General features: G+C 53.4%; 43 protein-coding genes (1 of these 43 running past the window's edge). 14 read left to right on the plus strand and 29 right to left on the minus strand.

From position 1 onward, the window contains the following. The 4 genes from yidD to ACPUC7_RS15395 form a co-directional block, all read left to right on the plus strand. Nucleotides 1-213 carry the 3' portion of a membrane protein insertion efficiency factor YidD gene (yidD, locus tag ACPUC7_RS15380; protein ID WP_007893564.1) on the plus strand. It extends 45 nt beyond the left edge of the window, so 213 of the gene's 258 nt are visible here — the last part of the coding sequence; its start codon lies off the left edge, out of view; it ends in the stop codon at nt 211-213. Between the two features lie 2 nt (nt 214-215). Next, the gene (gene yidC / locus ACPUC7_RS15385; RefSeq protein ID WP_343554519.1) at nt 216-1,862 is read left to right on the plus strand and encodes a membrane protein insertase YidC; all 1,647 of its coding nucleotides are present in this window, start codon (nt 216-218) and stop codon (nt 1,860-1,862) included. 83 nt (nt 1,863-1,945) lie between these two features. Then, nucleotides 1,946-3,310 (plus strand): tRNA uridine-5-carboxymethylaminomethyl(34) synthesis GTPase MnmE, encoded by a 1,365-nt coding sequence (mnmE, locus tag ACPUC7_RS15390; RefSeq protein ID WP_494923575.1) that lies wholly within the window; start codon nt 1,946-1,948, stop codon nt 3,308-3,310. 223 nt (nt 3,311-3,533) lie between these two features. Next, complete coding sequence (locus ACPUC7_RS15395; protein ID WP_343554517.1) at nt 3,534-4,124, plus strand: malonic semialdehyde reductase; 591 nt, start codon at nt 3,534-3,536, stop codon at nt 4,122-4,124. A 50-nt stretch (nt 4,125-4,174) separates the two neighbouring features. On the opposite strand, the gene ACPUC7_RS15400 is transcribed toward ACPUC7_RS15395, so the two are convergent. After that, entirely contained in the window at nt 4,175-4,684 is a 510-nt protein-coding gene (locus ACPUC7_RS15400; protein WP_494923576.1) for a flavin reductase family protein, read from the minus strand. Between the two features lie 295 nt (nt 4,685-4,979). Here ACPUC7_RS15400 and ACPUC7_RS15405 point away from each other — a divergent pair, with 295 nt between their 5' ends. After that, nucleotides 4,980-5,726 (plus strand): 4'-phosphopantetheinyl transferase family protein, encoded by a 747-nt coding sequence (locus tag ACPUC7_RS15405; protein ID WP_494923577.1) that lies wholly within the window; start codon nt 4,980-4,982, stop codon nt 5,724-5,726. Nucleotides 5,727-5,757: 31 nt separating this feature from the next. Here the strand turns inward: ACPUC7_RS15405 and ACPUC7_RS15410 are convergent, their stop codons facing one another. Then, nucleotides 5,758-7,071: an NCS2 family permease gene (locus ACPUC7_RS15410; RefSeq protein ID WP_343554514.1), complete on the minus strand. Its 1,314-nt coding sequence runs from the start codon at nt 7,069-7,071 to the stop codon at nt 5,758-5,760. Between the two features lie 152 nt (nt 7,072-7,223). Here ACPUC7_RS15410 and yieH point away from each other — a divergent pair, with 152 nt between their 5' ends. Continuing rightward, nucleotides 7,224-7,886 carry a 6-phosphogluconate phosphatase gene (gene yieH / locus ACPUC7_RS15415; RefSeq protein WP_343554513.1) on the plus strand — a complete coding sequence of 221 codons (663 nt, stop codon included), beginning with the start codon at nt 7,224-7,226 and terminating at the stop codon, nt 7,884-7,886. Nucleotides 7,887-7,968: 82 nt separating this feature from the next. Here yieH and ACPUC7_RS15420 read toward each other — a convergent pair whose 3' ends face one another. From ACPUC7_RS15420 to ravA, 24 genes are all read right to left on the minus strand, one after another. Next, a complete protein-coding gene (locus ACPUC7_RS15420; RefSeq protein ID WP_494923578.1) occupies nt 7,969-9,207 on the minus strand; it encodes an MFS transporter in 1,239 nt (412 codons plus the stop codon). A 119-nt stretch (nt 9,208-9,326) separates the two neighbouring features. Then, nucleotides 9,327-10,061, minus strand: a complete 735-nt coding sequence (phoU, locus tag ACPUC7_RS15425; protein WP_007893583.1) for a phosphate signaling complex protein PhoU — start codon at nt 10,059-10,061, stop codon at nt 9,327-9,329. Between the two features lie 14 nt (nt 10,062-10,075). Beyond that, entirely contained in the window at nt 10,076-10,849 is a 774-nt protein-coding gene (gene pstB, locus ACPUC7_RS15430) for a phosphate ABC transporter ATP-binding protein PstB (protein ID WP_343554511.1), read from the minus strand. A gap of 43 nt (nt 10,850-10,892) precedes the next feature. After that, a complete protein-coding gene (gene pstA, locus ACPUC7_RS15435) occupies nt 10,893-11,780 on the minus strand; it encodes a phosphate ABC transporter permease PstA (protein ID WP_494923579.1) in 888 nt (295 codons plus the stop codon). Next, nucleotides 11,777-12,739: a phosphate ABC transporter permease PstC gene (pstC, locus tag ACPUC7_RS15440; protein WP_494923580.1), complete on the minus strand. Its 963-nt coding sequence runs from the start codon at nt 12,737-12,739 to the stop codon at nt 11,777-11,779. The genes pstA and pstC overlap by 4 nt, the downstream gene beginning before the upstream one ends. A gap of 88 nt (nt 12,740-12,827) precedes the next feature. Beyond that, the gene (pstS, locus tag ACPUC7_RS15445; protein ID WP_494923581.1) at nt 12,828-13,871 is read right to left on the minus strand and encodes a phosphate ABC transporter substrate-binding protein PstS; all 1,044 of its coding nucleotides are present in this window, start codon (nt 13,869-13,871) and stop codon (nt 12,828-12,830) included. A gap of 175 nt (nt 13,872-14,046) precedes the next feature. After that, nucleotides 14,047-15,876 carry a glutamine--fructose-6-phosphate transaminase (isomerizing) gene (gene glmS / locus ACPUC7_RS15450; RefSeq protein WP_494923582.1) on the minus strand — a complete coding sequence of 610 codons (1,830 nt, stop codon included), beginning with the start codon at nt 15,874-15,876 and terminating at the stop codon, nt 14,047-14,049. A 131-nt stretch (nt 15,877-16,007) separates the two neighbouring features. Further along, a complete protein-coding gene (gene glmU, locus ACPUC7_RS15455) occupies nt 16,008-17,378 on the minus strand; it encodes a bifunctional UDP-N-acetylglucosamine diphosphorylase/glucosamine-1-phosphate N-acetyltransferase GlmU (RefSeq protein ID WP_494923583.1) in 1,371 nt (456 codons plus the stop codon). Nucleotides 17,379-17,580: 202 nt separating this feature from the next. Beyond that, entirely contained in the window at nt 17,581-18,000 is a 420-nt protein-coding gene (locus ACPUC7_RS15460; RefSeq protein ID WP_008106717.1) for a F0F1 ATP synthase subunit epsilon, read from the minus strand. A 24-nt stretch (nt 18,001-18,024) separates the two neighbouring features. Next, the gene (atpD, locus tag ACPUC7_RS15465; protein ID WP_343554505.1) at nt 18,025-19,422 is read right to left on the minus strand and encodes a F0F1 ATP synthase subunit beta; all 1,398 of its coding nucleotides are present in this window, start codon (nt 19,420-19,422) and stop codon (nt 18,025-18,027) included. A gap of 63 nt (nt 19,423-19,485) precedes the next feature. Further along, nucleotides 19,486-20,352: a F0F1 ATP synthase subunit gamma gene (gene atpG, locus ACPUC7_RS15470; protein WP_494923584.1), complete on the minus strand. Its 867-nt coding sequence runs from the start codon at nt 20,350-20,352 to the stop codon at nt 19,486-19,488. A 52-nt stretch (nt 20,353-20,404) separates the two neighbouring features. Further along, the gene (atpA, locus tag ACPUC7_RS15475) at nt 20,405-21,946 is read right to left on the minus strand and encodes a F0F1 ATP synthase subunit alpha (protein ID WP_494923585.1); all 1,542 of its coding nucleotides are present in this window, start codon (nt 21,944-21,946) and stop codon (nt 20,405-20,407) included. 14 nt (nt 21,947-21,960) lie between these two features. Beyond that, complete coding sequence (atpH, locus tag ACPUC7_RS15480) at nt 21,961-22,494, minus strand: F0F1 ATP synthase subunit delta (RefSeq protein ID WP_097095511.1); 534 nt, start codon at nt 22,492-22,494, stop codon at nt 21,961-21,963. Nucleotides 22,495-22,508: 14 nt separating this feature from the next. Next, entirely contained in the window at nt 22,509-22,979 is a 471-nt protein-coding gene (gene atpF, locus ACPUC7_RS15485; RefSeq protein WP_007893603.1) for a F0F1 ATP synthase subunit B, read from the minus strand. A 107-nt stretch (nt 22,980-23,086) separates the two neighbouring features. Continuing rightward, nucleotides 23,087-23,326 (minus strand): F0F1 ATP synthase subunit C, encoded by a 240-nt coding sequence (atpE, locus tag ACPUC7_RS15490; RefSeq protein WP_003849523.1) that lies wholly within the window; start codon nt 23,324-23,326, stop codon nt 23,087-23,089. Nucleotides 23,327-23,375: 49 nt separating this feature from the next. Further along, nucleotides 23,376-24,194, minus strand: coding sequence for a F0F1 ATP synthase subunit A (gene atpB / locus ACPUC7_RS15495; protein WP_007893608.1), 819 nt, complete (start codon nt 24,192-24,194; stop codon nt 23,376-23,378). 8 nt (nt 24,195-24,202) lie between these two features. Further along, nucleotides 24,203-24,583, minus strand: coding sequence for a F0F1 ATP synthase subunit I (gene atpI, locus ACPUC7_RS15500; RefSeq protein WP_494923586.1), 381 nt, complete (start codon nt 24,581-24,583; stop codon nt 24,203-24,205). 713 nt (nt 24,584-25,296) lie between these two features. Then, complete coding sequence (rsmG, locus tag ACPUC7_RS15505; RefSeq protein ID WP_494923587.1) at nt 25,297-25,914, minus strand: 16S rRNA (guanine(527)-N(7))-methyltransferase RsmG; 618 nt, start codon at nt 25,912-25,914, stop codon at nt 25,297-25,299. A gap of 47 nt (nt 25,915-25,961) precedes the next feature. Next, complete coding sequence (mnmG, locus tag ACPUC7_RS15510) at nt 25,962-27,851, minus strand: tRNA uridine-5-carboxymethylaminomethyl(34) synthesis enzyme MnmG (protein WP_343554373.1); 1,890 nt, start codon at nt 27,849-27,851, stop codon at nt 25,962-25,964. 443 nt (nt 27,852-28,294) lie between these two features. Continuing rightward, nucleotides 28,295-28,735: an FMN-binding protein MioC gene (gene mioC / locus ACPUC7_RS15515; protein ID WP_494923588.1), complete on the minus strand. Its 441-nt coding sequence runs from the start codon at nt 28,733-28,735 to the stop codon at nt 28,295-28,297. A 153-nt stretch (nt 28,736-28,888) separates the two neighbouring features. Beyond that, a complete protein-coding gene (gene asnC / locus ACPUC7_RS15520) occupies nt 28,889-29,350 on the minus strand; it encodes a transcriptional regulator AsnC (protein WP_007893613.1) in 462 nt (153 codons plus the stop codon). A gap of 107 nt (nt 29,351-29,457) precedes the next feature. Further along, nucleotides 29,458-31,584, minus strand: a complete 2,127-nt coding sequence (ovoA, locus tag ACPUC7_RS15525) for a 5-histidylcysteine sulfoxide synthase (RefSeq protein ID WP_494923589.1) — start codon at nt 31,582-31,584, stop codon at nt 29,458-29,460. Nucleotides 31,585-31,712: 128 nt separating this feature from the next. Beyond that, on the minus strand, nt 31,713-33,173 hold the full coding sequence (gene viaA / locus ACPUC7_RS15530; protein WP_494923590.1) for an ATPase RavA stimulator ViaA: 1,461 nt from the start codon (nt 33,171-33,173) through the stop codon (nt 31,713-31,715). After that, the gene (ravA, locus tag ACPUC7_RS15535) at nt 33,170-34,666 is read right to left on the minus strand and encodes an ATPase RavA (protein WP_494923591.1); all 1,497 of its coding nucleotides are present in this window, start codon (nt 34,664-34,666) and stop codon (nt 33,170-33,172) included. The genes viaA and ravA overlap by 4 nt, the downstream gene beginning before the upstream one ends. Before the next feature lie 298 nt (nt 34,667-34,964). On the opposite strand from ravA, the gene kup reads away from it, so the two are divergent. Beyond that, nucleotides 34,965-36,833 (plus strand): low affinity potassium transporter Kup, encoded by a 1,869-nt coding sequence (gene kup / locus ACPUC7_RS15540; protein WP_494923592.1) that lies wholly within the window; start codon nt 34,965-34,967, stop codon nt 36,831-36,833. Between the two features lie 59 nt (nt 36,834-36,892). Here the strand turns inward: kup and qseC are convergent, their stop codons facing one another. Both qseC and qseB read right to left on the minus strand, forming a co-directional pair. Next, nucleotides 36,893-38,224, minus strand: coding sequence for a quorum sensing histidine kinase QseC (gene qseC / locus ACPUC7_RS15545; protein ID WP_494923593.1), 1,332 nt, complete (start codon nt 38,222-38,224; stop codon nt 36,893-36,895). After that, nucleotides 38,221-38,883: a quorum sensing response regulator transcription factor QseB gene (gene qseB, locus ACPUC7_RS15550; protein WP_494923594.1), complete on the minus strand. Its 663-nt coding sequence runs from the start codon at nt 38,881-38,883 to the stop codon at nt 38,221-38,223. The genes qseC and qseB overlap by 4 nt, the downstream gene beginning before the upstream one ends. 180 nt (nt 38,884-39,063) lie before the next feature. Here qseB and ACPUC7_RS15555 point away from each other — a divergent pair, with 180 nt between their 5' ends. The 7 genes from ACPUC7_RS15555 (at nt 39,064) to rbsR (ending at nt 45,429) form a co-directional block, all read left to right on the plus strand. Then, nucleotides 39,064-39,459 (plus strand): YgiW/YdeI family stress tolerance OB fold protein, encoded by a 396-nt coding sequence (locus ACPUC7_RS15555; RefSeq protein WP_494923595.1) that lies wholly within the window; start codon nt 39,064-39,066, stop codon nt 39,457-39,459. A gap of 173 nt (nt 39,460-39,632) precedes the next feature. Continuing rightward, nucleotides 39,633-40,052 (plus strand): D-ribose pyranase, encoded by a 420-nt coding sequence (gene rbsD / locus ACPUC7_RS15560; protein WP_494923596.1) that lies wholly within the window; start codon nt 39,633-39,635, stop codon nt 40,050-40,052. A 7-nt stretch (nt 40,053-40,059) separates the two neighbouring features. After that, on the plus strand, nt 40,060-41,568 hold the full coding sequence (gene rbsA, locus ACPUC7_RS15565) for a ribose ABC transporter ATP-binding protein RbsA (RefSeq protein ID WP_494923597.1): 1,509 nt from the start codon (nt 40,060-40,062) through the stop codon (nt 41,566-41,568). Further along, complete coding sequence (gene rbsC, locus ACPUC7_RS15570) at nt 41,565-42,536, plus strand: ribose ABC transporter permease (RefSeq protein ID WP_343554384.1); 972 nt, start codon at nt 41,565-41,567, stop codon at nt 42,534-42,536. The genes rbsA and rbsC overlap by 4 nt, the downstream gene beginning before the upstream one ends. A 26-nt stretch (nt 42,537-42,562) precedes the next feature. Continuing rightward, nucleotides 42,563-43,438, plus strand: a complete 876-nt coding sequence (gene rbsB, locus ACPUC7_RS15575; RefSeq protein ID WP_343554385.1) for a ribose ABC transporter substrate-binding protein RbsB — start codon at nt 42,563-42,565, stop codon at nt 43,436-43,438. 64 nt (nt 43,439-43,502) lie between these two features. Continuing rightward, nucleotides 43,503-44,432: a ribokinase gene (gene rbsK / locus ACPUC7_RS15580; RefSeq protein ID WP_494923598.1), complete on the plus strand. Its 930-nt coding sequence runs from the start codon at nt 43,503-43,505 to the stop codon at nt 44,430-44,432. 4 nt (nt 44,433-44,436) lie between these two features. Continuing rightward, complete coding sequence (rbsR, locus tag ACPUC7_RS15585) at nt 44,437-45,429, plus strand: ribose operon transcriptional repressor RbsR (protein WP_494923599.1); 993 nt, start codon at nt 44,437-44,439, stop codon at nt 45,427-45,429. On the opposite strand, the gene mdtD is transcribed toward rbsR, so the two are convergent. Next, complete coding sequence (mdtD, locus tag ACPUC7_RS15590; RefSeq protein WP_494923600.1) at nt 45,426-46,829, minus strand: multidrug transporter subunit MdtD; 1,404 nt, start codon at nt 46,827-46,829, stop codon at nt 45,426-45,428. The two genes, rbsR and mdtD, sit on opposite strands and share 4 nt — an antisense overlap. Nucleotides 46,830-47,132: the final 303 nt, after the last annotated feature.

A 47,132-nucleotide genomic window follows, 5' to 3' on the forward strand; every position in this document is an offset into this window, starting at 1 on the left:
ATACGCGTTTATCAACGCGCCATCAGCCCACTGCTGGGACCTCATTGCCGGTTCCATCCCACCTGTTCGCAGTATGGGATTGAGGCCTTACGCCGTTTTGGCGTTGTAAAAGGCAGTTGGTTGACGATAAAACGCGTATTAAAATGCCACCCTTTGAACCCGGGTGGTGACGATCCTGTGCCGCCAAAAACCTTTGATACCAGAGAACATTAACGATGGATTCGCAACGCAATCTCTTTCTCATCGCTTTTCTGTTCGTGTCGTTTATGATCTGGCAAGCATGGCAGACGGACCACGCTCCGCAGCCACAGCAGACCCAGACCACGCAAAACACGAGTAGCGCAGCGGGTGATGCCGCCACTTCCGGCGTGCCGGCTAGCGGACAGGGTAAAACGATCACCGTTAAGACTGATGTCCTGTCACTCAACATCAATACACGCGGTGGCGATATTGAGCAGGCTGAGCTGCTGACTTACCCAGACAAACTGGGTTCAGATGCACCTTTCCAGCTGCTTGAAACCACTCCAGCTTTCGTTTACCAGGCGCAGAGCGGCTTAACCGGTCGTAACGGCCCGGATAACCCGAACAATGGCGCACGTCCGCTGTACACCACCGCACAAGACAGCTTCACCATGGCTGATGGCCAGAGCGAACTGCGTGTGCCGCTGACCTGGACCGGTGAAAATGGCGTGGTTTACACCAAAACCTTCGTCTTCAAGCGTGGCGAATATGCGGTAAACGTCGACTACAACATCAACAACACCACCCAGCAGCCGCTGGAAGTGGCGATGTTTGGTCAGTTGAAGCAGACCATCGAAGTGCCTAAGCACCGCGATACCGGCAGCAACAACTTTGCTCTGCATACTTTCCGTGGCGCAGCGTACTCGACCAGCGATGCGAAATACGAAAAATACAAATTCGATACCATCGCGGATAACGAGAACCTGAACACCACTACCGGCAACGGATGGGTGGCAATGCTGCAACAGTATTTTGCGACCGCTTGGGTGCCGCGCACTCAGGGTAACAATCAGCTGTATACCAGCAACCTCGGCAACGGCGTTGCGGCAATTGGTTATAAATCTGCCCCAGTGACCGTTGGCGCGGGCGCACAGCAAGAGCTTGGCGCAACGCTGTGGGTTGGCCCGGAAATTCAGGACAAAATGGCGGCCATCGCGCCTCACCTGGATTTGACCGTGGATTACGGTTGGTTGTGGTTCATCTCGCAGCCGCTGTTCAAACTGCTGAAATTCCTGCACAGCTTCATCGGTAACTGGGGCTTCTCCATTATCGTTATCACCTTCATCGTGCGTGGCATCATGTACCCGCTGACTAAAGCGCAGTACACCTCGATGGCGAAGATGCGTATGCTGCAGCCGAAAATTCAGGCGATGCGTGAACGTTTAGGCGATGACAAGCAGAAGCAGAGCCAGGAAATGATGGCGCTGTATAAAGCTGAGAAAGTGAACCCGCTGGGCGGCTGCTTGCCACTGGTTATCCAGATGCCAATCTTCCTCGCCTTGTACTACATGCTGTCAGGGTCGGTTGAACTACGTCATGCACCGTTTGTACTGTGGATTCACGACTTGTCTGCGCAGGATCCGTTCTACATTCTGCCGATTGTCATGGGTATCACCATGTTCTTCATTCAGAAGATGTCACCGACCACCGTGACCGATCCGATGCAGCAGAAGATCATGACTTACATGCCGGTTATCTTTACCGTGTTCTTCCTGTGGTTCCCATCAGGTCTGGTGCTGTACTACATCGTCAGCAACCTGGTTACCATTCTCCAGCAGCAGCTGATTTATCGCGGCCTGGAAAAACGTGGCTTGCATAGCCGCGACAAGAAGAAAGCGTAACGTCTGACTGCACCAGCAGCAGCGTATACTCAAGGGGCGGCATTTATGTCGCCCTGTTTTTTTGTTTTGAGAAAAGGTGAATTATGAGCCACAGCGACACCATCGTTGCCCAAGCTACGCCTCCCGGCCGAGGCGGCGTCGGCATTCTGCGTATCTCCGGCGCCAAAGCCGCTGATGTCGCGCAAGCGCTGCTGGGCAAGCTGCCGAAGCCACGCTATGCCGATTATCTGCCGTTTACCGATGCCGATGGTAGCGTGCTCGATCAGGGCATTGCGCTGTGGTTTCCAGGTCCGAACTCTTTTACCGGTGAAGATGTACTGGAGCTGCAAGGTCACGGCGGGCCGGTGATTCTCGATCTACTGCTGAAACGCATCGTCGCTCTGCCGGGTTTGCGCATCGCGCAGCCGGGTGAATTTTCTGAACGCGCCTTCCTCAACGACAAACTCGACTTGGCACAAGCCGAAGCGATTGCCGATCTGATCGATGCCAGTTCAGAACAAGCCGCACGCTCGGCGGTCAACTCGCTGCAAGGCGCATTCTCGCTGCGCATCAATGCGCTTGTGGAAGCACTTACTCACCTGCGCATCTATGTGGAAGCGGCTATCGACTTCCCGGATGAAGAGATCGATTTCCTTTCGGACGGCAAAATCGAAGCGCAGCTGAATGTTGTGATTGGCGATCTCGACGGCGTGCGCGCCGAAGCGCGTCAAGGCAGCCTGCTGCGTGAAGGCATGAAAGTGGTGATTGCTGGACGCCCGAATGCAGGTAAATCCAGCTTGTTGAATGCGTTGGCCGGTCGCGAAGCGGCGATTGTTACCGACATCGCAGGCACCACGCGTGACGTGTTGCGCGAGCATATCCACATTGACGGCATGCCGCTGCACATCATTGATACCGCCGGTTTGCGTGAAGCCAGCGATGAAGTGGAACGCATTGGTATTGAACGTGCGTGGCAGGAAATTGAGCAAGCAGATCGCGTGTTGTTCATGGTTGATGGCACCACCACCGATGCCACCGAAGCCGCCGCCATTTGGCCCGATTTCGTGGCGCGTCTGCCCGATGCGCTGCCAATTACCGTGGTACGCAACAAAGCAGATATGACGGGCGAAGTGCTGGGCCTGAGTGAAGTGAATGGCCACTCACTGATTCGCCTCTCGGCAAGAACTGGTGAAGGCGTAGATGCCCTGCGCGATCACTTGAAACAGAGCATGGGTTTCTCCGGCAATATGGAAGGTGGATTCCTCGCGCGTCGCCGCCATCTGCAAGCGTTAGAGTTAGCAGCCACTCACTTACAGCAGGGCAAACACCAACTGCTTGGCGCATGGGCCGGCGAATTACTGGCGGAAGAGCTACGTTTGGCGCAGCAGGCGCTGAGCGAAATCACCGGCGAATTCACCTCCGACGATTTGCTCGGCAGGATCTTCTCTAGTTTCTGTATTGGTAAGTAATCACCTTGCTCTTGGTCGCCATGAATGGCGACCCTACGGCGTTTTAGTGCGGTTTTCCTCGGATGCACACAATGCTCCTGTAACATGCATGTTTGTTATTTGGCTCCCCCTGCGCTTTGCAGTATAACGATCGGTGCCCGGCTAAAAGCGCATCGGTGTCCGGGTACATTTTTATTCATGCCAAACATTCGGCGCGCATTTGCCGCCTGAACAGGAGAGAAACATGAGTACAACGCTCGACAGCGTGGCGCTGAACGCGCTGTTCAATGAAGCCCGCACCCACAGCTATTGGCAGGACAAACCGGTTTCGCAGGATGTGTTGAAGCAGCTCTACAATCTGACCGCGCTGGGCCCAACCTCGGCTAACTGCTCGCCGGGGCGTTTCGTGTTTGTCACGTCAAAAGAAGGCAAAGAGAAGCTCAAGCCCGCGCTCTCTTCTGGCAATGTCGATAAAACCATGGCTGCACCGGTTACGGTGATCGTGGCGTGGGATCCTGAATTCTACGAAGCGCTGCCGAAGCTGTTCCCGCACGGCGATGCGCGTAGCTGGTTCACCAGCAGCCCGGATCTGGCCAAAGAAACCGCCTTCCGCAATAGCAGCTTACAAGCAGGTTACTTGATCCTGGCGGCGCGTTCGTTGGGATTGGATGCTGGCCCGATGTCCGGTTTTGATCCATCGAAAGTGAATGAAGCGTTCTTCAGCGAGAACAAATGGCAGGTTAACTTATTGATCAATCTCGGTTATGGCGAAGCCAGCAAACTGCATGCGCGTTTGCCGCGTCTGGGCTTTGATGAAGCCAGCACCTTTGCTTGATTGATTAAAAACAGGCGTCGGACTCACGCGCGACGCCTGTTTTTACGCGGTTATCCCAGCGAATGAAAACCGCTGTTGAAGTAGATCATCGGCTCTGCCGCTTCACCTGGCAGAGCAATACCGACAATGCGCGCCAGCAGCACGCTGTGCGTGTTCCACTCCACTACTTTCTCCAGCTGGCAATCGAAGCTCACCAGCGCATCAGCCAACACCGGCGCGCCGGTATTTAGCGTCTGCCATGTGCCGGTTTGAAAACGCTCGTCGCGGCGAGAGGATTGGCTGAACTGCGCGCATAAATCGCTGTGCTGTTCGCGCAGCACGTTGACGGCAAACTGCCCGGCGGCAACAAAAGCATCGTGACTGGAGGCGCTGCGATTGACGCACACCAGCAAACTTGGCGGTTCGGCCGCCAGCGAACTGACTGAAGTGGCAATTAGCCCCAGTTTTTCGCCCTGAAATTCGGTAGTAACCAGAGAAACGCCCGCGGTTAAGCGGCGCATGCCGTGACGAAACTCATCAAGCGAGATCGATTCCTGGCGAGAAATAGCAGTATCCGACATAAGAAAACTCCGACGTGCCTGATGTTACGATGCGCACGATTGGCAGATGAATGAATAGTTAGCGCACTTCGATGTGCCTTTTTACTGCCCAAATCCTACACCACATCACACAGTTAGGCACTCAATCCAACGTTAAACTGCAAAAGCGTTCTAAGCAAAGCCGCGAACTGGGATTGTCAATTCGCCTCGTCCTTATCTGAATTTCGGTTATTCCATCTTAAGCCGGATGCAAACCCATGAGAAAATTCTTACAATAGCAATTGATGATTATTCGACCATTTTCACGGAGCGACAGATGGCTAGTCATTTTGTTCGTTGGATAGGTAATCCGACCTTCTCATCCGAGAATCTACGCATCCCGCAGGATGTGATTCTGAGTGCCGATCGCTTTCCCGACAAGCGTCGCGGACGCTTTCTGGCGGCCCGCGAATTGCTGGCGCAACTGATGCTGCGCGTCTATGGCATTCGCGAACTTCCCGCGCTGGTGACCACCAGCAGCGGGCGACCTTGTTTTGCCGATCCTAATCTGCCAGATTTCAGTATTTCCTATGCGGGAAATACCATTGGCGTTTTGCTGGCTGAAGAAGGCGGACGCGCGGGATTGGATATGGAGATCGTGCGCGCGCACAGCCGTCAAACGCAGGATATGCTGACGCAAGATCTCTCTTCCGGCGAGAAAGCGTGGATCAACGCGCAGCAAGATTTTATGGAGGCGCTGACGCAAATCTGGACGCTACGCCAAAGCATTCTCAAACTCACCGGTGAAAACGACAGCGGCATTGGTTCATTGCGCTTGCATCCGGCGGCCGGACGACTGCGTTCCAGTGTGTTTCCGGATATTCAGGCGGTGTGCGACGCTGAGCCAACCTTGGTGTGGTCTTGCGCGTTATCGCCAGGCACCGAGCGTTTACGTTTGTGGGAGATTGATGGCGCGCAACAGTGGCAAGCGCTGCGCGATATTGAGATGAGTAAACCGAATATTGGGCCGCGAACCTTGCGCCTGACCAGTTTGGTCGCGCCTCAGGAAATCGGACATCCATAATAAAACAGGCCGCAATCGCGGCCTGTTTTATTTAGTGTGCATCGATAAAAACGATTTTCAGCACAAACAACAGCGCCACTACCACCACGCACGGGCTGATTTCACGCCAACGGCCGGTTCCCAACTTCATCACGCAGTACGAAATAAAGCCCAGTGCGATACCTTCGGTGATCGAGAAGCTAAATGGCATCATCGCCGCGGTGACAAACGCCGGAACCGCTTCGGTGAGGTCGTCCCATTGCACGCGTGACAGCGATGCCGTCATCAGCACGCCGACATAAATCAGAGCACCCGCCGCCGCATACGACGGCACCATCGCTGCCAACGGTGACAGGAACATCACCAGCAGGAACAGAACGCCGGTAATCACTGCCATCAAACCGGTGCGGCCACCAATCGAAACGCCTGACGAGCTTTCAATGTAGGCGGTGACGGAAGACGTGCCGATCAGCGAGCCGGTAACTGAGCTGATACTGTCGACGTACAGTGCCTGCTTCATGCGCGGGAATGTGCCTTTCTCGTCGGTTAATCCGGCTTTATCGGTCACACCAATCAGCGTGCCGGACGAATCGAATAAGTTGACCAGCATAAAGGAGAAGATCACACCGGCCATGCCGATGTTAAACGCGCCTTTGATATCCACTTGGCCGACAACGGAAGTGATTGCAGGCGGCGCCGCGAACACGCCGCTGAATTTCACGTCGCCGATAATCAGCCCCAACACGGTGGTGACCACAATCGACACCAGCACCGCCGCGTGAATGTTGCGCGAAGCCAGAATAGCGATGATGAAGAAGCCGAGCGCACCCAATAACACGCTGTGCGAGGTCAGATTGCCCACAGCCACGATGGTATCGGGATTCGGTACGATGATGCCGGCGTTTTTCAGCCCCATCATGGCAATGAACAGGCCGATACCGGCAGTGATGCCAACGCGCAGACTGAGCGGGATATTGGCAATCATCCAGTAGCGCACGCGCAACAGCGTGAGGATCAGCAAACCTAAAGCGCCCCAGAAGATCGCGCCCATGCCGATCTGCCACGAATAGCCCATCGCGCCAACCACCACAAATGCGAAGAAGGCGTTCAAGCCCATCGCCGGTGCCAGCGCCACCGGCAGATTCGCCACTAGCCCCATCAAGATGCTGCCGAACGCGGCAATCAAACAGGTGGTGACAAACACCGCTTGGGTATCCATGCCCGCCACGCCGAGAATTTGCGGGTTAACGAAGACGATGTAGACCATCGTCAGGAAAGTGGTGCAACCAGCAATCACTTCGGTGCGCACCGTGGTTCCGTGTTCTTGCAACTTGAAAACGCGCTGCAATAGGCCCTGATTATTCATTTCGCTGTTCCGATATAAAAATTTATCGCCGCGTATCCTATAGGCTTTAGCTGCGCAAAACACTGATTTTTGGCAACCGATTGCCCGGGGTCGCTTTCTGCGCTCAGTGCGCTAGAGTGTCAGCTTATTGTTTAACAAAAGGATGATGTGCGATGTCGGTTGAATGTATTTTTTTTGATTGCGATGGCACGCTGGTCGACAGCGAAGTGATCTGTACGCAATCCTACGTCAACACCTTTGCCCGCTACGGTATTGAACTCTCTTTGCAGCAGATGTTTGAAAAGTACAAAGGGGTGAAGCTTTACGACATCGTGCGTGACGTACTGGCTGAGCATCAGCTTGAGTTGCCACTGGAAGAAGTAGAAACCGCCTACCGCGCAGAAGTGGCGCGTCTGTTTGATCTCGATTTGCAGCCGATTGCCGGTGCCAAAGCGTTGGTTGAGAGTGTTAAAGCGCCGATGTGCGTGGTGTCTAACGGCACGGTAAAGAAGATGCAGCATTCGCTGGGATTAACCGGCATGTTGCCGTATCTCGACGGGAAGTTGTATAGCGGTTATGACATCAACCATTGGAAGCCGGATCCTGAGTTGATGTATCACGCAGCCGAGCAGATGCAGGTGCCGATTGAGAAGTGCATTTTGGTGGATGATTCCGAAGCGGGTGCGCGAGCGGGGATTGCGGCAGGGATTCCCGTGTTTTACTACTGCGCTGATGCGCATAATCCCGAGTTAGATCATCCGTTGGTGACGCGTTTTGAGGATATGGCGCAGTTGCCGGAGTTATGGCGGGCGCGCGGCTGGGATTTGGTTAAGTAGTAAGGTGCGCGCTGTCCCTCATCCCAACCTTCTCCCGCACGCGGGAGAAGGGGCCGATCCAGCTCGGACGTAACAACATCAATTAACCAATCGCACCCAGCGAATCTTCGTTGCTCTGCTTCTTCGGCAGCAGGAACAGCGTCGCAACGATATCCAGCAGGTAAATCAGCGCCAGCAGCGTGATCGCTGCGGTGAACGAAATGTTGGTCGCCAGCAATCCAATCACTAACGGGCCAAATCCGCCCACGCCGCGCCCTAAGTTGAACAACACGTTCTGTGCCGTGGCGCGTGCTTGTGGCGGGAAGGTGTCAGAAATCAGCGCGCCGTAGCCGCCAATCATGCCATTGACGAACATGCCCATGATCGCGCCGGTGAACAGCATCACGGTAGGATCGCGCAGCTGTGCATACACCACCACCATCGCCACCGCGCCAAACTGATACAGCAGGAAGATTTTCCAGCGCGCGAAGCGATCGGCCAACACGCCAAACAGCCAGATGCCGAATGTCATGCCGACCACCGTTACCGCGGTCCACAAGCCTGATTTAGTCAGACTGAAGCCGAAGTTGGATGACAGATAGCTCGGCATCCAAATCATCAAACCGTAGTAACCGAAGTTCTGCACCGAGCAAAGAATCAAAATGCCCAGGCTGGCTTTGCTGGTGGCGCGATCGGCAAACAGCATTTTCAGGCGTGCGGTGAAGGAGAGATGCGGGGTTTTATCAACGTGGCGGGTAAACTCTTCCGGCTCACCCATGCTGCGACGAATCACAAATGACACCAGCGCGGGCAGCAAACCAACCAGGAACATGCCGCGCCAGCCAATCACGCTGAGCAGCGGTGGGGTGATAAAGGCCGCCAGCAGCACACCTAACTGCCAGCCGATCCCCACCCACGCCGAGGCGCGGTTACGCTTCTCTTTCGGCCAGGCTTCGGCGATCAGCGCCATGCCAATGCCGAACTCGCCGCCTAAACCTACGCCCGCCAGCGTGCGATACGCCAACAGATCCCAATAACCTTGCGCCACCGCGCACAAACCGGTGAACACCGAGAACATCAAAATGGTGACGGTCAGAATGCGGATGCGGCCATAGCGATCGCTGAGGTGACCAAATACGATGCCGCCAATCACCGCGCCGATCAGCGTCCAGGTGACCAATGAACCGGCTTGAGAAGGATCGAGCGCTAAGGAGACGCTGATCGCCGGCAGCATAAAGCCGAGAATCAGCAGATCAAATCCGTCCATCGCGTAGCCGCTGATGGCAGCAACCATGGCTTTCGCGGGCGTTATGGCTTGTTTTTTGGGTATTGGGGAAGACATGTAACAGCACCTGGCAGAAAAAAGTGTGCCAAGTATAAAGAGAGGGTCGCGCGGAGAACAGGCAGAATTTGAACAGACTGCCTGTTAACCTCAGCGGCAACAGGCAGTCAAAGCGTCAATCAAGAGGGTTTATTGCTACCGTCGTCGCCCGACAACAGTTCATCCAACTTGTCGCCGCCCACATGACGGAAATCCTGACCTTTTACGAAATAGAAGATAATTTCGCAGATGTTCTGGCAGCGATCGCCGATACGCTCAATGGCGCGTGCGCAGAACAGCGCAGTCAACACGCTTGGAATGGTGCGCGGATCTTCCATCATATAGGTCATCAACTGACGCACGATGCCTTCGTACTCTTTATCTACCTTCTTGTCTTCACGGTAGATTTTGATGGCTTCGTTAAGATCCATGCGCGCAAACGCATCCAGCACGTCATGCAGCATTTGTACGGTGTGATGACCCAGCGCTTCAAGGCTTACCAGCAGCGGCAAATGCTGTTGGCTGAACTTCTCCAGTGCGGTGCGGCTGATTTTCTCGGCCACGTCACCAATACGTTCCAGCTCAGAGATGGTCTTGATGATCGCCATCACCAGGCGCAAGTCGCTAGCGGTTGGCTGGCGCTTGGCGATAATGCGCACGCAGGCTTCATCAATCTCCACTTCCATCATGTTGACCTTCTGATCGCCATCAATGACGTGACGCGCCAGTTCACCATCCTGATTGTGCATCGCAGTGATGGCGTCCATCAGCTGCTTCTCAACCATGCCGCCCATGATCATCACTTGGGTGCGAATGTGCTCCAGCTCCGCATTAAACTGACCGGAGATGTGTTTGTTCAGATTTAAATTATCCATGTGCGTCTCCTGAATCAGCCGTAACGACCGGTGATGTAATCTTCGGTCTGCTTCTGTGCGGGCTTAGTGAACAACGTATCGGTATCGCTGAACTCAATCAGTTCGCCCAGATACATGAAAGCGGTGTGATCGGAACAACGTGCAGCCTGTTGCATGTTGTGCGTCACGATAACCACGGTGTAATCCTGCTTCAGCTCGGTGATCAGCTCTTCGATACGACCGGTGGAGATCGGGTCGAGTGCTGAACACGGCTCATCCAGCAACAACACTTCCGGGCGAATGGCGATGCCGCGCGCGATGCACAAACGCTGCTGCTGGCCGCCAGAAAGACTGTAACCGCTCTGATGCAGCTTGTCTTTGGTTTCATTCCACAGCGCGGCTTTGGTCAGCGCCCACTGCACGCGCTCGTCCATATCGGCACGCGACAGCTTCTCAAACAGGCGCACACCAAACGCGATGTTGTCGTAAATCGACATCGGGAATGGCGTTGGCTTCTGGAATACCATGCCAACGCGAGCACGCAGCAGGGCGATGTCCTGATGCGATGCCAGAATGTTGTCGCCATCCAGCAGGATGTCACCTTCTGCACGCTGCTCAGGATAGAGCGAGTACATCTTGTTGAAGGTACGCAACAAAGTGGATTTACCGCAGCCTGATGGCCCGATAAACGCCGTTACCTGGTTTTTAGTGATATCCAGGTTGATGTTTTTTAGCGCGTGAAACTTACCGTAATAGAAGTTCAGATTACGGACCTGAATTTTACCGGCTGTTGAAGTCACGTTACTCATTCTCGTCTCTCATGTGCAGCGCCGCCGAAGCCGCGCCGGGAAATTAATGTTTGCTCTTGGCGAAAATCACACGCGCAACAATGTTCAGCAACAGCACGCACAGCGTAATAATCAGCACCCCCGCCCAAGCCAGACTTTGCCACTCGGCAAATGGACTCATGGCGAACTTAAAGATGGTGACCGGCAAGTTGGCGATTGGCTGCATCATGTCGGTGCTCCAGAACTGGTTCGACAGCGCAGTAAACAGCAGCGGAGCGGTTTCACCGGCGATACGCGCAACGGCCAACAGCACACCGGTGATGATGCCGGATACCGATGCTTTCAGCGTAATCGCTGAAATCATCTTCCACTTCGGTGTACCCAGCGCGTAAGCCGCTTCACGCATGCTGTCTGGTACCAGACGCAGCATGTTTTCAGAGGTACGAATCACAATCGGGATTTGCAACAGCGCCAACGCTACCACGCCCGCCCAACCGGAGAAGTGCTGCATCTGCGAGACCACGATGGTGTAGACGAACAAGCCCACCACAATCGATGGTGCTGACAGCAGAATGTCATTGATGAAGCGAATCACTTCCGCCAGCCAGTGTTTACGGCCATATTCGGCGAGGTAAATACCGGCCATGATGCCCAATGGCGTTCCGATGATCGTTGACCAGAAAATCAGTAAGCCGCTGCCGACCAGGGCGTTAGCTAAACCACCGCCCGCAGTATTTGGCGGCGGCGTCGATTCGGTGAACAGCGACCAGCTTAAACCATCAACCCCGCGCGTTACGGTGGTGAACAGAATCCACACCAACCAGAACAGGCCGAACGCCATGGTCATCAGCGATAACGTCAGAGCGATTTTGTTTTTAGTACTGCGCCACGCCTGCATTTTGCGGCGGGAGGCTTCCAGCTCAGCGCGAGCCTGAACTTCAATAGCGGTCATGAACGGGCTCCTTCACTCTTCGCCAGGCGCAGGATCATCAATTTAGAGATCGCCAGCACGATAAAGGTAATCACGAACAGAATCAGACCCAGCTCCATCAGCGCAGCAACGTGCACGCCAGATTCCGCTTCGGCGAATTCGTTGGCCAGTGCAGAGGTAATACTGTTGCCCGGCATAAACAGCGATGCGCTATCGAGTTGGTAAGTGTTACCGATGATAAAGGTCACGGCCATGGTTTCACCCAACGCACGACCTAAGCCCAGCATCACGCCGCCGATCACGCCGTTTTTGGTGAACGGCAGCACGATGCGCCAGATCACTTCCCACGTGGTGCAACCGATGCCGTAAGCGGACTCTTTCATCATCACCGGCGTCTGCTCAAACACATCACGCATTACCGAAGCGATATATGGAATGATCATGATGGCGAGGATCACGCCCGCAGCAAGAATACCGATACCAAAGGCCGGGCCAGAGAACAGCGTGCCGACAATCGGGATATTCGCTAACACATCGCCAACCGGCGTCTGGAAGTATTGGGCAAACAGCGGAGCAAAGATGAACAAGCCCCACATGCCGTACACAATACTGGGAATTGCCGCCAGCAATTCAATCGCGGTGCCCAGTGGACGGCGCAGCCAGCTCGGTGAAAGTTCAGTCAGGAACAGCGCAATGCCGAAGCTCACCGGCACAGCGATGATCAGCGCAATAATTGAGGTTACGAGGGTGCCGTAAATCGGAACCAGCGCACCAAATTGTTCGTTCGGCGCATCCCAAGTTTTATTCCACAAGAAGGAAAAACCAAATTTTTGGATGCTTGGCCAGGAGGAGAAAATCAGGGAGACGATAATGCCGCCCATCAACAACAACACGATAAGCGCGGATAGCTTGACCAACGCGCCGAAAATCATGTCGCCTTGTTTACCGGGGGCTTTGAACGTCGGCTTAGTGGCAGCCATAGAATTCTCTGTTCTCAGGAGGATGTCAGGGCGGCAATGATGCCGCCCATTGGGTTGGCCAGCCGTGTTGGCTGGCCGGGTCGTTCAATTACTTGTACAGCGCTTTACCGGAGCTATCTTTGATGTTCGCTTTCCAGGCTGCACGAATCTGGTCAGCTACGCTCTGTGGCAGAGCGGCGTAATCCAGAGCCATTGCAGTTTTGCTGCCGCCTTTGTAAGCCCAATCGAAGAACTTCAGCACTTCGCTACCTTTCGCTGCATCAGCTTGCTCTTTGTAAACAAGGATGAAGGTGGTAGAAGTGATTGGCCATGCATTGTTGCCTTTCTGGAAGGTCAGATCCTGAGCAAAAGATTTGCTCCAGTCTGCGCCTTTCGCGGCATTAGCAAAGCTGGTTTCGCTTGGAGAAACAGATTTGCCATCAGCATCCATCAGGTTGGTGTAGGTCAGGTTGTTCTGCTTGGCGTATGCATATTCAACATAACCGATTGAACCTGGCAGACGCTGTACGAATGCAGCTACGCCGTCGTTACCTTTACCGCCCAGACCGGTTGGCCAGTTAACGGTGTTACCTTTACCGATTTTGCTGTTCCACTCTTCGTTCACTTTCGCCAGGTAGCTGGTGAAGACGAATGAAGTACCGGAACCGTCAGCGCGGCGAACCACGTTGATGTTGGTGTCTGGCAGTTTCACGCCTGGGTTCAGTTTAGTGATCGCCGGGTCGTTCCACTTTTTGATGGTACCCAGGTAGATGTCACCTACGGTTTTGCCGTCGAGTGTCAATTCACCTGATTTCACGCCTGGGATGTTAACAGCCAGTACCACACCACCGATTACGGTAGGGAACTGGAACAGACCGTTTTTCTCCAGATCTTCATCTTTCATTGGCGCATCTGACGCACCGAAATCGACGGTTTTAGCGATGATTTGCTTCACGCCGCCTGAAGAACCAATACCCTGATAGTTGATTTTGCTACCGGTGGCTTGCTGGTACTCTGCTGCCCACTTGGCATAAACCGGTGCCGGGAATGTACCGCCCGCACCAGTCAGATCGGTTGCTGCAAAAGCAGATACCGCGCTTACTGCGAAGGTGGCGGCAAGGATTCGGGCTACGGTGCTACGCATCAGTGTCATGTTCCCTCCAGGGGATTTAAAAAATCAGGCTCAATGCCATTTTAGTAGGAGTCAGTGATTGCTGCTGGAGGGAAAATAGGACAGTTTGATGACAGTCAAATGTACGAAATATTACATTTATATGACAGCGTACAGAAATGAAGCGGGCTCATTGCGAGCCCACTCTTTTAGCAGTTTATTCAACGGTTACCGATTTTGCCAGGTTACGCGGCTGGTCAACATCTGTACCTTTGATGAGTGCCACATGATACGAGAGCAATTGCAGCGGCACGGTGTAGAAAATTGGCGCGATCACTTCTTCTACATGCGGCAATGAGATGATTTTCATGCCATCGCTGTCGCTGAAACCGGCATCCTGATCGGCAAACACGTACAGCAATCCGCCGCGCGCGCGCACTTCTTCGATATTGGATTTCAACTTCTCCAGCAGTTCATTGTTAGGCGCGACCACAATCACCGGCATATCGGCGTCGATCAACGCCAGCGGGCCATGCTTCAGCTCGCCTGCCGCATAGGCTTCGGCATGAATGTAGGAGATCTCTTTCAGCTTCAGCGCGCCTTCCATCGCAATCGGATACTGATCGCCACGGCCGAGGAACAATGCATGATGCTTGTCGGAGAAACCTTCCGCCAGGTTTTCGATCACTTTATCCTGCGCCAGCATCTGCTCAATACGGCTTGGCAGCGCCTGTAACGCATGCACGATTTCGTGCTCGGTTTCCGGCTTCATGCCATGCAGACGACCCAATTTCGCCACCAGCATCAGCAACACGGTTAACTGCGTGGTAAAGGCTTTGGTCGAAGCCACACCGATTTCGGTGCCCGCTTTGGTCATCAACGCCAAATCAGATTCACGCACCAGCGATGATCCGGCCACGTTACAAATTGCCAGCGAACCGAGATAACTCAGCTCTTTCGACAAACGTAGCGCCGCCAGCGTATCGGCGGTTTCACCAGACTGTGACAAGGTGATCAACAGGCTATTTTTACGTACTGCCGATTTGCGATAGCGGAATTCAGACGCGATTTCGACATCGCAAGGCAAGTTCGCCAGCGACTCAAACCAGTAGCGCGACACCATACCAGAGTTGTAAGAGGTGCCGCAGGCGATGATCTGAATATGTTCAACCTGGCTCAGCAGCTTCTCCGCATCCGGGCCCAGTTCGCTGAGATCGACTTCGCCATGATTAAAACGTCCGGTTAAGGTGTTTTTAATCGCGTTCGGCTGCTCGTAGATCTCTTTCTGCATGTAATGGCGATAGATGCCTTTGTCGCCCGCATCATATTGCGCGGTGGATTCGATTTCAGCGCGCTTAACAGTCTTGCCATCGCGATCGATGATGGTGATTTCGCGGCGGGTGATTTCGGCAATATCGCCCTCTTCCAGATAGACGAAGCGACGTGTGACCGGCAGCAACGCCAGTTGATCGGAGGCAATAAAGTTTTCACCCACGCCACGACCAATCACCAGCGGGCTGCCTGAACGTGCCGCCACCAGCAGCGACGGATCGCGGCTGTCCATGATCACCATGCCGTACGCGCCACGCAATTGTGGAATCACGCGCAGCACCACTTCCCGCAGCGTGCCGCCCTGCTTCTGCTCCCAATGCACTAAATGCGCCACCACTTCGGTGTCGGTTTCAGAAGCAAATTGGTAGCCGCGCTCAATTAACTGCACGCGCAGGGGTTCGTGATTCTCAATAATGCCGTTGTGCACGATGATGATGTGCTCAGAGATATGCGGATGCGCATTGGCCTCTGACGGTTCGCCGTGCGTTGCCCAGCGCGTGTGTGCGATACCGGTGCCGCCAATCAGCGGCTGTTGCTCTGCGGCTTCAGCCAGATTTTGCACTTTGCCCAGACGACGCAAACGCGTCATGTGGCCCTGACGATCAACAACGGCTAATCCCGCTGAGTCATAACCGCGATACTCCAGACGACGCAGACCTTCCAGCAGAATCTCTGCGATGTCACGCTGCGCTACTGCACCAACAATTCCACACATAGTAATTTCCTGACTTCATGGCTTTCGGCCATTGCGTTGTCATCTGACCTGATTTTTCCCCGAGCCTTGTAGAGAGTGGGGATATTTTCTTATGGCACTGCTAACGGGCCGATCTTTGTCAGCCCTTAAAATTATTTTTTCTTGGTTGGGCGCTGCCAGCCAGATTTTTGGTTCTGTTCTTTGCGGTTGTAGACCAAATCGGCGGCGGTGACATCTTTCATCACCGTGGTGCCTGCGGCGATGGTTGCGCCACTTGCTACGGTTACAGGCGCGACCAATTGCGTATCGGAGCCGACAAACACGTTGTCGCCGATGATGGTTTTGGATTTATTGGCACCATCGTAATTGCAGGTAATAGTGCCTGCGCCGATATTCACGCCCGCGCCAATTTCCGCATCGCCAAGATAAGAAAGATGGCCGGCTTTCGAGCCTTTGCCGAGCGTGGCCTTCTTCATTTCGACAAAATTGCCCACGTGCGCTTCTTCCGCCAACTCGCTGCCCGGACGTAAGCGGGCAAACGGCCCAACGGTACAGGCCGCCGCTAAGCTGGCATCTTCAATCACCGAATAGGGGCTGATTTCGCAGTCATCACCAATCACGCTGTTTTTAATGATGCAGCCAGCACCGATTTTCACACGGTTACCGAGCGTCACGTTGCCTTCAATGATTACGTTGGTATCGATCTCAACATCACGACCGTGTTGCAAGCTGCCACGCAGATCGAAACGCGCCGGATCGCGCAGCATCACGCCTGCCAGCAACAGCTTTTCGGCCTGCTCGCTTTGGTAAACGCGCTCAAGCGTCGCCAGTTGCAGGCGATTGTTGACGCCATCGGTTTCGCTGATACGTGCAGGATGCACCGCATTAATCACGCGGCCTTCGTGGTGCGCCATAGCGATGATGTCGGTGATATAGAATTCGCCCTGCGCATTATTGTTATTGAGCTGTGCCAACCAGCGTTTGAGATCGCCGCCGTTAGCCACCAGGATGCCAGTGTTAATTTCTGGGATTTTTAGCTGTTCTGCTGAGGCATCTTTCTGTTCGACAATGCCGGTCACGGTGCCGTTTTCGCGCACAATGCGGCCATAACCGGTTGGGTTTTCCAGTACCACGGTGAGCAAACCAATGCCGCCCGCCGGTTTGGCTGCACGCAGACGCTGTAAGCTGTCTTGCGAGATCAGCGGCACATCGCCGTACAGCATCAGAATATCTTCGTCATCGGCAAAGAAAGGGACAGCCTGCTGCATCGCGTGGCCAGTTCCGAGCTGTTCTGCCTGTAAAACCCAATTAAGTGCATTATTCGCCAACGTCGATTTCAGTAAATCGCCGCCGTGACCATAAACCAGGTGGATTTGCTGGGCGCCCAAGCCAGTTGCGGCATCAATCACATGCTGAACCATCGGCTTACCTGCAAGGGTGTGCAGAACTTTGGGCAGATCGGAATACATTCGGGTGCCTTTGCCAGCCGCCAGGATCACCACACTCATCGCGTTTGTAGACATAACTATCCAGACTCAATTTAACTTTCGAAAGTGTAAGGTTTAGCCCTGAGATTACTACATTTTTCTCGAATCGAAATTAGCGGGATAGAGGGATGGGGATTGAGCGGTCACCATAAATGGCGACCTTACATAAAAGGGGCGGGTTTGAGGCAAAAAAAATGCCAGCCCAATGGGCTGGCATTTCGTGACGCATAAAGCCTGATTACATCGCTTTTTTGGTCAGCTCGATTACACGCAGTTTCGCGATAGCTTTCGCCAGTTCCGCAGAGGCCTGAGCATAGTCCACGTCGCCGTGGCTGCTGTTCATGTGCTCTTCTGCTTTACGTTTCGCTTCCAGCGCGCGCGCTTCGTCCAGGTCTTCGCCGCGAATCGCGGTGTCGGCCAGAACGGTGGTGCTGCCAGGCTGAACTTCCAGCACGCCGCCAGAGAGGTAAATAAACTCCTCTTCGCCGTGCTGTTTAACGATATGAATCATACCAGGCTTGATGGCTGTCAGCAGTGGGGCGTGACCAGGACGAATACCCAGCTCACCTTCACTACCTGACACCTGGATACGCTCCACCAGACCAGAGAACATTTGTTGCTCTGCGCTGACCACGTCCAGATGATAAGTCATAGCCATACCATTCCTCCTGGGAAACCGTTATTACAGTTTCTTCGCTTTTTCTACGGCTTCTTCGATAGCGCCGACCATGTAGAACGCCTGCTCTGGCAGGTGGTCAAATTCGCCTTCCATGATGCCTTTGAAGCCACGGATGGTGTCTTTCAGGGTCACGTATTTACCTGGAGAACCGGTGAAGACTTCAGCAACGAAGAACGGCTGAGACAGGAAGCGCTGAATCTTACGCGCACGTGCCACCAACAGTTTGTCTTCTTCAGACAGCTCGTCCATACCAAGGATGGCGATGATGTCTTTCAGTTCCTGGTAACGCTGCAGCAGAGACTGCACGCCACGCGCAACGTCATAGTGCTCCTGACCCACGATCAGTGGATCCAGCTGACGGCTGGTAGAATCCAGCGGGTCAACGGCTGGGTAGATACCCAGAGAGGCGATCTGACGGCTCAGCGTAACGGTTGAGTCCAAGTGAGCAAAGGTGGTTGCTGGTGACGGGTCAGTCAAGTCATCCGCAGGAACGTAAACGGCCTGTACAGAGGTGATTGAACCGGTCTTGGTGGAGGTAATACGCTCCTGCAACACACCCATCTCTTCTGCCAGCGTAGGCTGATAACCTACCGCAGATGGCATACGACCCAGCAGTGCTGATACTTCAGTACCGGCCAGGGTGTAACGATAGATGTTATCGATGAACAGCAGAACGTCACGGCCTTCATCACGGAATTTTTCCGCCATGGTCAAGCCAGTCAGTGCTACGCGCAGACGGTTACCCGGCGGCTCGTTCATCTGACCATACACCAGCGCTACTTTATCGATAACGTTGGAGTCAGTCATTTCGTGGTAGAAGTCGTTACCCTCACGAGTACGCTCACCTACACCAGCAAATACTGAATAACCTGAGTGCTCAGCCGCGATGTTACGGATCAGCTCCATCATGTTTACAGTTTTACCAACACCCGCACCACCGAACAGACCCACTTTACCGCCCTTAGCGAACGGACACATCAGGTCGATAACCTTGATGCCGGTCTCCAGCAGTTCCTGCGAGTTAGACTGATCTTCATAAGAAGGTGCTGCACGGTGAATAGAGGAAACCTCTACTGTGGTGCCATCTTCATTCTGCAGGTCGCCTTTCATGTCGATTGGTTCACCCAATACGTTCATGATACGGCCGAGGGTTGCTTTACCAACCGGTACCTGGATAGGTTTTTTCAGGTCGGTAACTTCCAGGCCGCGCTTCAGGCCATCAGAAGTACCCATGGCGATGGTACGAACCACGCCACCACCCAGCTGCTGCTGAACTTCCAGCACCAGACGAGCATCACCATTGTTCACCTCGAGAGCGCTGTATACCTGCGGTACCGCGTCCTGAGGGAATTCGACGTCAACTACGGCGCCGATAATCTGGACAATCTTTCCAGCTGCCATCTTGAATCCTCTACCTAATACGAAAATACCCCGCCGCGCTCACGCGACAAGATATATGCCTGGTTAAACCGCGGAGGCTCCCGAGACGATCTCGGTAAGTTCCTGGGTGATGCTGGCCTGACGAGCTTTGTTGTAAACCAACTGCAGCTCTTTGATCAGGTTTCCGCCGTTATCGGTTGCTGCTTTCATTGCAACCATACGAGCGGCCTGTTCACTGGCCAGGTTTTCCACCACACCCTGATAAACCTGCGATTCGACATAACGGCGCAGCAGGGTATCCAGCAGCGCTTTCGGATCGGGTTCGTACAGGTAATCCCAGGTCTTCGCCTTCATCTCTTCTTCACCTTCCGCTGGCGGTAACGGCAGCAGTTGGGTAATGGTCGGAGTCTGAGACATGGTGTTATTAAACTTGTTGGCAACGATATACAGCTTGTCGATGCGACCTTCATCGTAGGCCTGCAACATCACTTTTACCGGGCCGATCAAATCAGACAGTGCAGGCTTATCGCCCATACCGGTGACCTGAGCCACAATGTTGCCACCAACAGAGCCGAAGAATGAATTGCCTTTGGAACCGATAACGGCCAGATCGCTCTGTACGCCTTTATCAGACCAGCTTTTCATTTCTGCCAGCAATTTTTTGAACAGGTTAATGTTCAAACCACCACAAAGCCCGCGGTCAGTCGAAACGACCAGGTAGCCGACGCGCTTAACGTCACGCTCATCCAGGTAAGGGTGCTTGTATTCCAGATTACCCAGTGCAAGGTGACCAATCACTTTGCGCATGGTATCTGCATACGGACGGCTGGCCGCCATGCGTTCCTGCGTTTTACGCATTTTGGAGGCGGCGACCATTTCCATCGCTTTGGTGATCTTCTGCGTATTTTTTACGCTGCCGATCTTACTACGTATTTCTTTTGCGCCGGCCATTAGCTTCTCCTCAAAGCCTTGCGGCCTGCCTTTTCAGACAAGCCGCCAGACATTACCAGGACTGGGTTGCTTTAAACGTTTCGAGGAGGCCTTTCAGCTTCTCTTCGATTTCGTTATTGAAGTTACCCGCTTGGTTGATTTCAGCCATCAGCTCAGCGTGATCGCGATCCGCGAACGCCAGCAGAGCGGCTTCGAAGCTGCCGATTTTCGCCAGTTCAACGTCGTTCAGATAGCCGCGCTCAGCAGCAAACAGCACCAGACCCTGTTGCGCAACTGACATCGGCGCATACTGTTTCTGTTTCAGCAGCTCGGTCACTTTCTGACCGTGGCTCAGCTGTTTACGCGTTGCTTCGTCCAGATCTGAAGCGAACTGCGAGAACGCAGCCAGTTCACGATACTGTGCCAGTGCGGTACGAATACCACCAGACAGTTTCTTGATGATCTTAGTCTGTGCAGCACCACCAACACGGGATACAGAGATACCCGGGTTAACAGCTGGACGAATACCGGAGTTGAACAGGTTAGATTCCAGGAAGATCTGACCATCAGTAATCGAGATTACGTTGGTCGGAACGAACGCAGAAACGTCACCCGCCTGAGTTTCGATGATTGGCAGCGCGGTCAGAGAACCGGTCTGGCCTTTCACTTCACCATTGGTGAAGCGCTCAACGTAGTCAGCGCTAACGCGTGATGCACGCTCCAGCAGACGAGAGTGGAGATAGAACACGTCGCCTGGGAATGCTTCACGGCCTGGCGGACGGCGCAGCAGCAGAGAAATCTGACGGTAAGCAACAGCCTGCTTAGACAGGTCATCGTACACGATCAGTGCATCTTCACCGCGGTCACGGAAGTACTCACCCATCGCACAACCGGCGTACGGTGACAGGTACTGCAGTGCAGCAGATTCAGAAGCAGAAGCGACAACCACGATGGTGTTAGCCAGCGCGCCGTGCTCTTCCAGTTTGCGAACCACGTTAGAAATGGTTGACGCTTTCTGACCAATCGCCACGTAGACACACTTGATGCCTGAATCGCGCTGGTTGATGATGGCGTCGATTGCCATTGCGGTTTTACCGGTCTGACGGTCACCGATGATCAGCTCACGCTGGCCACGGCCGATTGGAATCATCGCATCGACAGATTTGTAACCGGTCTGAACAGGCTGATCTACTGACTGACGGTCGATAACGCCCGGTGCAATCATTTCAACAGGCGAGAAGCCGTCGTTTTCGATTGCGCCTTTACCGTCGATCGGTGCACCCAGGGTATTCACCACACGGCCCAGCAGGCCGCGGCCAACTGGAACTTCTAAAATACGACCCGTACATTTTACTTTCATGCCTTCCGCGAGGTCAGCATACGGGCCCATCACTACTGCACCAACCGAGTCACGCTCGAGGTTCAGTGCGATAGCGTAACGGTTGCCCGGCAGGGCAATCATCTCACCCTGCATCACATCGGCCAGGCCGTGTACGCGGATGATACCGTCACTTACAGAAACAATAGTACCTTCGTTGTGAGCTTCACTCACGACATTGAACTGAGCAATGCGCTGCTTGATCAGTTCGCTGATTTCGGTGGAATTCAGTTGCATATGCTCCAGTCCCCTTAAGACTGCAAGACGTCTGCCAGACGATCAAGACGGCCGCGTACGCTGCCATCAATGACCAGGTCACCCGCACGGATAACCACACCTGCCATTACAGACTTATCAATTTTGCAATTCAGCTTAACTTTACGTGACAGACGTTTTTCCATCGCGGCGCTGATTTTAGTCAGCTGACTGTCACTCAGCGTACTGGCAGAAATCACATCCACTTCTGCAGTCGCTTCATAAGCGTCACGCAGTTGGATGTACTGTTCCAGTACCGCTGGAAGCGCTGTCAAACGTCCGTTTTCGGCCATTACCTTAATCAGGTTCTGGGCGTTTTCATCAAGTTGATCGCCACAAACTGCAATGAAAGAAGCAGACAAAGCTTCCGGTGCGAGCGCACCGGAAAGAAGATCTGCGATCTGTTCGTTGCGAGCCACTTCTGCGGCAAACGCCAGCATTGATTGCCAGCGATCGATGCTTTGATGCTCAACAGCAAAGTCAAAAGCTGCTTTGGCGTAGGGGCGAGCTACAGTAATTAGATCAGACATCAGCCCCTCCCTCCTTACAGTTCAGCGACCAGTTTATCAACGATGTCGCTGTTAGCAGCTTCATCCACGGAACGTTCGATGATTTTCTCGGCGCCAGCTAATGCCAGCAACGCGACTTGCTTACGCAGCTCTTCACGGGCACGGGAACGCTCGGCATCAATTTCTGCCTGCGCCTGTGCCACGATGCGGTTGCGTTCAGTTTCAGCTTCAGTTTTCGCTTCGTCCAGAATCTGCGCACGGCGTTTGTTCGCCTGCTCGATAATGACCTGAGCGTCTTCTTTCGCTTTTTTCAGCTGGTCGGTCGCATTGGCCTGCGCGAGATCTAAATCTTTCTTCGCGCGCTCAGCAGAAGCAAGGCCTTCAGCAATTTCTTTCTGGCGCTTTTCGATGGCAGCCATAATCGGTGGCCATACGTACTTCATGCAGAACGCGACAAACAGAATGAACGCGATGGCCTGGCCGAGGATTGTTGCATTAATGTTCACAGCACAATGCCTCTTATTAAGTTAACTTGCTCTGCCGCTATCAGTGATAAACGGCAGAATCCGTCCCTCATCACACCAGGTGCCATGAGTGAACAAGGCTACCAGGTTTAAGCGACAGCAAACATCACGTAGAGACCCAGACCTACAGCGATCATCGGGATTGCATCCACCAGACCCATTACAACAAAGAACTGCGTACGCAGCAGAGGGATCAGATCCGGTTGACGCGCTGCGCCTTCCAGGAATTTACCTCCGAGGATGCCGATACCGATCGCAGCACCGATTGCCGCCAGGCCCATCATCACAGCGGCAGCCATGTACAGCAGATCCATATTCAGGTTTTCCATGACAGTCTCCAGTTTGTTTCAGTTAAAAGCTTAAGTGTTGAGATAAAAATCAATGTTCTTCAGATGCCATCGACAGATAGACGATCGTGAGGACCATGAAAATGAAAGCCTGCAGCGAAATGATCAGGATGTGGAAAATGGCCCATGGCACATTCAACAACCACTGCGACCACCACGGCAGCAAGCCGGCAATCAGGATAAAGATCAACTCACCCGCATACATGTTGCCGAACAGTCGCAGACCCAGTGAAACAGGTTTAGACAGCAGGCTAACACCTTCAAGAATCAGGTTAATGGGGATGAAGATCGGGTGATTAAAAGGCTGCAGCGTCAACTCTTTGGTGAAGCCGCCAATGCCTTTCATTTTGATGCTGTAGAACAGAATCAAAATAAATACGCCCAGCGCCATAGACAGCGTGATGTTCACGTCTGCAGACGGCACGACGCGCAGCGCCGGCAGGCCAAGATAGTGCTCGCCGATAAACGGCAGCAAATCGATAGGCAGCAGATCCATGAAGTTCATCAGGAAGACCCAGACGAAAATCGTCAGAGCCAGCGGGGCGATAAGTTTGCTTTTACCGTGGTACATGTCGCGTACGTTGTTATCAACGAAGCCGACAACCAGTTCGATAGCCGCTTGTAATTTCCCTGGAACACCGCTGGTAGCACTTTTGGCCACTTTGCGGAACAACACCAGGAAAATCAGTCCCAGCACCACAGAGAAAAACATGGAATCGATATTTAATACCCAGAACGTCGCGGGAGCGTCGTGCGGATTCACCAACTCGAAAGTACGCAGGTCCAACTGAAGGTTATTCAGGTGGTGACCTATGTATTCTTGCGGAGTAGAGATTTCTCCAGCAGCCATGATGCCTCTTACCCTTTGTTGTTAATTACAGCCGGAGCGACGATCTGCACCACCAGCACCGATAACCACGTGATGGCGAGTGGCCAAAAGACCGCTCCCAACACACCCAACGCCACCGCGAGAAAAATGACGGTCATGAACACCTTCAACACTTCACCAAGGGCGAAGCTCCAGGCAACACGTCCTTTTGCAGGCGTTTGATCCTGCAGGCGCCAGGCCAAAAACATAAACAACACATTCGGCAGCCAGGCTGCCACTCCACCGGCGATGGCGGAGGCGCCCCAGGTGACCTCTTTCAGGGTAAAGAGCGCACCGATGATGACAAAGGTCACCAGCTGAATGATCAGCACAGCCCGGGCTAATTTCACACTGTAAAGAGACACTGACATGACGCTGAACTCTCCTGCCCCGAACGGGGTATGTCGCGTGTCGTATAAGACTGCCTTTACTCATTTGAGTCAAGCAGCAAAAGCCGTGCAAATTATACGGGCGCCACCTGCGATTTCAATCGGTAAGTAGCGAAAAGGTGAACAATTATTTAAATTTCTTTCCAGAGTGCTATTTTTCAAAACATCGGCTTCTGGCAATGCTCCGCTGAAAGTCTGAAATTGCCCTTTCAACTTGCTTTTAAAGCGTGCTTTAGATCACATAATAAACAATGAATGACGGGTTTATTTTGTATAAGTGATGAAAAGTAAGATTTCAAAACCGACAAAAGTGATTATAAATTAGTAGATTATAATTATCCTAAAATCATAGCTGCCTAATTTTCGATGAAAACACTCTATTGACATCATGCGCTGCAATAAAAACGTAAAACTGATATTACGCACGCCAACTTATTGCAGAGTTATATTTTCAGCAGTGATTATTTGGGCAGGGAAATAGACGCAATATCGTGATCTAAGTGATAATGAAATGTGAATTAATCGTTAAATGTAACAGAAATTTTCGGATAATTTCCGGCAACAATGTTAACTCGCTCACCCTGCCCTGCGGAATAAAAGCTTTTGACTGAAAGTGTTCGATTGCTGATTTTTCATGCAACGAAAACACTAAGACAAACGGCATGAACGGGCGCAAATCCATACCGTTTTGAGGGCTATTGGCGAGTAATGATCACCAGATGGCGATCACCATCCAACTCTGGCACCACCAACGGTTGAATTTTCTCCACTGCAAAGCCCGCTGGTAAGGCGGAAATTTCATCGTCAGGACGCACACCTTTCAATGCGTAAAAACGCCCTTCACGACCTGGTAAATGATGGCACCAGTTCAACATATCTTCCAGCGACGCAAAAGCGCGGCTGATTACACCATCAAAAGGCGGCTCAGAAGGAAACTCTTCCACGCGGCTCTGCACCGGAGTGACGTTAGTAAGTCCTAACTCATGCTGTACCTGACGCAGGAATCGCACGCGTTTGCCGAGGCTATCCAGCAGTGTGAAATGGGATTGCGGACGTACAATCGCCAGCGGAATTCCCGGTAGTCCCGGTCCAGTCCCCACATCGATAAAGCGATCGCCCTGCAAATGCGGCTCAACCACCACGCTATCGAGAATATGGCGCACCAGCATCTGCTGCGGATCGCGAACCGACGTCAGGTTATAGGCCTTATTCCACTTATGCAGCAGCTCAACATAGCCAACCAGCTGTTGTTTTTGTTGATCGGTAAGGGAAATGTTTGCCGCATCTAGCAACGAAGAGAGTTTGTTAATCACGAGGAGAATTCCGTTAACGGGGGCGAGTCGCCTCGCCCCGAAGTCGATCAGGCGCTTTTACGCAGCAGGCCTTGTTTTTTCAGGTAAATCAGCAAAATGGAGATCGCCGCTGGCGTAATACCAGAAATACGCGATGCCTGGCCTATAGAAGTCGGTTTGTGATCGTTGAGTTTGGCGATCACTTCATTCGACAAGCCATTCACCTGACGATAATCGAGCTCAACCGGCAACAAGGTGTTTTCATTGCGCTGCTGGCGATCAATTTCTTCCTGCTGACGCGCAATATAACCTTCGTATTTCACCTGAATTTCCACCTGCTCAGCGGCTTGCTCATCAAGCAATGCTGGGCCGTAGCTGGCAAGTGAAGTCAGCAATGGATAAGTCATTTCAGGACGACGCAACAGATCCTCACCGCTGGCTTCTTTGGTCAGTGGTGCACTGATCACCGCGTTCACTTCAGCGACGTTGTCAGATTTTGGATGCACCCACAGATCGCGCAGACGTTGACGTTCTTGCTCAATCGCTTCCAGTTTCTGGTTGTAGCGTGCCCAACGCGCATCATCCACCAGGCCCAATTCACGGCCAGTTTCAGTTAAACGCAGATCGGCGTTGTCTTCGCGCAGCATCAAGCGATATTCCGCGCGTGAGGTAAACATGCGGTACGGCTCTTTGGTACCCAAAGTGCAGAGATCGTCTACCAGCACACCAAGATAAGCCTGATCGCGACGTGGCGCCCAGCCTTCTTTGTCCGCGGATGCGCGTGCGGCGTTTAAACCCGCCAGCAAACCTTGCGCCGCCGCTTCTTCGTAACCGGTGGTGCCGTTGATCTGCCCAGCAAAGAACAAGCCGTGAATAAATTTGCTTTCCAGCGTTGGCTTCAAATCACGCGGATCGAAGAAATCGTACTCAATGGCATAGCCAGGACGCACGATTTTGGCGTTCTCCAGGCCTTTCATTGAACGGACGATCTGCATCTGTACATCAAATGGCAAACTGGTAGAGATGCCGTTGGGATAGATCTCGTTGCTGGTTAAGCCTTCCGGCTCCAGGAAGATCTGATGTGCGTTACGATCGGCAAAGCGCATCACTTTGTCTTCGATCGATGGGCAATAACGCGGGCCGATCCCTTCGATGATCCCGGCATACATCGGGCTGCGATCAAGGTTATTACGGATCACATCGTGAGTTTGTTCGTTGGTATAAGTGATCCAGCACGGCACCTGTTGTGGATGCTGTGCAACGTTGCCCATGAACGAAAACACCGGCATCGGATTATCACCGTGCTGAGGTGTCAGCACTGAAAAATCAATTGAGCGTGCGTCGATACGCGGTGGCGTACCGGTTTTCAAACGGTTTACACGCAATGGCAGTGCACGCAGGCGTTTAGCCAGTGGGATGGACGGCGGATCGCCTGCACGGCCACCGCTGTAGTTATCCAGGCCGATATGGATTTTGCCATCGAGGAATGTCCCGACGGTCAGCACCACGGTTTTGGCACGGAACTTCAGTCCCATTTGCGTCACAGCACCGACCACACGATCGTTTTCCACAATCAGATCGTCAACCGCTTGCTGGAAGATCATCAGGTTTGGCTGATTCTCCAGTGCCGTGCGTACGGCCTGGCGATACAGCACGCGGTCAGCTTGTGCACGTGTAGCGCGAACCGCTGGGCCTTTGCTGGCGTTTAGTATCCTAAACTGGATACCTGCCTGATCAATTGCCGTGGCCATCAAACCGCCTAAGGCATCCACTTCCTTAACCAGATGTCCTTTCCCGATGCCACCGATCGCCGGATTACAGGACATTTGCCCAAGCGTATCAATGTTATGGGTGAGTAACAGGGTTTGCTGACCCATTCGAGCGGCGGCCATCGCGGCCTCTGTGCCCGCATGACCACCACCGATTACGATGACGTCAAAAGGATCTGGATAAAACATGAAGTGGGTCCTCGTTGAATGTTCGGACAGGGATCGTTGCCCTGGGCGGTGGATTCTACTGAAATTCTGTCGGCGGCGAAAGTCGCGGGATCCTGAGGTTTTAAAAGAAAGGATCTTAAGTCTTTTATATGATCTCTCTGTTAGATCTACTATTAGGATCGCGCCTGCCTGTTGATAACCCAGAAAAGCAATGATTTAACAGTGAATTAGAGAGGATCGTTTGTTGTGAATGATCGGTGATCCTGATCCGTATAAGCTGGGATCAAAAGTGACACTTATGCACAGGCTAAAAAAGAAACAACCGTTGTTCTTTGGATAACTACCGGTTATACGCAAGATTAAGCCTATGTTATCCACAGTTGATTGCGTGATAAACGGATAAAAACAGCGTAATAAACTGGGGATCGTCGTTTATTCCCGATCCCCAACCGCTTAAGATCGTTTTAAATCTGCGTTTTCCACGTTGCGACCCACACTTCGGCCGCGTCTTCTGGGATCTCATGCTCAAGCACGTCGATCTCCAGGCGATCACCAATGCGTTTTGCACCCAACTGGTTCAATTGTTCTTCCAGCAGCTTGATCGCGCCGCAGAAAAGATCATATTCGTGATTGCCGATGCCAACCGCACCATAACGCAGGCCGGAAAGGTCCGGTTGTGTCTCTTGTAATGCTTCATATAAAGGAAGCAAATTGTCGGGCAGTTCACCGGCACCGTGCGTGGAGGTAACAATCAGCCAAATACCTTCAGTTTGCAGCTCATCCAGCTCTGGGCCATGCAGCACCTCGGTCGAGAAGCCTGCTTCCTGTAATTTTTCTTCCAGATGTTCGGCAACATACTCGGCGCTGCCAAGGGTGCTTCCACTGATTAACGTAATATCGGCCATGATGCTCTCCCGCACTAAAGGCGAGCATTGTACGCTGTGATCAAGCCGTGATCCACCTGTGGACAACAGGGTTAATAGTAGAAAGCATCAGGCGGCAAGTCACGTTGTACGCGCGATCTGCCGGGGATAAGTTTGTGCACAGTTAGCTGGGGATCAAGGCTTGATGGTACGCATGATCGGGTTTTGCAGGGAGATCAGGGTTTCGGTGGACTGGATTTCGTCGATAGTCTGGATCTTGTTGATCAACACTTGTTGCAGCGCGTCGATCGATCGGCACATCACTTTGATAAAGATGCTGTAATGGCCGGTGGTATACCAGGCTTCAACCACTTCATCTAACGCTTCCAGCTTGCTCAGTGCCGCCGGATAATCGCGCGCGCTTTTGAGGATAATGCCGATAAAGCAGCAGACATCGAAGCCAAGCTGGCGCGGGTCGATCTCGACGCGCGTGCCCAAAATAATCCCGGCCTGACGCATCTTTTCCACGCGCACATGAATCGTGCCAGGGCTAACATTGAACTGTTTGGCGAGCTCGGCGTAAGCAGTACGCGCATTTTGTAGCAGCGCATTAAGGATGCCGCGATCCAGGTTATCCAGCTGAAGGTGTTCCGCCATTGTCCATCCTCGTTGAGTTCTTCTTCTATGAATAAAGGAGAATGTGCAGCAATTTAGCGGTGCAGGCAAGGTGCAGACAACAGCCATGCCGCTGCCTGCACGCTTTTTTAACGCTTACGCCAGAAGGTGACTTGCGCTTGGGTATGTTGGAATTTGCGCGCCGTCTCGCGGATGACGAATGGAACGTCCTGCGGCGGTGCGACTTCGTCGAACGCATCGCGCAGTTCACGTTGCAGCGCTTGATAGGTGGTTAACGCTTCGCCATTCTCACGCACGCCGCCCAGCCAGTTCTCCTTTGGCGTGAAATCCTCCAGCCAGGTGTACGGTGACGACAGCACCAGCAATCCGCCGGAACGGATCATTGGAGCAATATCCTGTAAGAAGCGTTTGGGCTGGCGCAGGCGATCGATCAGATTCGACGCTAACACCAAATCGTAACGATCCGGCTGCGGCTTGAGATTACAGGCATCGCCCTGCACAAACTGGATGCGCTGCGCTTGCTCGCTACCGAGATCAAACTCCTTCAACCGTACCTGACGATACTCCACCAGCTCACCTTCTTCCGGCACCACATAACGGAAATCTTCGCCAGAAGTCAGTTGCAACGCGACATCAATAAAGCGTGCCGAGTAATCCATGCCAGTGACTTCATCGAAATAGCGCGCCAGTTCAAAGCTGGCTCGTCCGGTGGCACAACCAATATCCAGCGCCTTGCCGCGCGATCCACAGTGTGGCAGCAATTTTTCCACCAGCGCGACGGCGTAATTTGCCACGCCGTAGTAACTCGGTCCGTACTGGAAATCGAGATATTGCGACACCATGCTGTCGGTTTCATACGGATTGAGCGTCATGGTTTCTTCGTGCGAGGAAACCACATAGCGGAATCCAGCATGCTGGAAGAAATGACGGCGGAAAGCGTAACGTGCGGATTTCAGTGCTTCGTTGCCGGTAGAAATCCAGCTGCCACCTTTGATCAGCGCATGCTTGCCATCAAAGGTCGGGGTTGAGAAATCGTCATACAGCGGATGGACCTTAAAGCCTTCGAAACCGTTGGTCGGCGTGGTAGTCCACTGCCAGACATTGCCGACGATGTCGTAAAACTCACCTTGAGCAAAGCGATCAACCGGGCTGGAGGAAGCCCAATACGCCAGATTGATATTGCCCGGTGCCTCGATCCAATCCGGTTGATCGCCGATAACCTGCTCACGCAGTTGCGCCCATTCGGCCTCGCAAGGAAGCTGGACCGATTTGCCGGTCTCTTCTGCCATCCAACGGCAGAAGGCGGCGGCTTCAAGTTGGTTCACTTCCGCTGGCCAATCCCACGGCATGGCAATCTCTTCGGTCATCACGCGCAGTTTTAGCTGATCGGGCAGCTTTTCATCGCCGACCCAAAAGGTGGGCATCTGCGCGCCAGAAAATTCGCGCCAGCCCCAACCTTCATCATCCCACCAGCGGCGATCGTGATAACCGCCGGCGGCAATAAAGGCATAAAACTCAGCGTTGCTCACCAACATCTTGCTGGCTTTAAATGGCTTGAGTTCGGTCTGCTGATTGCCGTATTCATTATCCCAGCCGTAGGTATCGTCCGTTTTACCTTGTTGTACACGGCCACCGGGCATGGCAATCAACGTATTCGCCGGCACCGATTGACGATCGTGACGCGCCTGCGGACAAACCGGCCAATGCGGCTGTGGTTTTACCCAAGCAATCGGTAGCTGGCGGATCAGTACGCTGGAGGTTTCCAGGTGAATACGCTCGTGTTCGATGCCCATCAGCACCACCCATGCTGGGCTTTCCCAGTTGATCGGCAATTCCAGCGGCATGCTGCGAATAAATTCACTCACCAGGCTTTTCACTTTGCCGCGATAGTCGCGCACTTCAGCGATGGTTGGCCAATCGTAATGGCTGTCGTTGAGATCATCCCAACTCATCTCATCCACGCCAATCGCCATCATCGCTTCGATACGATCGTCCACGCGGTTTTCCAGATAGCGGCCCGCCATCAGCTTATTAATGTAGAAAGTTGCGGTGTGGCCAAAATAGAAGATCAGCGGATGGCGCAGTGAAATGGCTTTATTGAACCAGGCACGATCGTCTGCCAGGCAATCAAACAGGCTCTCATACAGTTCCCAGGTTTGGGTGAAATACGCCAGCAGCTCGGCCCGTTTTTGTTCGGAGTTTTGGCCGTAAAGTCGCAGCGTTTGTGTCGGTGCGGGAAGTTTGGCGGTGGTCACGTGATGCTCCAATTGCCGTAGGGGCTGCCTTTAGGCTGCCCGTGAATCGCAAACGGGAGACTTGAAAGCCTCCCCTACGAGTGAATATGACTATTCACTATAGCAAATAAGCATTTCCGTCTGATGAATTAGCGCTGCCAGCGGCGCAGCAGGCGGCTTTTCAAGCCGGTATCAAAGCGCCAGATATGATCGAAGATGCGCAGAATGCCAGGTTTGCCATGCAGCGACATGGCAACAGCGTGAAAGCGTTGTTGATATTGGCGCTGGCGCTGCTTGATGGTGCTGACTACGTCGTCTGGCAATCGTTGGGCAATAAAATCTGACACGATTACCGCATCCGCTTCCTGCCACGCGCTGCCTTCCATACGTTTCACCACCGCGGCGAGACAGGCGGCGAGATCGGTACCGCCGCGAAAACGCTGGCTGAGAAAACGAATCGCCTGCTCAATGCCATTATCGGCGGTCAGTTCATAACCGATCACTTCATGTGCGAACAGCATGATGTAGCAGCGGCGCTTATCCGCCAATGCGACTTTTAACAATGCGAGGCAAAACGCCTTGGCGCAACGTTCGTTGAATCCGCCCATCGAACCGGAAGTATCGACGCAGACGATAAACGGGCCGCGCGGTTGCTCTTCATGTTGCTGGTGGCTGACCGGGCTCATGGTGACTTTTTCGTGCCACGCATCGCCCTGTAAGCGATAAGTCAGCAAACGTTTTTCCACCAATCGACGATAAAACTCCAGCTCCAACTCGCTGATGCTCAGCGCCGCCAACTCGGGCGGCAGCAAGCGCAACACGTCATCACTTTGATGAATACCGCTGACTTCTTCCGGCACATTGTCCGGTTCACGTACTAACTGATGAAACTCTTCCAGCGGTGCATCTTGCGATGGAACCGATTTGGCTTCACGGCTGCGGCCTAACTGCTGCGCCAGTTTCATCAGTTCTGGCTGCTGCGCGAGAAAATCACCGTATTGCACGATCAGCTCATAATCGCCGTGTTGCAGCGGTGCTTTGCTCAAATCCCACAAACGCCCAGCGGCTGCTTCATCATCATCGGTCAGAATCGGTGCCAGTTGACCACTAATCGCCATGCGCTGCTGTAATTCCGCCATCAACCGTTCACGCTGCTCTTCCAGAATGGTTTCGTTCAATGTCAGCGTTTGCAGCGTCAGACTCAGCCGCCAGCGCTGTAAAAACAACGTGTGCTGCGCGCTGCTGAGATGCTCGCTTTCCGCATGCAGCAACAGTTTGCTGGCTTCTTCAATGAACGGTGAGGTCAGGCTTTTCAGCTGCGTCATGATGTTGGGTAACTGGCGGGTAAAATCGGAGCTGCTCAACAACTGCATTTGTTGAAACAGCTGAAACTCGTGCGCCAGCGCTTCCGGCACCGGCGTGACTTTGATCTGCTCGGCGATTTCTGAACGCCAGCGCGGCAGATCACGCATCAGTGCCTGCTTCATGCGCGGAAATTTTTCGAAGAACAATGCCAACTGCGGCGAGGCGAGCAGCGCTATGATCAATTCTTCGATTAACTCGGTTTCGCCAATCGATAACAGTGTGCTCAGCGCCTCAAGCGAGATCATTTTCTCGCCTGTTTCAACTGTTCTGCTACATCTTGCAGGCTGGTTTCAATGCGCGCCAGCCAGTCATCGCTAATGAACAAGCAACGTTGATGCTGGCTAAACAGCGTACGTTGAGCACGCAGCTGAGTTTCTAGCGCATCGTATTCATCCACGATCTCTTGCGGCATCTCGCTACTGTTGCTGGCTCCCGGCAACGTGAGACGCGTCGATTGCAGGCTGACATCGCGCAATGTGAGGCAATGATGGCTATCCACCAGCAGATCCAGCGTCTGACCAAAACCAATGCCGTTAAGCTTGCCGCGGATTTCGCCGCCTTTTAGCAGCCATTGATTCAACGCTTCGCGGCCAATAAGCACGTGCGTAACCTGCATATCGTGCAGCATCAGCGGCTGTTGCAGCATCAATGTCAGCTGTTCGTCGCTTAGCGATTCCGGCAATTCATAGTGCGGTTTACGGCTGAACATGCCGCTGTGTTTTTCCAGCGTCAGCGCTTGCGCCACGCTTTGCTGCTGTTGCAGGGCTAAACGACGACCTTTGATTTGCTGCAATTTGTGCAGCAGCGGCTGTTGCTGCCACGCATGTTGAGTGATCAGCGCATCAATCTCGCGATCCAGCATCTTCATTGAGGCGACGTCATGCCACAGACAATCTTTCAGCAAAATCAGGTCGATTGGCGCGATAGTGACGCGGCCGCTGTAGAAGGCGCTGGCTTGTAAAAGATGAATGGCTTTTTTCCAGCGACGATCGGAGATGTAAGGCGCATCCGGCAGCGTTTCCAGTTGCTGGCGTAGCTGATAGATCAATTCGAACACGTTATCCGGCAGATTGACCTGGCTAATGCCTTGCTGCCACTGATGATATTCCTCATCGCTGATGCGCAATGACTCGATCACCGGATTGTCGTTTTCATCTTGCTGGTGGGTCAACATGCTGCGGAAGTTCTGCTTCTCATGCACGTTATCCAGCCACAGGCGAATCAGCATGCGATCATATAACGCTTCCAAACCGCTATCCGCTTCCGGCAGTTCGTTGGAAGCGGTGACCAATAAGCGCATCGGGATTTTTTCTTCGCTGTCGCCGTTACGGAAGCGTCGTTCGTTGATGGCGGTCAGCAAGGTGTTCAGAATCGCCGGTCCGGCTTTCCAGATTTCGTCGAGGAAGACGATTTCGGCATCCGGCAGATAACCTTTGGTTAAGCGCTGATAACGCCCTTCATCTTTTAGCGCCTGAATGGATAAGGGGCCAAACACTTCTTCAGGAGTAGAAAAACGGGTCATCAGGTATTCAAAAGCGCGGGCGTGCTGGAAGGCATATTTCAGGCGGCGGGCAATTAAGCTTTTCGCAATGCCCGGCGGCCCGAGCAGAAACACGCTTTCGCCGCTTAAAGCGGCCAGCAGGCAGAGGCGGATCGCATGATGGCGTTCGTACAGCCCTTTTTCCAGAGCGTTGCTCAGGCGAGAAATTCTTTCTGCCAAAAGATGGGGTTGAGCCATAATCACATCATTGTCCTTTTGATCCTGGTGCCGTCAAATTTGGCGAGCGCAATACTCTACTGATTATCATGCGCGATTGCGTTGATAGCCGTCAGCTTTTTTGTTTCAGAAGGTTGATGCGAGAGAACTCGCCGCTTCCCGCGATTTTTGGGGCCGAATTTCGGCGAAAAACCGCGTCACTGGCGGACTAATGACACTTTGTAAGAGTAGGTTTTTTTGGGAATATGTGCATACTGTGCGCTTTTTGATGGCTTGAGCGGTAGGCAAATGCCTCATCGGCTCCAACAAAAGACAACTTATGAGCTCGGATAAGAAACAGTCCCTTGGGGCAGTCACACTCGCCGCCATTGGCGTGGTGTATGGCGATATTGGCACCAGCCCGCTGTATACATTGCGTGAATGTCTTTCTGGTCAGTTCGGATTTGGCGTCGAACGCGAAGCGGTTTTTGGCTTCCTGTCGCTGATCTTCTGGCTGCTGATCCTGGTGGTTTCACTTAAATACATCAGCTACGTGATGCGTGCGGATAACGCCGGTGAAGGCGGCATCCTAACGTTGATGTCGTTGGCTGGCCGCCATACTGGTGCCAGAGCCACGGCGGTTTTGGTGATCATGGGCCTGATTGGTGGCAGCTTCTTCTATGGTGAAGTGGTGATTACGCCAGCGGTTTCGGTGCTCTCCGCGATAGAAGGTCTGGAAATTGCTGCGCCGAGCCTCGATGCTTATATCGTGCCGCTAGCGATTGCGGTACTCACGTTGTTATTCGTGATTCAAAAGCACGGCACCGGCATTGTCGGCAAGTTGTTCGCTCCAGTGATGCTGCTGTGGTTTTTGGTGCTGGCGGTGCTCGGTGCGCGCAGCATCATCGACAATCCCGACGTGTTGCACGCCATGAACCCCTATTGGGCGGTGCACTTCTTCATCGAATATAAAACCGTTTCCTTCTTCGCGCTGGGCGCGGTGGTGCTGGCGATTACCGGCGTGGAAGCTCTGTATGCCGATATGGGCCACTTCGGCAAATTCCCGATTCGTCTTGCCTGGTTCATTGTGGTGCTGCCGTCATTGGTGCTGAACTACTTTGGTCAGGGCGCGCTGTTGCTCAAACATCCTGAAGCGATCAAGAACCCGTTCTTCCTGCTGGCGCCAGATTGGATGCTGATCCCGATGTTGATTCTGGCGACGTTAGCCACCGTCATCGCTTCACAAGCCGTTATCTCAGGCGTGTTCTCGTTAACCCGCCAGGCGGTGCGTTTGGGCTATTTGCCACCGATGCGCATCGTACACACCTCAGAAGAAGAGTCCGGGCAGATCTACATTCCGGTGATCAACTGGTTGCTCTACTTCTCCGTGGTCATCGTGATTGTCGGCTTCGAGCACTCAAGTAATCTGGCGGCAGCGTATGGTATCGCGGTCACCGGCACCATGGTGCTGACTGCTATTCTGTGCTCCACCGTGGCGATTCAAAACTGGCACTGGAACCGCTATTTGGTGATTCTGATTCTGATTGCCATGCTGTGTATCGACGTTTCGCTGTTCTCCGCCAACCTGATCAAAGTGTTCTCAGGCGGTTGGTTGCCACTGACACTGGCGCTGGTGATGTTTATCGTCATGACGACCTGGAAGAGCGAGCGCTTCCGTTTGCTGCGTCGTATGCATGAACACGGCAATTCACTGGAAGCGATGATTGCCTCGCTGGAGAAATCGCCGCCGGTACGCGTGCCAGGCACAGCGGTTTACATGTCGCGTGCACTGAATGTGATCCCGTTTGCCATGCTGCATAATCTCAAGCACAACAAAGTACTGCATGAGCGCGTGGTATTGCTGACGTTGCGTACCGAAGATGCGCCATACGTGCATAACGTTCGTCGCGTGACCATCGAGCAGTTGTCGCCGACGTTCTGGCGTGTGGTGGCAAGCTACGGCTGGCGTGAAACCCCGAACGTGGAGGAGATTTTCCACCGCTGCGGTCTTGAAGGCCTTAACTGCCGCATGATGGAAACCTCGTTCTTTATGTCGCATGAATCGCTGATTATTGGCGATCGTCCGTGGTATCTGCGCCTACGCGGCAAGCTGTTCCTCGCGCTGCAACGCAATGCGCTGCGTGCGCCGGATCAATTTGAAATTCCACCCAATCGCGTCATCGAACTGGGCACGCAGGTCGAGATCTAAGGTCACCATGAATGGCGACCCTACGAATGCAGGTGTGCATTGTTTGGCACCTGCATGCGTCACCAGCTTAAGGTGACGCGCAGTCCTCCCTGCTCGGCGTGACTGAACACCAGCCGAATACCGTGCAACTGCGCAATATTCTTCACAATCGAAAGCCCTAATCCGCTACCGGTTTGCGCTTGTCCCGGCGGACGCCAGAAACGCTCGCCTAAGCGCGCAAGTTGATCCTCATTTACGCCAGCCCCGTTATCTTCAACGATGATGGCGCGCTGATCGAGCTGGATTTGAACTGTGCTGCCAGCCGGTGAATAGCGCAGCGCGTTATCCAGCAGATTGCGCACCAGTAAACTCAACAACAGTGGATGACCGTTCATCACCGGTTCTGCGTGACCGTTAAATGCGAGTTCAATATGCTGTTGCTCGGCTTGCGGGAAATGTTCGGCCAGTAAATTTTGCAGCAGCGGAGCCAATGCGACCGGCTGAAACTCGCTGCGCAGATCATCCGCTTCCACGCGGGAAAGCGTCAGCAGTTGATCCACCAGCCGCGTGGCACGCACGATGCCGCTATCCAATTGCTGCAGTGCGCGTTTGCGCATTGCCTCATCGTCATCTGCCAGCTGAATCACTTCACTTTGCACCCGCAACGCCGCCAACGGGCTACGCAGTTCATGCGCGGCATCGGAGGTAAAACGCCGTTCGCGCTGCACCAATTCTGCCATGCGACTGAACAAACCATTGAGTGCGGCCACCAACGGTTTCACCTCTTTTGGCAAGCGCGCTTCAGTGAGTGGCGTGGCATCATCTGGCGCTCGCTGATGTAACTTGGTCGTTAATTGTTTCAATGGACGCAGTTCGAACCATACCAGCGCGAGTAAAAACAGCAACATCAATGGGATGGCGATCAACCATGGCAGCAGGCTGCTGAGCGCCAAATCGCGTGTCATATCGTCGCGGTATTCCCACTCCTGACCCACTACCACGCGATAGCGTTTGTCCGCTGAAGTCAGCCACAATAGCCGCCAGCTATCTTTATCACCGCGCAAGCGTCCATCGGTAAAACCATCGCGGCGATAATCAAACTGGAGATCGCGACCATTTTCGCCATCGTTCAGCAGCGGCTGGCCCTCAGCGCTAAAAATGGCAAATGCCAGCGCATCGTCATCCTGATCGCCGCGATGATGGCGCAGGATCGACTTGGTTTTCGGCAATGTCACTTCGTGCAGTGAAGTGGGATCAAGTGCAATCAAACGTTTGGCGAACAGCATTTGCTGGGTATCAAACAGTTCATCGACTTTATCGCGCGTTTGGTGCCATGCGCTGACAGTGGCAAGCCCACCACAGATCATGATCAGCAGCACAAAGCCGATGGCGAGGCGCAGGAAAAGGCTCATTCCGCCGCTCCCAAGGTGTATCCCACGCCGTGAACGGTCCGAATAAACTGGCTGCCGAGTTTTTTACGCAGATGATGGATATGTACTTCTACCGCATTGCTAGAAACATCGTCGTCCCAGCTATACAGCTTCTCTTCTAATTGGCTGCGCGTCAGCACGCGACCCGGATTGCGCAGAAACAATTCGAGCAGCGCCAGTTCGCGACTTTTCATGCTCACGGCTTCACCGTCGATTTGCACGCTATTGCTGCCGGGCATCATCACCACGTTGCCGTGTTTGAGTTCCGGTTGCAGCTGTCCGTGACGGCGGCGAATCAACGCCTGCAAACGTGCCGCTACTTCCGTTAGCGCAAACGGCTTACACAAATAATCGTCGGCACCCAGCTGTAAGCCTTGCACGCGCTGATCCAGCGCATCGCGCGCGGTGAGGATCAGCACCGGCACATCCTGTCCTTGTTGGCGCCATTGACGCAGGATGTCTAAACCATCGCGTTCCGGCAGCGACAAATCTAACACCACCGCATCCCAGGGCGCGGCTGCCAAGGCTTGAAAACCACTTTCACCTGAGACAAACCAATCCACGGTAAAGCCAAGTTTGTTCAGCCCGACTTTCAAACCGTCGCCGATCAGCGTGTCATCTTCAATCAGTAAAATGCGCATCAGTCCTCCTTGTGCTGTGCGGAGTTATACGAAGCACAATGGCGCTTGTACAGCGAAAATCGCCGCAAATGGACTATTTTTAATGAATTTTCATGGATTCGATTCTCTTAAGATCCTGTTAAGAACCTTGTGGTGAAATAGCTACCGTAAACCACACATTCATGGAAAAGAGGTGAAATTATGAAAAAGTCAGCCGCACTAATGGCGATTGTTATGTTAGCTGCCACGCCAGTTTTGGCCGCACAACAAGGTGGCTTTGTTGATCCTAATGCGCCGACGGCTCAAGCGAAAACCGGCGGCTTCCAGGCGGGTGATGTTAGCGTTGTCAGCGTGAAGCAAGCCGAAGAGATGAAAGATGACAGTTGGATCACCGTGCGTGGCCATTTAGAAAAGCAGATCGGTGATGAGGATTATCAATTCCGCGACGCCAGCGGCACCATGAAGGTGGAAATCGACCACAAGCGCTGGAACGGTTTGACCATAACGCCAAAGGATCAGGTCGAGTTGACCGGTAAACTGGATAAAGACTTTAACTCCATCGAACTGGACGTTAAACAAGTCCGTAAACTGCCATAATTCCTGTTGCGGAGCCGCGCAGTCGGCTCCCATTCTCCCCCCAAACTCAAATTCTCCCCGGCACAAGCGAAACGTTTCGATGGCGATCACATTTCCGTGATGCCGCGATTGAGTTGCCACGTGCATTTTATACACTCCCGCTCAGCGAAACGTTTCGCTGTGGAGTGGAAGAAATGAAAAAAGGTCGCTTGTTAAACGCTGAAGTCTCTCATGTGATTGCCCGCCTTGGGCACACCGATACGCTGACGATTGCCGATGCAGGCTTGCCGATTCCGGTGGGTCCACAGCGCATCGATCTGGCGTTAACGCCGGGTACGCCTGAATTTTTACAGGTAGTGGACGTCATCACACAGGAGATGCAGGTCGAAAGCGCCTTAATGGCGGAGGAGATCAAGCAACACAATCCGCAGCTCCACAGCGCACTGCTCGCCGTGCTCGATGCCTTGCAACAGCACCAGGGAAATGTCATCACCATCCGTTACATCAGCCATGAACAGTTCAAACAACAAACTCAGCGTAGTCAGGCGGTCATTCGCAGCGGAGAGTGTTCTCCGTATGCGAATGTCATCCTGAGCGCTGGCGTGACCTTCTGAGGCCGTTATGCAACCGTTATTGCAACTCAAAGGGATTGAAAAATCGTTCCCCGGCGTGAAGGCGCTGAATGGCGCATCGCTGGCGGTCTATCCGGGCCGCGTGATGGCGTTGGTCGGCGAAAACGGTGCCGGCAAATCCACCATGATGAAAGTGCTAACCGGCATTTACAGCATGGATGCCGGCATTATGAAGTGGCTGGGTGAAAATGTGGTGTTCTCTGGGCCGAAAGCGTCACAGGAAGCCGGCATTGGCATCATCCATCAGGAACTCAACCTGATTCCGCAACTCTCGGTTGCTGAGAATATTTTCCTTGGTCGTGAATTCGTTAACCGCTTTGGCCGCATCGAATGGAAAAAGATGTATGCTGCGGCGGATGCGCTATTGCAGCGCCTGAATCTTCGTTTCAACAGCCACAAGCTGGTGGGTGATTTGTCGATTGGCGATCAGCAAATGGTCGAGATCGCCAAGGTGCTCAGTTTCGAATCCAAAGTCATCATTATGGATGAACCTACCGATGCGCTCACTGATACCGAAACGCTGTCGCTGTTTCGTGTCATTAACGAGCTAAAAGCGCAAGGCTGCGGCATCGTCTATATCTCGCACCGCATGAAAGAGATTTTCGAAATTTGCGATGACGTCACTGTGTTCCGTGATGGGCAATTTATTGCCGAGCGCGCGGTGAGCGATCTCAGCGAAGAGAGCCTGATCGAGATGATGGTTGGTCGCAAGCTGGAGGATCAATATCCGCGCATCGATCAACAACCGGGTGAAATTCGTCTGACAGTAGAAAATCTCAGCGGACCGGGTGTGGATGATGTGAGCTTCACGCTGCGCAAAGGCGAAATTCTTGGCGTATCCGGCCTGATGGGTGCGGGACGTACCGAATTAATGAAAGTGCTGTATGGCGCGTTGCCGCGCAGCAAAGGCAAAGTCACGCTCAATGGCCGCGAAATCACTACCCGTTCACCGCAAGATGGATTAGCCAACGGTATCGTTTATATCTCCGAAGATCGCAAGCGCGATGGTTTGGTGCTTGGCATGTCGGTGAAAGAGAACATGTCGCTGACTGCGCTGCGTTATTTCAGCACCGGCGCGGGCAATCTGCGCCACAGTGACGAGCAACTGGCAGTGGGCGATTTTATCCGTTTGTTCAACGTCAAAACGCCCTCAATGGAGCAGCCAATCGGCCTGCTTTCTGGCGGTAATCAGCAGAAAGTGGCGATTGCGCGCGGCTTAATGACGCGTCCGGATGTGTTGATCCTTGATGAACCGACGCGTGGCGTGGACGTTGGCGCGAAAAAAGATATTTATCAATTAATTAACCAGTTTAAAGCCGAAGGGCTGAGCATCATTTTGGTGTCGTCGGAAATGCCGGAAGTGTTGGGCATGAGCGATCGCATCGTGGTAATGCATGAAGGCCATCTGAGTGGCGAATTTTCCCGTGAGCAAGCTACCCAGGAATCTCTGATGGCGGCGGCAGTCGGTAAGCAACACAGCGAGGAGTTAGTTGTATGAGTACCCAAACCTTACCCGCCAGCCGTCGCTGGTTCAGCAAAGCTTGGCTGCTGGAGCAGAAATCACTGATTGCGTTGATTGTGCTGATCGCCGTGGTCGCCAGCCAGAGTCCGAACTTCTTCACGCTGGCCAACATGTTCAACATTCTCCAGCAAACGTCAGTCAACGCCATCATGGCAGTCGGCATGACGCTGGTGATTCTGACTTCAGGCATCGATTTATCGGTGGGATCGCTGTTGGCGCTGACCGGCGCGGTGGCGGCATCGATTGTCGGATTGGAAGTGAATGCGCTGGTGGCGGTGGCGGCTTCGCTGGCGCTGGGTGCGGCAATTGGCGGCATTACCGGCGTGATCGTGGCGCGCGGCAAGGTGCAAGCGTTTATCGCCACGCTGGTGATGATGTTGCTGCTGCGTGGTGTCACCATGGTTTACACCAACGGCAGCCCAATCAATACCGGTTTTAACGATAACGCCGATCTGTTTGGCTGGTTCGGTATTGGTCGCCCGTTGGGCATTCCAACGCCGGTTTGGTTGATGGTGATCGTGTTCGCGCTGGCGTGGTACATGCTGCATCACACCCGCCTTGGCCGCTACATCTATGCGCTAGGCGGCAACGAAGCGGCGACGCGTTTGTCTGGCATCAACGTTAATCGCGTCAAAATCATCGTCTATTCGCTGTGCGGCCTGTTGGCAGCTTTGGCGGGCACCATCGAAGTGGCACGCCTCTCTTCTGCGCAGCCAACAGCGGGCACCGGTTATGAACTGGATGCAATCGCGGCGGTGGTGCTGGGCGGTACCAGCCTGGCGGGCGGCAAAGGCCGCATCATGGGTACGCTGATTGGTGCGCTGATCCTCGGTTTCCTTAACAACGGTTTGAATCTGATGGGCGTCTCTTCCTATTACCAGATGATTGTTAAAGCCGTTGTCATTCTGCTAGCGGTGCTGGTGGATAACAAAAGCAGTAAATAACTCTGACCCTCACACAGGATTTAACAATGAAAAAGTTAACTGCATTGGCTGTCATTCTTGGCGCCACCCTCAGTGCTGGCGCGATGGCAAAGGACACCATTGCTCTGGTCGTATCGACTCTGAATAATCCGTTCTTTGTGTCTCTGAAAGATGGCGCACAGAAAGAAGCCGACCAACTGGGTTATAACCTCGTGGTGCTGGATTCGCAGAACAACCCGGCGAAAGAGCTGGCGAACGTGCAGGACTTGACGGTACGTGGCACCAAGCTGCTGCTGATCAACCCAACCGATTCTGATGCGGTGGGCAATGCGGTGAAAATGGCGAACCAGGCCAACATCCCAGTCATCACCCTGGACCGCGTTGCAGCGCAAGGTACCGTCGTGAGCCACGTGGCCTCAGACAACCGTTTCGGCGGCAAAATGGCCGGTGACTTCATTGCTAAGAAACTTGGCGATGGCGCGAAAATTATTGAACTGCAAGGCATTGCCGGTACGTCTGCGGCGCGCGAACGTGGCGAAGGTTTCAAACAGGCGGCTGATGCACACAAATTCAATATCCTGGCGAGCCAACCTGCTGACTTCGATCGTACTAAAGGTCTGAACGTAATGCAGAACCTGCTGCAAGGACATCCAGATGTGCAGGCCGTGTTTGCTCAGAACGACGAAATGGCGTTAGGCGCGCTGCGTGCACTGCAAACTGCTGGAAAAACCGATGTGCTGGTGGTCGGTTTTGATGGCACCGCTGACGGTGTGAAAGCGGTTGAATCAGGTAAACTGACCGCCACTGTGGCGCAGATGCCAGACAAGATCGGCATGATTGGCGTGCAAACTGCCGATAAAGTATTGAAAGGCGAGAAGGTGCAATCGGTGAATCCGGTTGACCTGAAGCTAGTAACCAAATAATAAGTAAAGAAAAGCAGGGCAACGCGCCACCTTCCCGGTGGCGCATCTTTCTGGATGAATCCCAATGAGCAAAAGCGCAAAACTGGCCGTTCTCGGTAGCATCAATGCCGATCACATCCTCAATCTCGCCCACTTCCCGCGGCCGGGCGAAACGGTGATCGGGAAACAGTATCAAATTGCCTTTGGCGGCAAAGGGGCCAACCAAGCGGTTGCCGCGGGACGTGCCGGCGCTGACATTGCCTTTATTGCTTGCGTGGGTGCCGATGATATTGGCGAACGTATCCGCCAGCAATTTCAGCAAGACCGCATTGATACCGCGCCGGTTGAAACCGTGGCTGATGAAGCCACCGGCGTGGCGATGATCTTCGTGAATGGCGAAGGTGAAAATAATATTGGCATCTATTCCGGGGCGAATGCGGCGCTGACGCCAGATTGCGTGGCGCGCCATCAACAGGTGATTGCTGATGCAGACGCGTTGCTGATGCAGCTTGAATCACCGCTGGAAAGTGTTTTAGCCGCGGCGAAAATCGCCCGCGCGCAGCAGACGCAAGTGATCCTCAATCCCGCACCTGCCACCGAACTCTCCGACGAATTGCTGGCGCTGATCGATATCATCACGCCGAACGAAACCGAAGCGGAAATTCTCACCGGCATCGCGGTGAAAAGTGATGAGGATGCGGCGCGCGCTGCGCAAGCATTGCATGCGAAAGGCATTCAAACAGTATTGATCACCTTGGGACGTCGTGGCGTATGGCTGAGTGAGCAAGGTAACGGCGTGCGTATTCCCGGCTTCAGTGTGCAAGCCATCGATACTATCGCTGCGGGTGATACCTTTAATGGCGCGTTTATTACCGCGCGATTAGAAAATGTCCCGATGCATGATGCTGTACGTTTTGCCCATGCGGCGGCGGCGATTGCGGTGACGCGTCCGGGCGCACAGCCCTCAGTGCCGTGGCGCACTGAGATCGACGCGTTCCTGCAACAACAGGGCTAAGCGCTTGGCTACCATGAAAGATGTCGCCCGTTTGGCGGGCGTATCAACCTCCACCGTCTCGCACGTAATCAATAACAATCGCTTTGTTAGCGAGCAGGTGCGGGAAAAGGTCAATCAGGCGATTCGCGAGCTGAATTATGCGCCTTCTGCCTTGGCTCGCAGCCTGAAGCTCAAACAAACCCGCACCATTGGCATGTTGCTGACGGCAAGCAGCAACCCGTTCTATTCCGAAGTGGTACGTGGCGTGGAAAATAGCTGCTATGAACGCGGCTACAGTTTGATTCTATGCAATACCGAAGGCGATGAAGAGCGCATGAATCGCAGCCTGGAAACGCTAATGCAAAAACGCGTCGATGGTTTGCTGATGATGTGCACCGAAACCCATTTGCCCTCGGCGGAGATCCTTAATCGTTATCCTTCAGTGCCGATGGTGATGATGGATTGGGCGCCATTTGAAGGGCGCGGCGATATCATTCAGGACAATGCGCTACTGGGCGGCGAACTGGCCACTCAGCATCTGATTGATCGCGGCTATACGCGCATTGCCTGCATCGCCGGGCCGCTAGACAAAACGCCTTCGCGCATGCGCTTGCAAGGTTTCCATAATGCGATGGCAAATAGCGGATTAACGGTGCCAGAAGGCTACGTTGTTGATGGTGATTTCGAGTTTCAGGGCGGTTTTAATGCCATGAATCAGCTGCTGGCGTTGGATGTGCCGCCCGAAGCGGTGTTTACTAGCAACGATGCGATGGCAGTGGGCGTTTATCATGCGTTGTTCCAGGCCGGATTGCGCGTGCCGCAGGATATGGCGGTGATGGGCTATGACAACATTGAACTGGCGCGTTACCTCACGCCACCACTGAGTACCATCCATCAACCGAAAGATGAGCTGGGTGAATTGGCGATCGATACCTTGATACATCGCATGAGCGACCCCGACGCCAGTCAGCAAACGCTGGTGCTGACGCCGGAGCTGGTGGAGCGTGGTTCGGTCTAAGCGGTTTTCTTCTTTTTATCGCGGTTGGCGATCAGATTACGACCATCGCCCGGGCGCAACATCATAAAGGTGAAGGCTGACAACACGGTAACGATGCCCATCGTCAGGAAAGTGGCGTGGAATTGCTGCACGGTGGTCGCTTCGAAATCCTGGTAGAAGCGCAATACCGCGGCGCTGACGGCCACACCAAAGCTAATCGAAAGCTGCTGCGTTACCGCCAGCACACTATTTCCGCCGCTGGCGTTCTCATCATTTAAATCTGCCAGCGTAATGGTGTTCATCGCCGTGAACTGCGTGGACATCGCCATGCCAAGAATCAACAGCGCTACCAGTAACATCACTACGCTGCCGCCTGGCGATTGCAATGCAAAAGTGGCGATCAGCAGGCCAATAATGACAGTGATGCCCACCAATGTTCGTCGATAACCTAAACGGCGCAGTATTTGCGTCACCGTGGATTTAGCCAGCAGCGCGCCAATCGCGGTTGGGCCCATCATGCAACCAGCAATAATCGCCGGATAGCCAAAGCCCACCTGTAACATCAACGGCATCAGGAACGGAATACACCCGGTACCTAAGCGTGAGGCGATGTTACCAATGATGCCGACCGAGAAGGTGCGGGTTTTAAACATCGGCAAATTAATCAGCGGTGCCGGATGGCGACGCGCGTGCACTATATATAGAAGCAATAACAGCACGCCGCTTAGCAGTACCAAGATGGCTTGCCACGGCAGAACCACGCGTTCACCAAATAACTCGATACCCACGGAAATCAGCACCAGGCCAACCCCAAATAGCAGGAAGCCTAAAAAATCGAAGCGACGTTTCGGCGTGGTGAAGTCGGGCATGTACTTGCGTGCGTAAAAGATGCCTGCAATGCCGATAGGAATGTTGATCAGGAATATCCAATGCCAGCTGGCATAGGTGACTAACAAGCCGCCGAGCATTGGGCCGAGAATCGGGCCAACCAAGCCAGGCATGGTAACGAAGTTCAATACAGGCAGCAGTTCACTACGCGGATAAGCACGCAACAGTGCTAATCGCGCAACCGGCATCATCATCGCGCCGCCAATTCCTTGTATCACGCGTGAAACCACCAACATGCCTAGCGAACCCGATAAAGCACAGGCCAGCGATCCCAGCGTAAATAGCGATACCGCAAGGATGAAGATTTTGCGCGTGCCATAGCGATCAGCCAACCAGCCACTGACTGGAATCAGCATGGCCACCGTTAGCGTGTAACTAATAACGGCGGATTGCATGGCAAGAGGGGAACGTTCAAGGCTGGTGGCTATAGCGGGAAGCGCAGTATTAAGAATGGTGGCATCGAGGGCTTGCATGAAAAACGCCATGGCGGCGATCCAGGGCAAACCGGCCATACTGCGCGCGGAGCGAATCATTGAAAATCCTTCTCTAATAATTGTCAGCCTGCAATAAAAGAAATTGCGTGTGGTTAATCAGAATAGCATTGGTGTTTAAGGTGATGGCGCTGATTTGTGCCGCCTGAACGGCGATTTTGCTTGTTATTCCGGCAGGAAATGTCTGTTTTTAACCCGTTCGCTTAAAAATGTAGCGCTTAGGTATTTTTTTGCAATAAACCCTTGTCAGCCGCGAATAACTCCCTATAATGCGCCACCACTGAGACGGCAAAGCGGCAACGCAGACGGCTCAGCAGGGAGTGAAGAAATTCATCCCGCCGGATG

The sequence above is a fragment of the Pantoea sp. CFCC18179 genome (genome assembly GCF_059412405.1).

Excerpts from the sequence above, each read along its gene's own strand:
- yidC (WP_343554519.1), top strand. The coding sequence starts at position 216 with ATGGATTCGCAACGCAATCTCTTTCTCATCGCTTTTCTGTTCGTGTCG.
- mnmE (WP_494923575.1), top strand. The coding sequence starts at position 1,946 with ATGAGCCACAGCGACACCATCGTTGCCCAAGCTACGCCTCCCGGCCGA.
- ACPUC7_RS15395 (WP_343554517.1), top strand. The coding sequence starts at position 3,534 with ATGAGTACAACGCTCGACAGCGTGGCGCTGAACGCGCTGTTCAATGAA.
- ACPUC7_RS15400 (WP_494923576.1), bottom strand. The coding sequence starts at position 4,684 with ATGTCGGATACTGCTATTTCTCGCCAGGAATCGATCTCGCTTGATGAG.
- ACPUC7_RS15405 (WP_494923577.1), top strand. The coding sequence starts at position 4,980 with ATGGCTAGTCATTTTGTTCGTTGGATAGGTAATCCGACCTTCTCATCC.
- ACPUC7_RS15410 (WP_343554514.1), bottom strand. The coding sequence starts at position 7,071 with ATGAATAATCAGGGCCTATTGCAGCGCGTTTTCAAGTTGCAAGAACAC.
- yieH (WP_343554513.1), top strand. The coding sequence starts at position 7,224 with ATGTCGGTTGAATGTATTTTTTTTGATTGCGATGGCACGCTGGTCGAC.
- ACPUC7_RS15420 (WP_494923578.1), bottom strand. The coding sequence starts at position 9,207 with ATGTCTTCCCCAATACCCAAAAAACAAGCCATAACGCCCGCGAAAGCC.
- phoU (WP_007893583.1), bottom strand. The coding sequence starts at position 10,061 with ATGGATAATTTAAATCTGAACAAACACATCTCCGGTCAGTTTAATGCG.
- pstB (WP_343554511.1), bottom strand. The coding sequence starts at position 10,849 with ATGAGTAACGTGACTTCAACAGCCGGTAAAATTCAGGTCCGTAATCTG.
- pstA (WP_494923579.1), bottom strand. The coding sequence starts at position 11,780 with ATGACCGCTATTGAAGTTCAGGCTCGCGCTGAGCTGGAAGCCTCCCGC.
- pstC (WP_494923580.1), bottom strand. The coding sequence starts at position 12,739 with ATGGCTGCCACTAAGCCGACGTTCAAAGCCCCCGGTAAACAAGGCGAC.
- pstS (WP_494923581.1), bottom strand. The coding sequence starts at position 13,871 with ATGACACTGATGCGTAGCACCGTAGCCCGAATCCTTGCCGCCACCTTC.
- glmS (WP_494923582.1), bottom strand. The coding sequence starts at position 15,876 with ATGTGTGGAATTGTTGGTGCAGTAGCGCAGCGTGACATCGCAGAGATT.
- glmU (WP_494923583.1), bottom strand. The coding sequence starts at position 17,378 with ATGTCTACAAACGCGATGAGTGTGGTGATCCTGGCGGCTGGCAAAGGC.
- ACPUC7_RS15460 (WP_008106717.1), bottom strand. The coding sequence starts at position 18,000 with ATGGCTATGACTTATCATCTGGACGTGGTCAGCGCAGAGCAACAAATG.
- atpD (WP_343554505.1), bottom strand. The coding sequence starts at position 19,422 with ATGGCAGCTGGAAAGATTGTCCAGATTATCGGCGCCGTAGTTGACGTC.
- atpG (WP_494923584.1), bottom strand. The coding sequence starts at position 20,352 with ATGGCCGGCGCAAAAGAAATACGTAGTAAGATCGGCAGCGTAAAAAAT.
- atpA (WP_494923585.1), bottom strand. The coding sequence starts at position 21,946 with ATGCAACTGAATTCCACCGAAATCAGCGAACTGATCAAGCAGCGCATT.
- atpH (WP_097095511.1), bottom strand. The coding sequence starts at position 22,494 with ATGTCTGATCTAATTACTGTAGCTCGCCCCTACGCCAAAGCAGCTTTT.
- atpE (WP_003849523.1), bottom strand. The coding sequence starts at position 23,326 with ATGGAAAACCTGAATATGGATCTGCTGTACATGGCTGCCGCTGTGATG.
- atpB (WP_007893608.1), bottom strand. The coding sequence starts at position 24,194 with ATGGCTGCTGGAGAAATCTCTACTCCGCAAGAATACATAGGTCACCAC.
- atpI (WP_494923586.1), bottom strand. The coding sequence starts at position 24,583 with ATGTCAGTGTCTCTTTACAGTGTGAAATTAGCCCGGGCTGTGCTGATC.
- mnmG (WP_343554373.1), bottom strand. The coding sequence starts at position 27,851 with ATGTTTTATCCAGATCCTTTTGACGTCATCGTAATCGGTGGTGGTCAT.
- mioC (WP_494923588.1), bottom strand. The coding sequence starts at position 28,735 with ATGGCCGATATTACGTTAATCAGTGGAAGCACCCTTGGCAGCGCCGAG.
- asnC (WP_007893613.1), bottom strand. The coding sequence starts at position 29,350 with ATGGCGGAACACCTTCAGCTGGATAACCTGGATCGCGGCATCCTTAAT.
- viaA (WP_494923590.1), bottom strand. The coding sequence starts at position 33,173 with ATGATCTCGCTTGAGGCGCTGAGCACACTGTTATCGATTGGCGAAACC.
- ravA (WP_494923591.1), bottom strand. The coding sequence starts at position 34,666 with ATGGCTCAACCCCATCTTTTGGCAGAAAGAATTTCTCGCCTGAGCAAC.
- kup (WP_494923592.1), top strand. The coding sequence starts at position 34,965 with ATGAGCTCGGATAAGAAACAGTCCCTTGGGGCAGTCACACTCGCCGCC.
- qseC (WP_494923593.1), bottom strand. The coding sequence starts at position 38,224 with ATGAGCCTTTTCCTGCGCCTCGCCATCGGCTTTGTGCTGCTGATCATG.
- qseB (WP_494923594.1), bottom strand. The coding sequence starts at position 38,883 with ATGCGCATTTTACTGATTGAAGATGACACGCTGATCGGCGACGGTTTG.
- ACPUC7_RS15555 (WP_494923595.1), top strand. The coding sequence starts at position 39,064 with ATGAAAAAGTCAGCCGCACTAATGGCGATTGTTATGTTAGCTGCCACG.
- rbsD (WP_494923596.1), top strand. The coding sequence starts at position 39,633 with ATGAAAAAAGGTCGCTTGTTAAACGCTGAAGTCTCTCATGTGATTGCC.
- rbsA (WP_494923597.1), top strand. The coding sequence starts at position 40,060 with ATGCAACCGTTATTGCAACTCAAAGGGATTGAAAAATCGTTCCCCGGC.
- rbsC (WP_343554384.1), top strand. The coding sequence starts at position 41,565 with ATGAGTACCCAAACCTTACCCGCCAGCCGTCGCTGGTTCAGCAAAGCT.
- rbsB (WP_343554385.1), top strand. The coding sequence starts at position 42,563 with ATGAAAAAGTTAACTGCATTGGCTGTCATTCTTGGCGCCACCCTCAGT.
- rbsK (WP_494923598.1), top strand. The coding sequence starts at position 43,503 with ATGAGCAAAAGCGCAAAACTGGCCGTTCTCGGTAGCATCAATGCCGAT.
- mdtD (WP_494923600.1), bottom strand. The coding sequence starts at position 46,829 with ATGATTCGCTCCGCGCGCAGTATGGCCGGTTTGCCCTGGATCGCCGCC.